Consider the following 57,671-nt stretch of genomic DNA (forward strand, 5'->3'; position numbering starts at 1 on the left):
ACGCACGTCGTCCAGCTGCCGGCGCATCATCGACGTCAGCACCCCGCGCCGGCGGTGCGTCGCGGCCACGCTCACCATCGTGACGCCCGCGGCCGGCACCGACGCCCCGCCGGGCACGGTCAGCCGGAACGAGAACGCCCCGGCCGTGCCCACGCACGCGTCCCCGTCCCATACGCCGAGCGAACGGTCGAACTCGGTCAGCGCGTTCCACAACTCCCGTTCCTCGGCGGACTCCGGCACCCCGCCGAAGCCCCGGATCAGGGTGTCGTAGAACTTGTCCCATTCGTCCCGCCGGAGCACCCGCAGGTCGGCCGCGGAGCCGGTCACGTCAGTCGCCATGCGCCATGCCTACCAGGGCGATGCGGGACGGGCGAGGGAATTTCTCCCGGGCGACGGCGGGGTGGCGCGCTGTGAAGTTCACTGTGAAGTGCGCCCTCGGACGGGGGACAAGGAGGACCTCCCGTGCCAAGGGGCTGGTCCGATGGATAGGGTCCCGAACTAATGGCATCAGGACGAGAGCGGCGCGCGGCAGCCGAGACGTTCACGGCCCGGTTGAAGAAGCAGTGGCACCGGGCCCGCGTCGGCGTGCGCCGGGCCGCCGTGGACTACTTCCGCGGCGACGGCTCGGACTGGATCGCCCTGGCCGGCCTGCTCCTGATGGTTCCGGTGATCGCGGCGGCGACGCTGGCCAACTCGGTGTGGTTCTCCCCGGCCGCGCTGGTCCTGCCCGTCGTCGTCGGCGGCCTGCTGCTGCGCCCGGCGAGCCTGCTCGGCCTGTACGCGGCCGCCGCGACGGCGCTGATCGTGGAGTCGGTGCGGCTCGGCCCCTACACGGAGGGCCCCTCGCGGGTCACTCCGGGCGTGGTGCTGGTGGTCGCGGCCTGCGGCTTCTTCGGACTGCTGCTGGCGCAGTTCCGCAGCCGGGTCGGTGTGCCCTGGCGACGCGGCGGCACCATGCTGTTCGACCTGCGCGAACGCATCCGGGTGCAGAGCAAGCTGCCCGGCCTGCCGGAGGGCTGGCACCGCGAGATGGCCCTGCGCCCGGCGGGCGGCCAGTCCTTCTCCGGCGACTTCGTGGTCGCGGCCCGCACCAACGGCGGCCGCACGCTCGAAGTCGTCCTCACCGACGTCTCCGGCAAGGGCATGGACGCCGGCTCCCGCGCGCTGCTGCTGTCCGGCGCGTTCGGCGGCCTGCTCGGCTCCCTGCCGCCGCACGCCTTCCTGCCGGCCGCCAACGGCTATCTGCTCCGCCAGGACTGGGAGGAGGGCTTCGCCACCTCCATCCACCTGGTCCTGGACCTGGACTCCGGCGACTACGAGCTCTACTCCGCGGGCCACCCGCCGGGCCTCCAGCTCAGCGCCGGCACCGGCCGCTGGGAGGAGAAGGCCGCCGAGGGCCCGCTCCTCGGGGTCTACGACGGCGCCCAGTTCGACCCGGTGAAGGGCTCGCTGCGCCCCGGCGACGTGCTGATGCTGTTCACGGACGGCCTGGTGGAGACGTCCGACCGCGACATCGTCGAGGGCATCGACCGCCTCACCGGCGAGGCCGACCGCTATGTGGCCGGCGGCTTCCACGGCGCGGCCTGGCACCTCATCGAGGCGGTCGCCAAGGACGTCAACGACGACCGGGCCCTGCTGCTGATCTGCCGCGAAGGTCCCACGGCCGCCGCCACCCGCTGACTTCCGTCGCCCGTGCGCGGCACACTGGAGCCGTGACCGAGACACCCCCAACCCCGCTGACCCCGGCCCGGATCGAGGCCATCGCCCGTGCCGCGCACGCCGGGCAGACGGACAAGGCCGGACGCCCCTACGAGGAACACTTGCGGGCCGTCGCCGAGGGCGTCCGGGCGCGCGGCGGCGATGAGGAGCAGATCGCGGCGGCCTGGCTGCACGACGCCGTCGAGGACGACGCCCTCTCGGAGCAGTGGCTGCGCGAGGCCGCGTTGAGCGACCGGACGAAGGACATCGTGCGGGCGGTCACCAAGCGGACGGGCGAGCCGCCCGAGGCGTACGCGGCGCGCATCCTCGCCACGCCCGGCGCGCTGCTGGTGAAGGAGGCGGACCTGGCGCACAACGCCGACCCGGCGCGCCTCGCGGTCCTCGACGAGGCGACCCGCACACGACTGACCGAGAAGTACGCGCGGATGCGCGCACTTCTCGGTCTGACCGGCTGAGCCGGGGAGCCGGTTCAACCGGGTGAACCGATGGAACCGGGTTGAACCGGTGGAACCGGGCGAGGGTCAGGCGTCGACCTTCTCGCGCTCCTGCTCCTGCTCCCGCTCCCGTTCGCGCCGCTCGGCGCTCTGGCGCTCGCGGGCGAGTTCGGCCGCGTCCCGCTTGAAGGCCCACTCCATCTTCGGCTCCATCGCGAACCGGAACACGCGCTGCACCGGCTTGGTGCACAGCACGGTGACGACGGCGGCGGCGAGGACGGTGACGGCGATCTCACCGGCCGGGTGGTGCAGCCAGGAGGCCTCGAACCACCCCTGGTAGTCGCCCGCCTTCACCAGGAAGCCGTGCAGCAGGTAGCCGTAGAGCGTGCCGGCGCCCAGGGCGGTGAACCACATGTGGCGGCGCGGCACCCAGGCGAAGAAGCACGCGGTCAGCACCAGGGAGCAGCCGAACAGCGCGAGGACCATCACCGGGCCGGTCCACCACGGGGCGCCCAGTTCCTGCGCGGAGTCGCGGTGGTAGAACCACGCGGTGTTCATCCGCGGCACCGCCCACCAGCTGACCGCCAGCGCCGCCGCGAACACGGGCACCGAAGCGATCCGCACCGAACGGCGGCGCACCAGGTGGAAGTGCTCGGGCTTCATCGACAGGCCCAGCACGAAGAACGGCAGGAACTGCAGGACGCGCTGGAGGTCGAGGTCGTCACCGATCGAGGGGCTGACGGTCGCCAGCATGGCGAGACCGAGCGCGAGCGGCAGCGGCCAGCGGGCCAGCTTCCAGATGGGGGTGGTGAGCCGCCAGACGAACAGCGCGACCAGGAACCAGGTCAGGTACCAGGGGTCGAGGAGGCTGATGTCCTGGCCCGGGTCGTCGTCGATCCAGCGCTTGAAGAGCGGGTAGGCCGTCTCGAAGACGATGTACGGCACGGCGACGCCGGTGATCAGGCGCTTCAGCCGGTCCGGCCGCATGTCGAAACTGCGGGAGAAGTAGCCGGAGATGATGATGAACGCCGGCATGTGGAACGCGTAGACGACCTGGTACGCGGCCTCGAGTATGCGGCTGTCGCCCTTGAGCGGTTCCCAGGCGTGGCCCATGGCCACCAGCACGATCGCGAGGTACTTGGCGTTGTCGAAGAACGCGTCGCGCTGCTTGCCGTTCTGCTTCTTCTGCGGGCGGTGCGGCGAGCGCGGGCTCGGCACTCCGTCGGCCGGTGACCGGGCCGGGGGAAGTGGCGCCTTGCGGTCGCCGTTCGGTCGCAGCGAGTTCGTCACAGACCCTCCCACCAGGAGCTCGGGGAGACGATCCGGGACCTCGCTGCGCTTACGGGGGACGAGGCAGCGTGGAACATCTGAGGCACCCTAGCGTTCCCTGCGGCTATTCGTAAAACGCCGGATGTGAATCCTGGCTATTCGCTCCGGGTACCCCGGATTACGGGTAGTTGACGTCGCCATCCGAGTGATGGCCGACACATCGCCCGATGACGGATCGTGTACACCGACTGGGCCGTGCTTGTCAGGATACGTCCGGACTAAGCGGTGCATAAGACCAGCAGGGGACTCTGGCGGAATGTCCGCTTCGGGGCCCTTCAGGGGCGGCTCGCCGGGGTGTTGGTGAGGCCCCGGCAACAATTCGAATTAATGGCGAACGCGTTGTGTGGAGACGGAAACGATACGGCCGAATTCCCCGCACGGGTGGCGCCTCGAAATGCCGTACGAGCACCCGTCGTTGAGCCCTCGTCCAGAGGCGGCGTGCGCGCGTGCGGGCAACACGGAGGCGGTCGATGCGTCAGCCGCCGCATAGCCGGGCCGGGTTGGTGGCACGATGGTTCTGGCGGGGTGCGCGGGGTCGCGTCCCCGGGCCGGGAGAGCGGACCGACCGAGGGTGTGATCAGTTGTGGCCATTTCACTGTCTGTGGTGCTGCTGTTGGCGATCATCCTTGTGGTGTTGCTGAGAGGGGGATCCATCAAGGCAGGTCCCGCGATCGTGGCGATCCTCTTCGGCTTCTTCCTCGCCTCGACCGGCATGGCCCCGTCGATCAACCGGTTCCTCAACTCGATAGCGGAGACCATCAACTCCATCAGCTTCTGACCCCCGGGACGGCCCCCCGCCACCCGGGCCCCGCGCCGCGGACCCCCGGCGCGCACGGATACGCTCACCCCGACCACAGGACGGTACGTGACGGGGGGAACGTACGGGGATGGCGCTGCGCGACTCCGACCCGCCCGAGGTGGGCGGCTACCGCATCGAGGACTGCCTCGGTTCCGGCGGCATGGGGGTGGTCTACCTCGCCCGCTCGGCCTCCGGCCGGCGCCTGGCGATCAAGGTGGTGCACGGCCAGTACGCCGACGACGACGAGTTCCGCACCCGCTTCCGCCGCGAGGTGGCCGCCGCCCGCCGGGTCAGCGGCGCCTTCACGGCCCCCGTCGTGGACGCGGACGCCGACGCGCCCCGCCCCTGGATGGCCACCCTCTACATACCGGGCGCGGACCTCGGCACCCACGTCCGCCGGCACGGCCCGCTCCCGCTGCCCCGGCTGCGCGAACTCGCCGCCGGACTCGCCGAGGCGCTGCGCGACATCCACCGCGCCGGAGTCGTCCACCGCGACCTGAAACCGGCCAACGTGATGCTCGCCGACGACGGCCCCCGGGTCATCGACTTCGGCATCTCCCGCGCCGCCGAGTTCGCCGCCTCCGACGCCCTCACCCAGACCGGCCGCGTCATGGGCACACCGCCCTTCATGTCCCCGGAGCAGTTCGCCTCGCCCCAGGACGTCGGCCCGGCCGCCGACATCTTCTCCCTCGGCTCGGTCCTCACCTTCGCGGCCACCCGCCGCGGCCCCTTCGACAGCCCGAGCCCCTACCAGACGGCCCTGCGCGTCGTCGAGGGCGAGCCGGACCTCTCCGGCGTCCCGGCCGAACTGCTCCCCGTCGTCCGCCTCTGCCTGGAGAAGCACCAGAAGTCCCGCCCCACCGCGGACGACCTGTTCGCCCTCCTCCGCGAGGACGCACCCCCCACCACCGCCCCGCCCCACCACGCGCCGGACACCCGCCCGTCCGACCCCCCGCCGACCCCCCGGCCGGACCCGCCCTCGACCGGCCGGGACACCGCCCCGCGCCGCCGCGTCCCGCGCCGGCTGCTGCTCCTGCCGGCGGCGGTCGTCGCCGTCCTCACCGCCGTGGTCGCCGGCGCCCTCACCATGACCCGCGACGGGAACCCCACCTCCTCCGCCGGCGACCTCCCCGCGGGCTGGAAGCCCTGGGCCACCACCGCACCGGCCCCGGCGGGCAGCGAGCGCGTCCTGGGCGGCCCCGACAGCACCCTCACCGGCTGCGCCGCCCTGGACGCGTCCCTGGTGTGCGCCGGCGCCGACCTGATGGCGACCCGCTTCGCCCTCGCCGACGGACGCACCACCTGGTCCCGTCCCGTCGACCCCACACCGGAGGGCGGTTCCGGCGACGAGGGCGCCCTCATCGGCACCGGGCGCGGCCGCGTCTACGCCTACGACGCCGACGACCGCAACGCCCCTGACGGCCCCCGCACCACCTACCGGGTCCACGCCCTGGCCCCCGGCACCGGCAAGGTGCTGTGGCGGACACGCACCGGCACCGGAGAGGGCGCCTCCGTCCCCGACAGCACCCAGGGCGCGGCGGTGGCGGTCCCCGAGGGCGTCGTCACCTTCTACGGGGACCAGGGCGACCAGTACGCCCTGCTCGACGCCGGTACCGGCGACGTCCGCTGGAGACGGCCGAAGCCGGACCGCAAGGACTGCCTGCTGCGCGCGGCCGGCGGCCGCGCCTACCTCGTCTGCGTGACCCCCACCGACGAGGGGGAGACCGGCCGCACCACCGTCACGCGCATCGACCCCGCCGGCGGGAAGGCCCGCTGGACCGTCGAGGTCGAGGGCACCGCGTACCTGCTCGGCCAGCACGACGGGCGCCTGGTCCTCGCGGACACCCTCGACACCGACCGCCCGCTGACCCTGATCGACGTCTCCTCGCACGTGCTCACCGCGCGCCGCCTCACCCGGCCCCGGCCCGCGGACGCCGACGCGCACCTGGTGCGCGGCACGCTCTACTTCACGCAGGCCAGCGGCGGCATCCGCGCGGTGTCGCCGGACACCGGCCGGACCCTGTGGGAGGCGAACTCCTCCGTGGAGCGGCCCGGCCCCCCGGCCGCCTCCGCCACCCACGTGTACCTGGCGTCCCCCAGCGGCCGCCTCGCCGCCCTGAACGCGCGCACCGGCAGACCGGAGGGCACCCGCCCCGGCCGCGACGACGGCGGCCGCGTCGACAGCGTGTTCGTCACCGGAGGCGCCCGCCCCGTCCTCGTCGGCGACGCCCTGTACGTCCCCTACGGCGTCCGCTCTGTCTACACGGTCGACGCGCGCGCCCTCACCACCCGCTGAGCGGCATCCGGCCCGGGGGACACCTCGGCCCGGGAAACACCTCGGGCCCGGTTCCGAGAACCGGGCCCGAGGCCGAAGAGCGGGCGACGGGAATCGAACCCGCGTAGCTAGTTTGGAAGACTAGGGCTCTACCATTGAGCTACGCCCGCACAGCACGCGCCGCAGGTCGGAGCGACCGCGGCACTGAAGGCATGGTAGCGGGTCGGGCCCGCCCCGTGCACACCGCGTTTCCGGCCGCCGCCGACGCGGCGGCGGCCCGTGGAAATACGGCGGCCGCACCGCCTGGCGGCATGTACCCTACGTGTCGCACCAGACGGGGTGTGGCGCAGCTTGGTAGCGCGTCCGCTTTGGGAGCGGAAGGCCGTGGGTTCAAATCCCGCCACCCCGACCAGCCACCCGATCACCTCGGGTGATCGCCCTCCGGCCACCGGGGGTGATCATCTCCCGATCGCTCGCGTGATCGCCTTTTGGGCGGTGTAGTCGCTGCCGTTACTATGCAAGCTGCACGCCCGTGTGTCTCATCGTCTGAAGTCCTCCGGGCGGCGAAATCCGCCGGGCCGTTCTGGCCCCGGCAGAAACCAAGAAGTCAGCCACAAGGAGACCGAACCGTGAAGAGCGCCGTGGAGACCCTGAACCCGACTCGGGTTCGGCTCACTGTCGAGGTGCCCTTCGAGGAGCTCAAGGACAGCCTCGACGCGGCGTACAAGAAGATCAACCAGCAGGTCACGGTGAAGGGCTTCCGCAAGGGCAAGGTCCCGGCCCGGGTCATCGACCAGCGGTTCGGCCGCGGTGCGGTGCTGGAGGAGGCCGTCAACGACGCGCTTCCGAAGTTCTACACCGACGCGGTCAACGAGGCCGAGCTCAGCCCGCTGGGCCAGCCCGAGGTCGACATCACGGAGCTGAAGGACGGCGAGACGCTGAACTTCACCGCCGAGGTCGACATCCGCCCCGCCATCGAGATCCCGGACTACTCCGGCATCGAGGTCGAGGTCGACGCGGTCGAGGTCACCGACGAGGACGTCGACAAGGCCGTCGAGGAGCTGCGCGAGCGCTTCGCCTCCACCAGCCCGGTCGAGCGTGCCGCCGAGGACGGCGACGTCGTGACGATCGACCTGGAGGCCAAGGTCGACGGCGAGGTCCTGGAGGACGGCGTCGCCAACGGCGTCTCCTACACCATCGGCTCCGGCGAGCTGCTGGACGGCATCGACGACGCCGTGAAGGGCCTGGAGGCCGGTGGCGAGGCCACCTTCACCTCCGAGCTCAAGGGCGGCTCCGCCGCCGGCAAGGAGGCCGAGGTCACCGTCAAGGTCACCCAGGTCGCCAAGCGTGAACTGCCCGAGCTGGACGACGAGTTCGCGCAGCTCGCCTCCGAGTTCGACACCCTCGAGGAGCTGCGCGCCGACAGCCGCAAGCGCCTGGAGAACATGAAGCAGTACGACCAGGCCACGCAGGCCCAGGAGCGCGTCCTGGAGAAGCTGCTGGAGCTGGTCGAGGTGCCCGTCCCCGAGAAGCTGCTCGAGGACGAGATCAACACCCGCAAGCACAACCTGGAGCACCACCAGCTCGGCCAGATGGGCCTCGACCTCGCGAAGTACCTGGAGATCCAGGGCAAGACCGAGGAGGAGTTCGAGACCGAGACCCGTGAGGCCGCGGTCAAGGGCATCAAGACCCAGTTCGTCCTGGACGAGCTGGTCAAGCAGGAGAAGCTGAACGTCAACCAGGAGGAGCTCACCGAGCACCTCATGCGCCGCGCGGCCTCCTCCGGCATGTCCCCCGACCAGTTCGCCCAGGCGGTCGTCGAGGGCGGCCAGGTTCCGCTGCTGGTCGGCGAGGTCGCCCGCGGCAAGGCCCTGGCCGTCGTGGTCGAGAAGGCCACGGTCAAGGACACCAACGGCGAGATCATCGACCTCGACGACGAAGAGGACGAGACCGAGTCCGCCGAGGCCGCGGCCGAGGAGACCCCGGCCGAGTCCGCCGAGGAGAAGACCGAGGGCTGAGCCCCGGCACCGGTGAGTTCGTGAGAAGGCCCTGGGGCACGCCCCAGGGCCTTCTCGCTCCCCGCGAGGAGCAGCTCACCTCAGGGGCGCGGGGAACTGCGCGACAAGCCCCCACGCGCCCGCAGCCGCCCACGGCCCCGAAGCCCCCCGGCGAGACGGCACGGCCCCACCGGCGGAGCCCACCGCGCTACGCCCCCGGCGAACACTCCCATCTCCGGGATTCCCCGAAGGGACCCGCGCGTTAGGGTCCATGAATACCAGGGCAGTGGAGTCTCCGATACGGCTCCCGCCCCGCAGGGAACACGTGAGACGGCCCGGCGCCGTCGTAAGACGAGCAGGTGGATACGTGACGAATCTGATGCCTTCAGCCGCCGGCGAGCCTTCCATCGGTGGTGGCCTCGGCGACCAGGTCTACAACCGGCTGCTCAACGAGCGGATCATCTTCCTCGGCCAGCCGGTCGACGACGACATCGCGAACAAGATCACCGCACAGCTGCTGCTCCTTGCCTCGGACCCCGACAAGGACATCTACCTCTACATCAACAGCCCGGGCGGTTCGATCACGGCCGGCATGGCGATCTACGACACCATGCAGTACATCAAGAACGACGTGGTGACGATCGCCATGGGTCTCGCGGCGTCCATGGGCCAGTTCCTGCTCAGCGCGGGCACCCCCGGCAAGCGCTTCGCGCTGCCGAACGCCGAGATCCTGATCCACCAGCCCTCCGCCGGTCTCGCCGGCTCCGCGTCGGACATCAAGATCCACGCCGAGCGGCTGCTGCACACCAAGAAGCGCATGGCCGAGCTCACCGCCCAGCACACGGGCCAGACGGTCGAGCAGATCACCCGCGACTCGGACCGCGACCGCTGGTTCGACGCCTTCGAGGCCAAGGAGTACGGCCTCATCGACGACGTGATCGCCACGGCCGCCGGTATGCCGGGCGGCGGCGGCACCGGGGCCTGAGCGGTCCCACGCGGCTCCACGAGCCCCGTAGGACCCCGCCCGGGCCCCGTGAAGCCCCGGGACGCCCCAGCAGCCCCAGCCGACCGCCTCAGCCCCTTTCAGGAGACACCGTGAACGCATTCCCCGGCAGTGGGATCTACGACCGTATGCAGGCCGTGCAGGACATGAGCGGCTCGCAGGGCCGCTACACCGGCCCGCAGGCCGAGTCCCGCTACGTCATCCCGCGCTTCGTCGAGCGCACCTCCCAGGGCATTCGCGAGTACGACCCGTACGCGAAGCTCTTCGAGGAGCGCGTGATCTTCCTCGGCGTCCAGATCGACGACGCCTCCGCCAACGACGTCATGGCGCAGCTGCTGTGCCTGGAGTCGATGGACCCCGACCGGGACATCTCGGTCTACATCAACAGCCCCGGCGGCTCCTTCACGGCGCTCACGGCGATCTACGACACGATGCAGTACGTCAAGCCGGACATCCAGACGGTCTGCATGGGCCAGGCGGCCTCCGCCGCGGCCGTGCTGCTGGCCGCCGGCACGCCCGGCAAGCGCATGGCCCTGCCGAACGCGCGCGTGCTGATCCACCAGCCGTACAGCGAGACGGGCCGCGGCCAGGTGTCCGACCTGGAGATCGCCGCCAACGAGATCCTGCGGATGCGCACGCAGCTGGAGGAGATGCTGGCCAAGCACTCCACCCAGGCGATCGACAAGATCCGCGAGGACATCGAGCGCGACAAGATCCTCACGGCCGAGGACGCGCTGAACTACGGGCTGATCGACCAGATCATCACCACCCGGAAGATGGACAACTCGTCCCTGCGCTGAGGCGCGAGGCTGTAACGTCTGCCGCCCCTTGGCACGGTTTGGCTCGGTTCACGTCAAAGCGAACCGCGCCAAGGGGGGCCCGGACGGGGGGCCCGGCAAGGTACCGTCGGACATAAGGCAGCACCAGGAGTCCGCTGGACGTCGACGTCCAGGAGTCTCCCAGGCGAAGGGGAAGCACACCGTGGCACGCATCGGTGACGGCGGCGATCTGCTCAAGTGCTCGTTCTGCGGCAAGAGCCAGAAGCAGGTCAAGAAGCTCATCGCAGGGCCCGGTGTCTACATCTGCGACGAGTGCATCGATCTCTGCAACGAGATCATCGAGGAAGAGCTGGCGGAGACCAGCGAGGTCCGCTGGGAGGAACTCCCGAAGCCGCGCGAGATCTACGAGTTCCTCGAGGGCTACGTGGTGGGCCAGGAGGCCGCCAAGAAGGCCCTGTCCGTGGCGGTGTACAACCACTACAAGCGCGTCCAGGCCGGTGAGAACGGCGGGGCGAACGGCCGCGACGACGCCATCGAGTTGGCGAAGTCCAACATCCTCCTGCTCGGGCCCACGGGCTCCGGCAAGACCCTGCTCGCGCAGACCCTGGCGCGCATGCTGAACGTCCCGTTCGCGATCGCCGACGCCACGGCCCTGACGGAGGCCGGCTACGTCGGCGAGGACGTCGAGAACATCCTGCTGAAGCTGATCCAGGCCGCCGACTACGACGTCAAGAAGGCCGAGACCGGCATCATCTACATCGACGAGATCGACAAGGTCGCGAGGAAGAGTGAAAACCCCTCCATCACGCGCGACGTCTCGGGTGAGGGTGTCCAGCAGGCCCTGCTGAAGATCCTGGAGGGCACGACGGCGTCGGTCCCGCCGCAGGGCGGCCGCAAACACCCGCACCAGGAGTTCATCCAGATCGACACGACGAACGTGCTGTTCATCGTGGGCGGCGCCTTCGCCGGCCTGGAGAAGATCATCGAGTCGCGGGCCGGCGCCAAGGGCATCGGCTTCGGCGCGCAGATCCGCTCCAAGCGCGAGATGGAGTCCAAGGACCAGTTCCAGGAGGTCATGCCGGAGGACCTGGTCAAGTTCGGGATGATCCCCGAGTTCATCGGCCGTCTCCCGGTCATCACCTCGGTCCACAACCTCGACCGCGAGGCGCTGCTCCAGATCCTCGTCGAGCCGCGCAACGCCCTCGTCAAGCAGTACCAGCGCCTGTTCGAACTGGACGGCGTGGAGCTGGACTTCGAGCGCGAGGCGCTGGAGGCCATCGCCGACCAGGCCATCCTCCGCCAGACCGGCGCGCGCGGCCTGCGCGCCATCATGGAGGAAGTCCTGCAGGGCGTGATGTACGAGGTCCCGTCCCGCAAGGACGTGGCCCGGGTCGTCATCACGGCGGACGTCGTCCAGTCGAACGTCAACCCGACGCTGATCCCGCGCGACGCGCGCGGCCGGGGGCCGGGCGAGCAGAAGACGGCGTGAGCCGGCAGACGTGACAAGCCGGCAGACGTGACGAGCCGGTAGACGTGACGAAGGGCCCCGGTCGCCGACCGGGGCCCTTCGTCATGCCCGTGTAGCGCGTGGCGGTCAGGCCTTGACGCGGATCTCCGGCCGGAGCTTGGTGGTGATGTCGATCGCGACGTCCTTGGAGACGTTCCCGCTGACCTCACCCGGCGACACCAGCACGATCGTGCTGTAGTCGGACCAGGCGCAGAACCAGTCGGTCTTCGCCTTCTTGGTCGCCGGGTCCTGCCCCTTGGCGGCCTGGCACTTCATGACCGCGCCGTCGAGGTCGGCCTCCTCCGGCTCGCCGATCAGCTCGGTCTTGCTGCCGCTGCTGCCGGACGAGCCCTTCTCCGCCGACTTCTTGAAGTTGGCGAAGAAGCTGTCCAGCGTCGCCTCGGGGTCCGAGATCTCGCCGTACAGCCCGACGAACGTGATGCCCTTGGCCGTTGCCATCTGGGCGGCCGAGGACGGGTCGGTCGGGTCGTAGTTGCTCAGGTCCGCGGTGGAGTAGGTGCCCACCACCGACGTGCCGTTCTTGACGCCGCTCTTCTCCAGCTCCTCGGTGGAGTCGTCGCCGGCCGTCTGCCCGTCCTTGCTGAAGCGCTTGTACTCGCTCAGCACCTTCGCCGGGGTCGCCAGCTTGTGCGGCCCGTCGTCCTCGACGGCCCCCGCGCCGCCGCCCGTGCCGAGCACGAAGTACGCGCCCACGCCGATCGCCGCCACGACGGCGACCGCGCCGAGGATGATGCCCGTCTTCTTCTTGCCGCCGCCCGGGGCGGGGGGCTGAGGCACGCCGTAGGGGGCCTGGCCGTAGGGCGGCTGCTGGCCGTACGGGGGCTGCTGGCCGTAGGGAGCCTGCTGCGGGACGCCCTGCGGGGGCGCTTGCGGGTAGCCGTAGCCGGGCTGGGGCGGAGGGGCCTGCTGGGGGTAGCCGTAGCCGGGCTGGGGCGCCTGCGGCTGCTGGCCGTACGGACCCGGCTGGCCGTACGGTCCGGGCTGCTGGGGCTGCCCGCCGTACGGGCCCGGCTGGTTGTAACTCATGTCCTGGGTTCCCCTCCAGATGCTTATGTCTTTCCGACATCCTGGCGCAGACCCGCCGTGTGCATGGCATCGGGGGCCGCACCGTTACAAGACAAACGCGTTTCGGGACGGGGTCGTGACACCTCTAAACTGACCCCCGTGACCGAGAACGCTCAGCAGCAGCCACCAGCGCCCAGCACCGACCTGCCGACCCAGTACGCGCCGGCCGACGTGGAGGGGCCGCTGTACGAGCGCTGGGTAGAGCGGGGTTACTTCGAGGCGGACGCCAAGAGCGACAAGCCTCCGTACACCATCGTCATCCCGCCGCCGAACGTCACGGGCAGCCTGCACCTGGGGCACGCCTTCGAGCACACCCTCATCGACGCCCTGACCCGCCGCAAGCGCATGCAGGGCTACGAGACGCTGTGGCAGCCGGGCATGGACCACGCCGGCATCGCCACGCAGAACGTCGTCGAGCGCGAGCTCGGCAAGGAGGGCAAGTCCCGCCACGACCTGGGCCGTGAGGCCTTCGTCGAGCGGGTCTGGCAGTGGAAGGGCGAGTCCGGCGGCCAGATCAGCGGCCAGATGCGGCGGTTGGGCGACGGCGTCGCCTGGTCGCGCGAGCGCTTCACGATGGACGAGGGCCTCTCCCAGGCCGTCCAGACCATCTTCAAGCGCCTCTACGACGACGAGCTGATCTACCGCGCCGAGCGCATCATCAACTGGTGCCCCCGCTGTCTGACGGCCATCTCGGACATCGAGGTCGAGTACCAGGACGACGACGGCGAGCTCGTCTCCATGAAGTACGGCGACGGGGACGAGACCATCGTCGTCGCCACCACCCGCGCCGAGACGATGCTCGGTGACACGGCCGTCGCCGTCCACCCCGAGGACGAGCGCTACAAGCACCTGGTCGGCAAGCTGGTCAAGCTGCCGCTGACCGACCGCTCCATCCCGGTCGTCGCGGACGAGCACGTCGACCCCGAGTTCGGCACGGGTGCCGTCAAGGTCACCCCGGCGCACGACCCGAACGACTTCGAGATCGGCCAGCGCCACGACCTGCCGGCCATCACGATCATGGACGAGCACGCGGTCATCACCGCCCACGGCCCCTTCCAGGGCCTGGACCGGCTGGAGGCCCGCTCGGCGATCGTCGCCGCGCTGCGCGCCGAGGGCCGGATCGTCGCCGAGAAGCGGCCCTACGTCCACTCCGTCGGCCACTGCTCGCGCTGCAAGACCACCATCGAGCCGCGCCTGTCCATGCAGTGGTGGGTCAAGGTCGGCCCGCTGGCCAAGGCGGCCGGTGACGCCGTCCGCGACGGCCGGGTCAAGATCCACCCGCAGGAGATGGAGAAGCGCTACTTCGACTGGGTCGACAACCTCCACGACTGGTGCATCTCGCGCCAGCTGTGGTGGGGCCACCGCATCCCGGTCTGGTACGGCCCCGACGGCGAGGTCGTCTGCGTCGGACCCGACGAGGAGCCGCCGAGCGGCGAGGGCTGGCGCCAGGACACCGACGTCCTCGACACCTGGTTCTCCTCCGGCCTGTGGCCGTTCTCCACGCTCGGCTGGCCCGAGCAGACCGAGTCGCTCGCGAAGTTCTACCCGAACTCCGTCCTGGTCACCGGCTACGACATCCTCTTCTTCTGGGTCGCCCGGATGATGATGTTCGGCCTGTACGCGATGGACGGCACCCCGCCGTTCCACACCATCGCCCTGCACGGCATGGTCCGCGACCAGTTCGGCAAGAAGATGTCGAAGTCCTTCGGGAACGCGGTCAACCCGCTGGACTGGATGGACAAGTACGGCTCCGACGCCCTGCGCTTCACGCTGGCCCGCGGCGCCAACCCGGGCGTCGACGTGCCGATCGGCGAGGACTGGGTCCAGGGCTCGCGCAACTTCGCCAACAAGATCTGGAACGCCACGCGCTTCGCGCTGATGAACGGCGCCACGGTCGAGGGCCCGCTGCCCGAGCCGTCGAAGCTGTCCTCGACGGACCGCTGGATCCTCTCCCGCCTGAACTCGGTCGTCGCCGAGGTCGACGCGTACTACGACGACTACCAGTTCGCCAAGCTGTCCGACGCCCTGTTCCACTTCGCGTGGGACGAGGTCTTCGACTGGTACGTCGAGCTGTCCAAGACGACGTTCCAGGCGGGCGGCGAGGCGGCCGAGGTCAGCAAGCGCGTTCTCGGCGAGGTCCTCGACGTCACGCTGAAGCTGCTGCACCCGGTGGTCCCGTTCGTCACCGAGACGCTGTGGACGACGCTGACCGGCGGCGAGTCGGTCGTCATCGCCGAGTGGCCGAAGGACAGCGGCTTCCGGGACGCCGACGCCGAGCGCGAGATCGCCTCGCTCCAGTCGGTCATCACCGAGGTCCGCCGCTTCCGCGCCGACCAGGGCCTCCAGCCGGGCCAGCGGGTCCCGGCCCGGCTCAGCCTGGACGGCACGCCGTTCGCGCCCCACGAGGCGGCCATCCGCCAGCTGCTCCGTCTCCAGCCGGAGGGCGACGGCTTCACGGCCACGGCGACCCTCCCGGTCGCCGGTGCCGAGGTCGCGCTCGACCTCTCCGGCACGATCGACGTGGCGGCCGAGCGCAAGCGCCTGGCGAAGGACCTCGCCGCCGCCGAGAAGGAGAAGGCGCAGGCGAGCGCCAAGCTCGGCAACGAGGCCTTCCTGGCGAAGGCCCCCGACCACGTCGTGGACAAGATCCGCACCCGCCTCGCCAAGGCGGAGGAGGACATCGCCCGCATCCAGGCCCAGCTGGAGCGCCTGCCGCAGGCGTAAGGGTTCGTACGGTCGTGGATGCCCCGGTGCTGCTCGGCGCCGGGGCATCCACGCACTCCAGGGGCGCGGGGAACTGCGCGACCAGCCACACACGACCCGCCCGCACACGACGACACAAACCACCCCCGACCTCTGTCACCCCAGCTCCGTAGACTGGCCCCGTGAGCGAGCTCCCTCCAGACCCCAGCGCCGACGACCAGCCCGACCCCCTCACCGCCTTCGACGAGATCATCGCGGAGGAGACCACCCGCGACCCCGACCTCGCCGTCATCGAGGCCGGCAGCCGGACCCTGCGCACCCAGGGCGGCCCCCCGGAGGCCGACATCCCGGCCCGGCCCGCCGATCCCGAGGTCGACAAGGCCCTGCGCGAAGTCGAGGCGGAGCTGGCCACCCGCTGGGGCGAGACCAAGCTGGAGCCCTCGGTCGCCCGTATCGCCGCCCTGATGGACGTGCTCGGGGAGCCGCAGCGGTCGTACCCGTCGATCCACATCACCGGCACCAACGGCAAGACGTCCACGGCCCGCATGATCGAGGCCCTGCTGAACGCCTTCGAGCTGCGCACCGGCCGCTACACCTCGCCGCACGTGCAGTCGATCACCGAGCGCATCAGCCTGGACGGGGCGCCCATCTCGCCCGAGCGGTTCATCGAGACGTACCGGGACATCAAGCCGTACGTGGAGATGGTCGACGCCTCGCAGGACTACCGGCTGTCGTTCTTCGAGGTGCTCACGGCCATGGCGTACGCGGCCTTCGCGGACGCCCCGGTGGACGTGGCCGTCGTCGAGGTCGGCATGGGCGGCTCCTGGGACGCGACGAACGTGATCGACGGGGACGTCGCCGTCGTCACGCCCATCGACCTCGACCACACCGACCGGCTCGGCACCACGCACGCCGCGATCGCCACGGAGAAGGCCGGCATCGTCAAGCAGGACGCCACCGTCATCCTGGCGCAGCAGCCGGTCGAGGCGGCGCAGGTGCTGCTGAAGAAGGCCGTCGAGGTGGACGCGACGGTGGCCCGGGAGGGCCTGGAGTTCGGTGTGGTGGACCGGCAGGTGGCCGTCGGCGGGCAGCTGCTGACCCTGCGCGGGCTGGGCGGCGAGTACCGGGAGGTGTACCTGCCGCTGCACGGCGCGCACCAGGCGCACAACGCGGCCGTGGCGCTCGCCGCGGTGGAGGCGTTCTTCGGCGTCGGCGCGCAGCGGCCCGACCCGCTGGACGTGGACACGGTCCGCAAGGCGTTCGCCGCCGTGGCCTCGCCGGGCCGGCTGGAGGTCGTGCGGCGCTCCCCGACGGTCGTGCTGGACGCCGCCCACAACCCGGCCGGAGCCCGGGCCGCGGCCGAGGCGATCGGGGAGGCGTTCCAGTTCAGCCGCCTCATCGGCGTGGTCGGCGCGAGCGGCGACAAGAACGTGCGGGAGCTGCTGGAGGCCTTCGAGCCGGTGTTCGCCGAGGTCGTCGTCACGCAGAACTCCAGCCATCGCGCGATGGACGCCGACGAGCTGGCGGGCATCGCCGTGGAGGTGTTCGGCGAGGAGCGGGTCCAGGTCGAGCCGCGGCTGCCCGACGCGCTGGAGGCCGCCATCACGCTGGCCGAGGAGGAGGGCGAGTTCGCGGGCGGCGGTGTGCTCGTCACCGGTTCGGTCATCACCGTCGGCGAGGCCCGACTGCTCCTGGGGAGGGGCTGACAACCCATGCGTACGCTCTGTTCTTCCACGCTGATCGGCGAGTTCTTCGTCATCGGGTTCGCCGGGCTGGTCGCCATGAAGGACCCCGACCTGTCCATGAGCACCGTGTGGACGGTCAGCGGCATCGCGATGTTCCTGTGCGTGGTGCTGTGCGGGCTGGTGACGCGGCCCGGCGGGGTCGCCCTGGGCTGGGCGCTGCAGATCGCGCTCATCGCGTCCGGCTTCATCGTGCCGACCATGTTCTTCCTCGGAGCGATCTTCGCGGCCCTGTGGTGGGCGTCCGTGCACTACGGGCGGAAGGTGGACGAGGCGAAGGCGAGATTCGCCGCCCAGGCCTCCTCCTCCACACCTGACGCTGCGTAACAGGCGCCCCGACACGCCGGGTAATCTCGTCCCACCGCATCACCGCATCACCGCATCACCGCATCACCGCACAGCCTTCACGCATAAGGAGCCCCGTCGTGACCCAGCGCACCCTCGTCCTCCTCAAGCCCGACGCCGTCCGTCGTGGCCTGACCGGCGAGATCATCAGCCGCATCGAGCGCAAGGCGGGCTGGACGATCACCGCGCTGGAGCTGCGCACCCTGGACCAGGACACGCTGGAGCAGCACTACGGCGAGCACCAGGGCAAGCCCTTCTACGAGCCGCTGGTGGAGTTCATGGCGTCCGGCCCGGTCGTGGCGATGATCGTCGAGGGCGAGCGGGTCATCGAGGGCGTGCGCGCGCTCGCCGGCCCGACCGACCCGATCGCGGCGGCGCCCGGCTCCATCCGCGGCGACTTCGGCGTCATCGTCCGGGAGAACCTGATCCACGCCTCCGACTCGGAGGAGTCCGCCGAACGCGAGGTGAAGATCTTCTTCCCCGGACGGGCGTAGGCTCCGCACTCCACCAGCACAAACGGCAGGTCCGGGGGCGCCGGTCCCCGGGCTTTGCGGCATATGCGTGGCGTACGAGGGAACGATCGCCCCCGAACGCCCGTCTCCACAAGCGAACCCGCACGGCATCTGCTGACAATGGCGGAGACCCTCCCGCAGTGTTCGCGAAGGCGCGTCTACCATGGAAGCCTTCACGTCACAGCACCCACCTTTGCCGACCTGAAAAGCCCTCAAAAGCTCATGGGAAGGCCAGACGAATCCTGATGGGGAACTCAATGTCGTTCATCGGCCGTGACATGGCTGTCGACCTCGGGACCGCCAACACGCTGGTGTACGTCAGGGGTCGCGGGATCGTACTCAACGAGCCGTCCGTCGTCGCGATCAACACCAACACCGGTGGCATCCTCGCGGTCGGCGCCGAAGCGAAGAAGATGATCGGGCGCACGCCCGGCAACATCGTTGCCGTTCGTCCGCTGAAGGACGGCGTGATCGCCGACTTCGAGATCACCGAGCGGATGCTCCGCTACTTCATCCTGAAGATCCACAAGCGGCGGTATCTGGCTCGTCCGCGGGTCGTCGTCTGTGTGCCGTCGGGCATCACGGGCGTCGAGCGCCGTGCCGTCATCGAGGCGTCGTCCCAGGCCGGCGCCCGCCAGGTGCACATCATCGAGGAGCCCATGGCCGCGGCCATCGGCTCCGGCCTGCCGGTCCACGAGGCCACGGGCAACATGGTGGTCGACATCGGCGGCGGTACGACGGAGGTCGCGGTCATCTCCCTCGGCGGCATCGTCACCGCCCAGTCCATCCGGGTGGCCGGCGACGAACTGGACAACGCGATCATCCAGCACATCAAGAAGGAGTACTCGCTCCTGCTGGGTGAGCGGACGGCCGAACAGATCAAGATCACGATCGGTTCGGCGTACGACCTCGACACCGACGAGCACACCGAAATCCGCGGCAGGGACCTGGTCTCCGGCCTGCCGAAGACCGTCGTCATCTCCGCGGCCGAGGTCCGCAAGGCGATCGAGGAACCGGTCAACGCCATCGTCGACGCCGTCAAGACGACCCTCGACAAGTGCCCGCCGGAGCTGTCCGGCGACATCATGGACCGAGGAATCGTTCTGACCGGCGGCGGGGCGCTGCTGCGGGGCCTGGACGAGCGGCTGCGCCGGGAGACGGGCATGCCGATCCACATCGCCGAGGACCCCCTGGACAGCGTGGCGCTCGGATCCGGAAAGTGCGTCGAGGAGTTCGAGGCGCTGCAGCAGGTGCTGGACGCCCAGCCGCGCAGATGACATAACTCTTCGATTCCGCCGTACGGGACGATCTCCTCTCGTACGGCGGATCGTTGATATAGAGGCATAAGCTCCCGTAAAGCAGCCCCTCGGTATTCCCTGGGGCTTCCCGAATTCCTATGAGGAAGGGCACGGCCGCCGCACGTGAGGGACACACGAGAGAGCCGGCTGCTCCTGGTGCTGCTGATCGCCATCGCGTTCGCGTTGATCACGGTGGACATCCGCGGTGGGGAGGACTCGCCCGTCGACGGCGCCCGGCAGGCCGCGGCGACGGTCTTCGGCCCGATCGAGAGCGGCGTGTCGTCCGCGGTCGACCCGGTGGGCAACGCGGTCTCCGCGATCCGCGACTCCGGCGAACGGCACGACCGCCTCGCCGCGCTGGAGCAGGAGAACGCCGCCCTGAAGGCCCGCCTGGGCAGCGACGACCGCGCCCGCAGCCGCCTCAAGCAGCTCGACAAGATGCTGAAGGTCGCCGGGCAGGGCCAGTACGGCATCAAGGGCGCCGAGGTCATCGCCATCGGCGCGGCGCAGGGCTTCTCCTGGACCATCACCATCGACGTCGGCGCCAACGACGGCATCAAGCGCGACATGACCGTCCTCAACGGGGACGGGCTCGTCGGCCGCGTGACCACCGTCGGGCCGAACACCGCCACGGTGCTGCTCGCCAGCGACCCCGACTTCACGGTCGGCACCCGCATGGAGTCCGGTGACGAACTCGGCTTCGCCTCCGGGCAGGGCGACCGCCCGCTGCGCGTGGAACTCCTCAACGGCAAGGCCGAGGTGAAGAAGGGCGACCGTCTGGTCACCTTCGGCTCGCAGGCCGACCGGCCGTTCGTGCCCGGCGTGCCGGTCGGCGTGGTCTCCCGTGTCGACCCCTCCGGCGGCGGCCTGACCCGCACGCTGTACGTCACGCCGTACGTCGCCTTCAGCAAGCTCGACATCGTCGGTGTCGTGGTCGAGTCCCCGAAGAAGGACCCGCGTGACACGGTGCTCCCGCCCAAGCCCAAGCCGACCCCGAGGCCGACGGTGACGGTGACCGTGACGCCGTCCGCCGGGGCCCCCGTGGACGGCCAGAACCAGCAAGAGCAGTAGGAGCTGTCACCCCATGCGCGTCAACCGGATCCTGCTCTCCTCCGCCCTGGTCGTCGTCGCCCTGGTGATCCAGGTGAGCGTCCTCGCCCGCCTGCACCTGCCGGGCGCGGTGCCCGACCTGCTGCTGCTCACCGTCCTGGGCCTGGCGCTGGTGTACGGGCACGTCGGCGGGGCCCTCGTCGGCTTCGGCGCGGGTCTGCTCGCCGACCTGGCGCCGCCCGCCGACCACGCCGCCGGGCGGTACGCCCTGGTGCTGTGCGTCATCGGCTATCTCGCGGGCCTGGTGAAGCCCGAGACCGGCCAGCTGAAGTCCGCGACCGGCCCGATGGTCGTGGTGGTCGCCGCCGCGGTCGGTTCGACCCTGCTGTACGCCGGGGTCGGGGCCCTCGTCGGGGACACCGCCGCCCGCCATGTGGGCCTGGGCAGCCTGCTGTTCACGGCCGCCCTGTACGACCTGCTGCTCGCCCCGTTCGTGGTGCCCGGGGTGATGGCCCTGGCCCGGCGCGCCGAGAACGATCCGCTCGCCGAGTCCACGTCGGCCGCCGCCAAGGCCACGGACATCTCCTCCGGCTGGCTCGCCGGCGGCACCGGCCTGAAGATCGGCAGCCAGCGCAACGGGCTGCGGGTGAAGGCGGCCCGGGCCCGGATGGCGCGGGCCGGGCGCATCAAGGGGGTCAAGCGGCTGTGAAGCCCGGGAAGTTCACCGGAACGGGGCGGTCCGGCAGGAACGCCGGCGCGGGCGCCCTTCGTTCCCCACACGTCACCGCACACACGTGTGCGGACGGACCGTCGTACTCGCACATCCGTACACGCAGGGAGAGGGGGAGGCAGCCGCAGTGACCAACATTCCCGAGACCGGGCGGAACCCACGGGTCCAGATCCGGCTCGTCGTCATTCAGGTCCTGGTCCTCTCCCTCCTGCTCACCCTCGGCGGACGCCTGTGGTACCTCCAGATCCGTGAGGGCGCGGCCTACGCCAAGGAGGCGTCGGGCAACCACGTCCAGCAGGTGGTCCAGCCCGCCGTGCGCGGCTCCATCCTGGACGCGCGCGGTGTGGCCCTCGCCGACAACGAGACGCGTCTGGTGGTCTCCGCCTCCCGCACGGACCTGCTGAAGATGAAGGACGACGGCAAGGAGGTCCTCACCAAGCTCGCCGGCGTCCTGGGCATGACCCCCAAGGAGGTCATGGAGAAGGTCCGGCTGTGCGACGCCAAGACGCCCCAGCCCTGCTGGAACGGCTCGCCCTACCAGCCCATCCCCATCACCGACGAGGCCACGCCCAAGCAGGCCCTGCAGATCCGCGAGCGCGCCGAGGACTTCCCCGGCATCACCGCCGAGCCCCAGGCCGTGCGCCGCTACCCCAGCCCGGGCAAGGCCAACACCGCCCAGGTCCTCGGCTACCTCTCCCCGGTCACCGACGAGGAGATCAAGAAGGCGCAGAACACCGACTCGCCGTACCTGCGCTCCGACCAGGTCGGCCGCTCCGGCCTGGAGCGCCAGTACGACAAGCAGCTGCGCGGCAAGGCCGGCGTCACGCGCTACGAGGTCGACAACCTCGGCCGCGTCATCGGCCAGGCCGAGGCCGACCCCGCCCACCCCGGCGACAACCTCGTCACCAGCATCGACGCCCGCGTCCAGCGGATCGCCGAGTACGAGCTGAACGAGGCCATGAAGCAGGCCCGCAAGGAGCACGACCGCAACACGGGCACGAACTACAAGGCCGACTCCGGCGCCGTCGTCGTCATGGAGGCCAAGACCGGCCGCGTCGTCGCCATGGCGTCGAACCCGACGTACGACCCGAACGCCTGGGTGGGCGGCATCTCCGCCAAGGACTACGCCCGGCTCACCGGCAAGAAGTCCAACTACCCGCTGCTCAACCGCGCCATCCAGGGCCAGTCGGCGCCCGGCTCCATCTTCAAGGTCATCCCGACCGCCGCCGCGGTCAACGCCGGCTACTCCTTCAACGGCCCCTACGAGTGCTCCAGTTCGTACTCCATCGGCGGTCAGGTCTTCAAGAACTTCGAGTCCAAGGGCTACGGGGCGATCAGCCTCGGCCGCGCCCTGGAGGTCTCCTGCGACACGGTCTTCTACCGCCTCTCCCACGAGGAGTGGAAGCGCGACGGCGGCACCAAGCCGAAGAAGAACGCCAACGACTGGTTCTACAAGACCGCCCACCAGTTCGGCCTCGGCAAGGAAACCGGCATCGACCTGCCCAACGAGGTCACCGGCCGCGTCCCCGACCGCCAGTGGAAGCTGGACTACTGGAAGGCCAACAAGGACGCCTGGTGCCGCACCGGCAAGCGCAACGGCAGCTACGCCGAGAAGATCGCCTACGAGAACTGCCTCGAAGGCAACCGCCTGCGCGCCGGTGACTCCGTCAACTACTCCATCGGCCAGGGCGACACGCTCGTCACACCGATCCAGATGGCCACCATCTACGCCGCCATCTCCAACGGCGGCACGATGTACACGCCCTCCGTCGGCAAGGCCGTCATCAGCGCCGACGGCAAGACCGTCACGCCGATCAAGCCCCAGGCGCACGGCAAGCTCCCCATGAGCCAGAAGACGCGCAGCGAGATAAGCGATGCCCTCGCGGGAGTCGCCACCCGCGGTACGGCCGCCTGGAGGTTCGGCGGCTGGCCGCAGGACAAGATCCCGATGCACGCCAAGACGGGTACGGCCGAGGTCTACGGCAAGCAGACGACCTCCTGGTTCGCCACGTACACCAAGGACTACGCGGTCGTCATGACGATCTCCCAGGGTGGTACGGGCTCCGGCGCCTCGGGTCCGGCCGTGCGCAACATCTACAACGCGCTGTACGGCGTCTCCCCGGACGGCGACATCGACCCGAAGAAGGCCCTGCTGCCCACGCCGCAGAAGACCCTCCCGAAGGTGAAGGCCGACGGCACGATCGCCTCCCCGAAGCTGTCCAAGGACCCGGCCAAGGACCAGCAGGCGAACAAGAAGGACCCCAACGCCCCGGCCGACCCGCTCCAGCCGGCGACGGCGGCCCCGCCCACGCCCGAGAACCGCGACACCCGAAGGCGCCGGCGCCGGCGGGGAAGCCGGAGGATGCCGACATGACCGGCGGTGTGAACAGCTTCCAGGTCTCCGGCTACGGGCCCGAGCGCTCCGGCTGGACACGGCTGCTGGCCCGCGACTCGGTGGCACGACGGCTCGACTGGCCGATCCTGCTGTCGGCCTTGGCCCTGTCCCTGATGGGCACGCTGCTGGTCTACTCGGCCACCCGCAACCGCACCGAGCTCAACCAGGGCGACCCGTACTACTTCCTCGTCCGGCACCTGCTGAACACCGGCATCGGCCTCGCCCTGATGGCCGGCACGGTCTGGCTCGGCCACCGCGCCCTGCGCACGGCCGTGCCGATCCTGTACGGCTTCTCGGTGCTGCTGATCCTGCTGGTGCTCACCCCGCTCGGCTCGACGATCAACGGCGCCCACTCCTGGATCAAGCTCCCCGGCGGCTTCTCGCTCCAGCCCTCGGAGTTCGTGAAGGTCACGATCATCCTGGGCATGGCGATGCTGCTGGCGGCCCGGGTCGACGCGGGCGACAAGCAGTACCCCGACCACCGCACGGTCGTGCAGGCACTCGGCCTGGCCGCCGTGCCCATGCTGATCGTGATGCTCATGCCCGACCTCGGGTCGGTCATGGTCATGGTCATCATCGTGCTCGGCGTGCTGCTCGCCTCCGGCGCCACCAACCGGTGGGTGTTCGGCCTGCTCGGCGCGGGCGCGACCGGCGCGATCGCCATCTGGCAGCTCGGAGTGCTCGACGACTACCAGATCGCCCGCTTCGCCGCCTTCGCCAACCCCGAGCTCGACCCGGCCGGCGTCGGCTACAACACCAACCAGGCCCGCATCGCCATCGGCTCCGGCGGACTGACCGGCTCCGGCCTCTTCCACGGCTCGCAGACCACCGGCCAGTTCGTGCCCGAGCAGCAGACGGACTTCGTCTTCACGGTGGCGGGGGAGGAGCTGGGCTTCCTCGGCGGCGGGCTGATCATCCTGCTGCTCGGCATCGTGCTGTGGCGGGCCTGCCGGATCGCCCGGGAGACGACCGACCTGTACGGCACGATCGTGGCCGCCGGCATCGTCGCCTGGTTCGCCTTCCAGACGTTCGAGAACATCGGCATGACCCTCGGCATCATGCCGGTCACGGGCCTGCCGCTGCCGTTCGTCTCCTACGGCGGCTCCTCGATGTTCGCCGTGTGGATAGCGGTGGGACTGCTGCAGTCGATCCGGGTGCAGCGGCCGCTGTCGGCATGACACGGCGCGGGGTGGCCCTCTGCCGCCCCGCGCCCCGTCCGACTAGATTCGGTTCATGGCGGACACCAAGCGTGAGATCGAGCGGAAGTACGAGGCCACAGACGGCGGGCTGCCGGACCTGACCGGTGTGGCCGGGGTCGCGAACGTGGTCGACCGGGGGGTGGCCCAGCTCGACGCCACCTACTACGACACGGCCGACGAGCGCCTCGCCGCGACGGCCGTCACCCTGCGCCGCCGCACCGGCGGCTCGGACGCGGGCTGGCACCTGAAGTTCCCGGTCGGCCCGGACACCCGGGACGAGATCCGCGCCCCGCTCTCCGACACCCTCCCCGGCGAACTCGCCGGGCTCGTCCGCTCCCGCGTCCGCGACGCCGAGCTGGTCCCCCTGGTCCGGCTGCGCTCCGAGCGCGATGTACGGCACCTCGTCGACGCCGGCGGTCGGCTGCTCGCCGAGGTCAGCGTGGACGCCGTGCACGCCGAGCGGCTCACGGCCGGCGGGGGCGAGGCGCGGTGGACCGAGCTGGAGGTCGAACTCGCCGACGGGGGCGACCCGGCCTTCCTCGACCGGGTCGAGAAGCGGCTGCGCAAGGCCGGGGTGCGGCCGTCGAAATCCGCGTCCAAGCTGGCACGGGCCCTGGCGGAGACCGCGCCCGGGAAGCGGCGCCCGTCCGCGGACGCCGGGGAGCCGGTGACCGCCGGCGACCACGTGCTCGCCTACGTACGCGAACAACGCGACGCGATCGTCGCGCTGGACCCGGCCGTCCGCCGGGACGCCGAGGACGCCGTGCACGGCATGCGCGTGGCCACCCGGCGGCTGCGCAGCACCTTTACGTCCTTCCGGGGCATCCTCGACCGGGCCGTCACCGACCCGATCGCCGACGAGCTGAAGTGGCTGGCCGGGGAGCTGGGCCTGGACCGTGACCGCGAGGTGCTGGCCGAACGGCTGACGGCGGCCCTGAGCGAGGTGCCCGACGGCCTGGTCCGCGGCCCCGTGGCCGAGCGGCTGCGCCACTGGTCGAGCGCCGAGCACCACACGGCCCGCGGCCGGCTCCTCGGCGTCCTGGACTCCCGCCGCCACCTCGCCCTGCTCGACACCCTGGACGCGCTGATCGCCGCACCGCCGCTGCTGAAGGCGGCCGGGAAGAAGCCCGGCACACCGCTCGCCGACGCGGTGAAGAAGGACGTCCGCAAGGTGTCCCGGCTGGTCGAGCGGGCGCTGGAGCTGGAGCCCGGCACCGAACGGGACGTCGCCGTGCACGAGGCCCGCAAGAAGGCCAAGCGCGCCCGCTACGCCGCCGAGGTGGCCGAGCCGGCCCTCGGCAAGCCCGCCACGACCGTGCTGAAGGCCATGAAGTCGCTGCAGAAGCTGCTCGGCGAGCACCAGGACAGCGTGATGGCCCGGCAGACCCTGCGCGAGCTGTCGGCGGTCGCCCACGCGGCGGGCGAGAGCGCCTTCACCTACGGCCTGCTCCACGAGCGAGAGGAGCAGCGCGCCCTGCGCACGGAGGCCGAGCTGCCCGGGCTGTGGAAGGAGATCAAGGGCTCGGCGGCGGGCCTGTGAGCCTCGGGGCGTACGGAGGTGCTCCGCGGCCGCGTTAGGCTGGATGGTCACCCCTGTCAGTTCAGTCCAGCCCACGAAGGTGCGCGACATGCCTGCCGAAGTCGCTGCGTCGGTGTTCCCGCAGCTCGAAGCTCTGCTCCCGCATGTGCAGAAGCCGATCCAGTACGTCGGCGGAGAGCTCAACTCCACGGTCAAGGACTGGGAGTCCTGTGACGTCCGCTGGGCGCTCATGTACCCGGACGCCTACGAGGTCGGCCTGCCCAACCAGGGCGTCCAGATCCTGTACGAGGTCCTGAACGAGCAGCAGGGCGTCCTCGCCGAGCGCACGTACAGCGTCTGGCCGGACCTGGAGGAGCTGATGCGCGAGCACGGCGTCCCCCAGTTCACGGTCGACAGCCACCGGCCGGTGAAGGCGTTCGACGTGCTCGGCCTGTCCTTCTCCACCGAGCTCGGCTACACGAACATGCTGGCCGCCCTGGACCTGGCGGGCATCCCGCTGGAGTCGAAGGACCGCGGCCTGGACGACCCGATCGTCCTGGCCGGCGGGCACGCCGCGTTCAACCCCGAGCCGATCGCGGACTTCATCGACTGCGCCGTGATCGGCGACGGCGAGCAGGCCGTCCTGGAGATCACCGCGATCGTCCGCGCCTGGAAGGCCGAGGGCCGCCCGGGCGGCCGCGAGGAACTGCTGTTCCGCCTGGCGAAGACGGGCGGGGTGTACGTGCCCGGCTTCTACGACGTCGAGTACCTGCCGGACGGCCGTATCGCCCGCGTGGTGCCCAAGCGCAGCGGTGTCCCGTGGCGGGTGTCCAAGCACACCGTCATGGACCTGGACGAGTGGCCGTACCCCAAGCAGCCGCTGGTCCCGCTGGCCGAGACGGTGCACGAGCGCATGTCGGTGGAGATCTTCCGCGGCTGCACGCGCGGCTGCCGCTTCTGCCAGGCCGGCATGATCACGCGCCCGGTCCGCGAGCGGTCCATCACCGGCATCGGCGACATGGTGGAGAAGGGCCTGAAGGCGACCGGCTTCGAGGAGGTCGGCCTGCTGTCGCTGTCCTCCGCGGACCACAGCGAGATCGGCGACATCGCCAAGGGCCTGGCCGACCGCTACGAGGACGACAAGATCGGCTTGTCGCTGCCGTCGACCCGGGTGGACGCCTTCAACATCGACCTGGCCAACGAGCTGACCCGCAACGGCCGCCGTTCGGGCCTGACCTTCGCTCCCGAGGGCGGCTCGGAGCGCATCCGCAAGGTCATCAACAAGATGGTCTCGGAAGAGGACCTGATCCGCACGGTCGCGACCGCCTACGGCAACGGCTGGCGTCAGGTGAAGCTGTACTTCATGTGCGGCCTGCCGACGGAGACCGACGACGACGTGCTCCAGATCGCCGACATGGCCACGCGCGTCATCCAGAAGGGCCGCGAGGTCTCCGGCTCCAACGACATCCGCTGCACGGTCTCGATCGGCGGTTTCGTCCCCAAGCCGCACACGCCCTTCCAGTGGGCCCCGCAGCTGTCCGCCGAGGAGACCGACGCCCGCCTGGCCAAGCTCCGGGACAAGATCCGCGGCGACAAGAAGTACGGCCGCTCCATCGGCTTCCGCTACCACGACGGCAAGCCCGGCATCGTCGAGGGCCTGCTCTCCCGCGGCGACCGCCGCATCGGTGCGGTCATCCGCGCGGTGTACGAGGACGGCGGCCGCTTCGACGGCTGGCGCGAGCACTTCTCCTACGACCGCTGGATGGCGTGCGCGGACAAGGCGCTGGAGCCGTTCGGGGTGGACGTCGACTGGTACACCACCCGTGAGCGCACCTACGAGGAGGTCCTGCCCTGGGACCACCTCGACTCGGGCCTGGACAAGGACTGGCTCTGGGAGGACTGGCAGGACGCCCTCGACGAGACGGAGGTCGAGGACTGCCGCTGGACGCCGTGCTTCGACTGCGGGGTGTGCCCGCAGATGGACACCCACATCCAGATCGGCCCGACGGGCAAGAAGCTGCTGCCCCTGACGGTCAAGAACGCCGCACCGGCACCGAGCGGGCACGCGCACTGACAGGAAAACCGGTCGAGCCCCCTCCGCTGCGGAGGGGGCTCACTGTTGGGGGCGCCGGGGGCGCCGGGCCCTCGGCGGCGCTTTTCCGCCGCCGAACGACGGGTGAGACACCCCGGTCCCGGGGGACCCGCTGAGGAGGCGGAGTCGGTGGCGCTCCCCCGGGGGGCCGGCCCCGTCAGGTTCCCCCAGTTCAGAACATGTGCTGGGGGAACCGTCAACTCAGTCCGCCGTGTTCGCACACCCGGCGGGCGACCTCCCGGAGCTTGATGTTGTGCTCCTGGGAGAAGCGGCGCAGGACGTCGAAGGCCTGCTCCTCGGTGAGGCGGTGGCTGCCCATGAGGATGCCCATCGCCTCGCCGATGACGTGCCGGGTGGCGATGGCCTGCTCCAGCTGGGCGTGGCTGCGGGCGCTGGAGAAGGCGACGGCGGCGTGCGAGGCCAGCAGCCAGCCGGCGGTCTCGCCGTCCTCGGAGAAGGATCCGGGCCGGTGGGAGTACAGGTTGAGCGCGCCGAGGTCCTCGTCCTCGGTGTACAGCAGGAAGCCCATCATGCTGCCGATGCCCAGGTCCTCGGCCCGGGCGGCGTAGGCCGGCCAGCGGGAGCGCCCGGCGGTGAGATCGGCGATGCGGAACACCCGTTCACCGGTGCTGGTGCGGGCCGCGTCGAAGCAGGGGCCCTCGCCGAGGCGTTCCTGGAGCCGGTCGCTCTCCACCACCAGGTCGTGGGTCGGGGCGAGCGACTCCACGGTCCTGCCGCGCAGCAGCAGGATGCCGGCCGCGTCGCACCCGGAGACCAGCTCGACGGCCGCGTGGGTGATCTGCCCCAGCGTGGCCTCGACCGAGTCCTGGGCGAGCAGGTCCCGCGCCATGGAGGCCATCTCCTGTGCGAACACGCGCCAGTCCACCGTCGTCCTCCTCGGTCCGGGTACCGGCCTGGATGCCTCTTGCCACGCTGTCACGGGTCGCACGCCTCCGGAGGGACGGCCAGTTGCCAGGCCTATCGAATATCGATAACTTCCTATCGTGGAACGATTGGGAACGTGGGGAGAGCGGGGAGTGGGGATGGGGAAGCCGGCCGTGATCGCGTTGCGTGCGGTGCTGGTGGTGCTGCTGGCCGGTTCGCTGTTCGTGCAGGGCGTGATGGTCCCGCTGCTGGCGATCGACATGAACGCACTGGAGCCCGAGCACGCCCAGCTGCGCACGCCGGTGCTGGTGATCCTGGTGCTGGGCATCGTGACCGCCCAGGTCGTCCTCGTCTGCGTGTGGCGGCTGCTGACCATGGTGCGGCGCGGGACGGTGTTCTCGACCGGCGCCTTCCGCTACGTGCACCTCGTGATCGGCGCGTTCGTGACGGCCGCCTGCCTGGTGTTCGCGCTCGGGGCCGTGCTCGCGCCGGGCGACGCCGTCGCGCCCGGGGTGGTGCTCCTGCTGGGCGGGGTCGGCGTGGCCGTGCTGGGAGTCGCGCTGGTCGTGCTGGTGTTGCGGATGCTGCTGGCGCAGGCCGTCGCCCGCGACGTCGAGGCGGCCCGGATGCGGGCCGAGCTGGAAGAGGTCATCTGATGCCGATCGCCGTCGACATCGACGTGATGCTGGCGAAGCGGAAGATGTCCGTGGGCGAACTCGCCGAACGGGTCGGCATCACCCCGGCCAACCTGGCCGTCCTCAAGAACGGCCGTGCCAGGGCGGTCCGCTTCTCCACCCTGGCCGCGCTCTGCGAGGTGCTGGAGTGCCAGCCGGGTGAGCTGCTGCGCTTCGAGGCGGACGGGGACGCCTCCGGCGCCGAGTCCTGAGGGGTGTGCCGCGGCGCGCGGGTGATCCCGGCCCGGACGGGACTGGACCGTGCGAACGGGATCCGGACGGGGCGCTGACGCGTCTTCGGCGGTATGGATCTGGAGAAAGCGCCCCGTGAGGGTTGCGCACCGCGGGTCGCTGCGCGCACCCGTCCGGCCGGGCCGCCCGCCCGGCCGCAGCCCGAGGCGCCCGAGGGGTGCCTCACCGTCGCGATCCGGATCCCCGTGCGGATCGTCTTGCTCGTGCTGGTCGTCCCCGTGCGGATGGCCTGGGACGCGCTCGTCGTCACCGGCCGGTTCCTGAACGACACCCTGCTGCGGCCGCTCGGCCGGGCCCTGCTGTGGCTGGGCCGGGTGGTGCTGGTGTGGCCGTTCGTCGCGCTGTGGCGGTACGTGGCGGTGCCGCTGGGCAAGGGTCTCGCCCGGCTCGGCCACGTCCTCGTCGTGGTGCCGCTCCTCTGGTCGTACCGGTACGTGCTCACACCCCTGGGACACGTGCTCGCCCGGGCCGGGCGGGGCGTCGGCACCGCGCTCGGCTGGGCGTACGCGCACCTGCTCACCCCCGTCGGGCACGCGGTGATGTGGGTGCTGAGGGGCATCGGCGCCGTACTGGCCGCGCTCGGGCTCGGCGCCTGGACGGCCCTGGCGTGGCTCGTCCGGTACCTCGTCGTCGTGCCGGCCCGCGGCCTGTACGCCTGGGTGCTCGCGCCCGTCGGACGCGCCCTGCTGTGGTGCGGCAGGGGGCTCGCGTGGCTGGTTGGCACGGTGGTCACCGGCGTCGGAGCGGCCCTGTACTGGATAGCGCGGATCCTGTTCGTGCTGCCCGCGCTCGCCCTGTGGCGCTGGGTCCTCACCCCCGTGGGCCGTGTCCTCGCCGTCGTCGGACGGGAGGTTCGGGACGCCCTGGGCCACGCCTGGCGTGTCGCCGGCCATGTCTCGCTCGCCGTCGGGCGGTTCCTCGGCACGCTGGTGCGGTGGATCCTCGTCGAACCGGTGCGCTGGGTGTACCGCAGTGTGCTCACGCCCGTCGGGCACGCCGTGCGCGACACCGTCTGGCGGCCCGCCGCCGAGGCCGCCCGCGGTGCCGGACGGGCCGTGCGGCAGGCGCTGGCCGCCGCCCGTGAGACCGTACGGCAGGCCCGCGCCGACGTGCGGCGGACGCTGTTCGGGGAACCCGGACGCCCCGTGCCGGTCGCCCGGAGGGAACCTTCCGGCCGCGAGGCACGTACTCTTGGTAGCAGTACGACCGCTCTCACGAAGGACTGAACGACACTGGGCAAGCGACAGCCCGAAGGCCCGCCGCCCGCACCCGCGGTGCAGCGCATCCGACTGCGCTACACCAAGCGCGGCCGCCTCCGGTTCACCAGCCACCGTGACTTCCAGCGCGCCTTCGAGCGTGCGTTGCGCCGTGCCGAGGTGCCGATGGCCTACTCGGCCGGTTTCACGCCGCACCCGAAGGTGTCGTACGCCAATGCCGCACCCACCGGCACGGGCAGTGAGGCGGAGTACCTGGAGATCGCGCTCACCGCGCACCGCGACCCGGAGCGGCTCAGGGTCCTCCTCGACGAGTCGCTGCCCGCCGGGCTCGACATCGTCGAGGCGGTCGAGGCCCGCACCTCGGGCCTCGCCGACCGGCTGACGGCTTCCGTGTGGGAGCTGCGGCTGGACGGCGTGTCGCCGGAGGAGGCCCGCCGGGCGGCGGACGCCTTCACCGCGGCGGAGAGCGTGGAAGTTAAGCGACTCGCCAAGAACGGCGTGCGCACGTTCGACGCCCGTTCCGCGGTCGTGAGCCTGGAGGTCCGCGACCTCTCGGAAACGCAGAGTGCGCTGGCTGATAGGCCGAGCGACCAGCCCTGTGCGATACTGCGGCTGGTTGTTCGGCACGTGACGCCTGCCGTACGACCCGACGACGTCCTGTCCGGTCTCCGCGCCGTGGCCGACCTGGCGCCGCCGGTCCCCGCAGCGGTGACCAGGCTGGCGCAGGGGCTGTTCGATGAAGAGACCGGCACGGTGACCGACCCGCTCGCGCCCGACCGCGAGGCAGCGCAGGCCCCCTCAACGGCCGAACAGCCTGCCACCGCGACGGCGCCGGCGTAAGGAAGGTCCCGCGTAGGGACGGACGTCGTAGCGCCGCCCTCGGACTCGGGAGCCACCTGGGTCGGGCAGCGCACCGACCAGAAGACTTTCGCCAGGCCGTACGCATTCGGCGTACGGAACCGGCGAGACAGGACACGGAGAGCTCCCGTGCGGCGCCCGCGCCCCGGACGGCGGCGACGCGCACAGCGCGAGCCGCGGACGTCACCGGCATCGCCGGACCAGGCGCGGCGCCCGGGAGCCTGACGGGAGAAAAGCCCGCATGCTCGAACCGACCGAACCCGCAGAGTCCTCGCAGGGCTCCGAACAGAACACCCCCAGCGACACCCTGCCGCCCCGCCGGCGGCGCCGTGCCGCGTCCCGCCCGGCCGGTCCGCCCGCCGGTGCCACCGACGCGCCGGCGGAGACCGTCGCACCGGCCATACCGGCCGCCGAGGCCGAGGAGCTCGCGGCCGACGCCGCCGAGACCGACGAGGCCGAGGAGACCGCCGCGCAGGAGGCCGCCGCCGGGGCCGCCACCGACGTGACGGAGCCCGCCGAGCCCTCCGTGGCGGAGGACACCGCGTCCGCCGGGCGCAAGCGGCGCCGTGTGGTGCGCCGCGCCTCCGCACCGGCCGGGGCCCCGGCCGCCGAGGCCGTCGCCGAGACCGTGCTGCCCGCCACCGCTCCCGCCGCCCCCGAGGCGCCGGAGCCGGCCGAGGTCTCCGCCCCCGCCGAGGACGCCGCTCCCCGGCGCACCCGGCGCCGCGCGACCCGCAGCGTCACCTCGCCCGCCGCCACTTCCGCTTCCGCCGAGAACGACCCGCCGGCGCAGGGTGAGCAGGGCGACCAGGCCGCGCAGGGCGCGCCGGCCGACTCCGGGCCCGCCGTCGCCGAGGCCGCCGAGGCCGCGCCCGCCGATGCCGACGCCACCGAGGACGCGGCTCCGCGCCGCACCCGCCGGCGTGCCACGCGGCGCGTGTCCGCGCCCGCAGGGGCGCCCGCCGGCGAAGCGGCCGGCGTCGACGCCGGACCGTCCGGCTCCACCGCCGCGTCCGCCGAGGCGCCCGCGGAATCGCCCGAGGAGACGAAGGCCCCCGTGACCGAGAACCCCGCCGAACCGGCCCGCAGGTCCAGGTCCCGGTCCCGCTCCAAGGCCGCAGCCGAGACGGCCCCCGTCTCCGACGCAGCCGCCGAGGCCCCGCCCGCCGCCCAGGGTGCCGACCAGGCCCCCGCCGCGTCCGAGGCCCCCGCCGAAGCCACCGCTCAGGCCCCCGCCGCCGAGCCCGCCGAGGACGGTGCCCCGCGGCGCCGCCGCCGGGTCGTGCGCCGCGCCGCCGGCGGATTCGCCGAGCCCGCCCAGCCCGCCCGGCGCGCCGCCGGTGCGGACGCCGGCGACAACGAGGGACCGGCCCGCCCGGCGCGGCCCGCCGTCGCCCTCTTCCAGCCGCCCGTCTTCACCGAGCCCCAGTTCCAGACCCCGGAGCGGGCCGCCGCCGCGGCCGCCGCCGAGGCGGCCACTGACGCCGAGGAGCCCGAGGACCTCACGCAGGACGCGCCCGAGGCACCGGAAGGACGCGACGACCGGTCCGACCGGGACGAGCAGACCCCCGGGTCCCGCCGCCGTCGCAGGCGCCGGGGCGGCGAGGAGCCCGAGGCCCCGGCCGCCGAGACGGTGGACGAGGAGCCGGAGGACGCCGAGGATGTGGCCGAGGACCAGGCCGACGGCGACGACGACCAGGACGACTCCGAGGGGCCCGGCTCGCGCCGGCGCCGCCGCCGGGGCGGTCGCCGCCGCCGTCGCGGCGAGTCCGCCGACAGCGACGGCGACACCGCGGACGGCGACTCCGACGAGATCGCCGCCGCCCAGGCCGCTCAGGACGCCGAGGACACTGCCGAGCAGGCCGAGGAGGACCGGGAGGACGCCGACGAGGCCGCCGACCGGGACGACTCGTCCGGCGGGAGCGGCTCCAGCAGCAGCCGCAGGCGCCGTCGCCGCCGTCGCCGCGCCGGTGACTCCGGCCTCGACGCCGAGCTCGCCGACGACGACCCCGAGCGCACGGTCGTCAAGGTCCGCGACCCCCGCCCCGCGCGGGAGAAGGGCACCGAACCCTCCGACGAGGTGCAGTCCATCAAGGGCTCGACCCGTCTGGAGGCCAAGAAGCAGCGCCGCCGCGAGGGCCGCGAGCAGGGCCGCCGCCGGGTGCCGATCATCACCGAGGCCGAGTTCCTGGCCCGCCGCGAGGCCGTCGAGCGCGTGATGGTCGTCCGCCAGCACGGCGACCGCACGCAGATCGGCGTGCTCGAGGACGACGTGCTCGTCGAGCACTACGTCAACAAGGAGCAGGCGGTCTCCTACGTCGGCAACGTCTACCTCGGCAAGGTGCAGAACGTCCTGCCGTCGATGGAGGCCGCCTTCATCGACATCGGCAAGGGCCGCAACGCCGTGCTGTACGCCGGTGAGGTCAACTTCGAGGCGCTGGGCATGGCCCACGGGCCGCGCCGCATCGAGTCCGCCCTCAAGTCCGGCCAGTCGGTGCTCGTCCAGGTGACGAAGGACCCGATCGGCCACAAGGGCGCCCGTCTGACCAGCCAGGTCTCCCTGCCGGGCCGCTACCTGGTGTACGTGCCCGAGGGCTCCATGACCGGCATCAGCCGCAAGCTGCCCGACACCGAGCGGGCCCGGCTGAAGACCATCCTCAAGAAGATCGTCCCCGAGGACGCGGGCGTCATCGTGCGCACCGCCGCCGAGGGCGCGAGCGAGGACGAGCTGCGCCGGGACGTCGAGCGGCTGCAGCAGCAGTGGGAGGACATCCAGAAGAAGGCCAAGAACGGCAACGCGCCGACGCTGCTGTACGGCGAGCCGGACATGACCGTCCGGGTCGTGCGCGACATCTTCAACGAGGACTTCTCCAAGGTCGTCGTCAGCGGCGACGAGGCCTGGTCGACGATCCACGGGTACGTCTCGCACGTGGCGCCGGACCTCGCCGGGCGGCTGCAGAAGTGGACCTCCGAGGTCGACGTCTTCGCCACGTACCGGATCGACGAGCAGCTTGCCAAGGCCCTGGACCGCAAGGTCTGGCTGCCCAGCGGCGGCTCGCTGGTGATCGACCGGACCGAGGCGATGGTCGTCGTCGACGTCAACACCGGCAAGTTCACCGGCCAGGGCGGCAACCTGGAGGAGACGGTCACCAGGAACAACCTGGAGGCGGCCGAGGAGATCGTGCGCCAGCTGCGGCTGCGCGACCTCGGCGGCATCATCGTCATCGACTTCATCGACATGGTGCTGGAGTCCAACCGGGACCTGGTGCTGCGGCGCCTGCTGGAGTGCCTGGGCCGGGACCGCACGAAGCACCAGGTCGCCGAGGTGACCTCGCTGGGACTGGTGCAGATGACCCGCAAGCGGGTGGGCCAGGGCCTGCTGGAGTCCTTCTCCGAGACCTGCGTCCACTGCAACGGGCGCGGTGTCATCGTGCACATGGAGCAGCCGACCTCCGCCGGGGGCGGCGGCAAGCGCAAGAAGCGGGCCCGTGCCGGCGCCGCCGAGCAGCCGCACGTCCACGAGGCGGCCGTCGAGACCGCCGAGCAGGAGGCCGACAGCGAGAGCGTGGCCGAGGTCGTGGCCGAGGCCGCCGAGCCGATCGCGCTGCCCGAGCCGGCCTTCGAGCCCGACGAGGAGCTGTACAGCAGCGCCGCCGAGGCGGAGGCCGCGGCCACCCGCGGACGGTCGCGGCGCCGGGCGAGCCGGCGGGCGTCGGCCCCGGCGGGCGCGCCGCGCGGCGAGTCCGCGAGGGCGGAGCGCAGGACGGCCGAGCCGGCCGCGGAGGCCGCCGAGGCGCCCACCGCCCAGGACGTCACCGCGGCGGAGGAGGCCGCCCGTCCCGTGCAGCCGGAGCCGGCCGCCGAGGCGCACGCCGAGCCGGTGGCCGTGGAGGACCCGGTGGTCGAGGCGGCGCAGCCCGAGCAGGCCGAGCGGCCCGCTCCCGCCGCGGCCGAGGAGGCCGCGCCGAAGGGCCGCACCCGGCGGCGGGCCACCCGCAAGGTGTCCGCGCCGGCCGGTTCTCCGGCCGGGGCCGAGGCCGCCGTGGTGACGGTGGCCGAGACCGCGCCCGCCGCGTCCGAGGCCCCGCAGGCCGAGCCGGCCGGGCAGAGCGAGCCGGCCGCCGAGCCGGTGGCCGAGGCGCCCGCGGAGAGCGCCGCCCCGGCCCGTCCGCGGCGCCGGGCCGTGCGCAAGTCCACGGCGCCCACCGCGCCCGAGGAGGCGGCCGTCGTGGTCGTCCCGTCGGCCCCCGCGCAGGAGCCGGAGCAGGCCGCCACCCCGGCCGGCGACGCGGGTGAGGCGGGCGAGACGGCCGCTTCGGCCGACGAGCCGGCCGCGGCCAAGAAGACGGCCCGCAAGACGGCCAAGAAGGCCACGGCGAAGAAGGCCGCCACCAAGAAGACCGCGGCCAAGAAGACGACCGCCAAGAAGACGACGGCCAAGAAGGCGGCGAAGACCACCAAGACGGCCGCCAAGAAGGCCACGTCGAAGAAGACCGCGGCGGCGGAGCAGACGCTCTCCTCCGTCACGGCCTCCACCGACGAGGGCTGACCCGCAGGAAGCCTGTGCGTCCGGAGTGACCGGACGCACAGGCGCGGGGCCCGGCTCGGTTTGACCCTCTTGACCGCGGCCCCGTAACCTTGACCGTCGGCGTGTCGACTGACACGTCACATCCCCGTAAACCTCATCCTCCGGGCGCCGGGCGCCCAGGAGAGGCCGCCCGCTCTGCCGGGTGGCTGGCCTGCGGGGGTGCCGTTTCCCGAGCGAGAGAGTGAGTTCCGCGTGTACGCCATCGTGCGCAGCGGTGGTCGCCAGCACAAGGTTGCTGTCGGCGACATCGTTGAGGTTGACAAGATTTCCACTGCCAAGGTTGGCGACACGGTCGAGCTCTCGACCCTGCTCGTTGTCGACGGCGACGCCGTGACCAGCGACCCGTGGGTGCTGGCCGGCATCAAGGTCCAGGCCGAGGTCGTGGACCACCACAAGGGGCAGAAGATCGACATTCTGCGCTACAAGAACAAGACCGGTTACCGCCGTCGTCAGGGCCACCGCCAGCAGTACACGGCGATCAAGGTCACCGAGATCCCCACGGCTGCGAAGTAAGGGACTGAGGAGAAATGGCACACAAGAAGGGCGCATCGTCCACTCGGAACGGTCGCGACTCCAATGCCCAGCGGCTCGGCGTGAAGCGCTTCGGCGGTCAGGTCGTCAACGCTGGTGAGATCCTGGTCCGTCAGCGCGGCACCCACTTCCACCCGGGTGCGGGCGTCGGCCGTGGCGGCGACGACACGCTGTTCGCCCTGCAGGCCGGTTCGGTGCAGTTCGGCACCCACCGTGGCCGCAAGGTCGTGAACATCGTCCCGGTCGCCTGACCGGAACACCCTCGCGAGGCGGACCTCACTTCCCGTTGCGGGAAGGCGGGTCCGCCTTTCGCTTGTTGAACAAGTACATCTCGTTGAACAAGTAAATCTCGCACGTACTTCTGGAGGCACCCACCATGACCACCTTCGTGGACCGCGTCGAGCTCCATGTCGCCGCGGGTAGCGGAGGCCACGGCTGTGCCTCCGTCCACCGTGAGAAGTTCAAGCCGCTGGGCGGCCCCGACGGCGGCAACGGCGGTCGCGGCGGGGACGTGATCCTCACCGTCGACCAGTCGGTCACCACGCTGCTCGACTACCACCACTCCCCGCACCGCAAGGCCACCAACGGCAAGCCCGGCGAGGGCGGCAACCGCTCCGGCAAGGACGGGCAGGACCTGGTCCTGCCGGTGCCGGACGGCACGGTCGTACTGGACAAGGCGGGCAACGTCCTCGCGGACCTGGTCGGGCACGGCACGTCGTACGTCGCCGCGCAGGGCGGCCGGGGCGGGCTCGGCAACGCGGCCCTGGCCTCCGCCCGCCGCAAGGCGCCCGGCTTCGCGCTGCTCGGCGAGCCGGGGGACACGCAGGACATCGTCCTGGAGCTGAAGACGGTCGCCGACGTGGCGCTGGTCGGCTACCCGAGCGCGGGCAAGTCGTCGCTGATCTCGGTGCTGAGCGCCGCCAAGCCGAAGATCGCCGACTACCCCTTCACCACGCTCGTGCCGAACCTCGGCGTCGTCACGGCCGGCTCGACGGTCTACACGATCGCGGACGTGCCCGGGCTGATCCCCGGCGCCAGTCAGGGCAAGGGCCTGGGCCTTGAGTTCCTGCGGCACGTGGAGCGGTGCAGTGTGCTCGTGCACGTCCTGGACACCGCCACGCTGGAATCGGACCGCGACCCGCTCTCCGACCTCGACATCATCGAGGAGGAGCTGCGCCAGTACGGCGGGCTGGACAACCGGCCGCGCCTGGTCGTGCTGAACAAGATCGACGTACCGGACGGCAAGGACCTGGCCGAGATGGTGCGGCCCGACCTGGAGGCGCGCGGCTACCGCGTGTTCGAGGTGTCGGCCGTGGCGCACCTGGGGCTGAAGGAGCTGTCGTTCGCGCTCGCCGAACTCGTGGCCAAGGCCCGTGCCGACAAGCCGAAGGAAGAGGCCACGCGGATCGTCATCCGGCCCAAGGCCGTGGACGACACCGGCTTCACCGTGACCCGCGAGGACGACGTCTTCCGGGTGCGCGGCGAGAAGCCCGAGCGGTGGGTGCGGCAGACCGACTTCAACAACGACGAGGCCGTCGGCTACCTGGCGGACCGGCTCAACCGGCTCGGTGTCGAGGAGGCGTTGATGAAGGCCGGCGCCCGGGGTGGCGACGGCGTCGCCATCGGCCCCGAGGAGAACGCGGTCGTCTTCGACTGGGAGCCGTCCGTGACGGCCGGTGCCGAGATGCTCGGCCGCCGCGGCGAGGACCACCGCTTCGAGGAGTCGCGTCCGGCGGCGCAGCGCCGCAGGGACCGGCAGGCCGAGCGGGACGAGGCGCAGCAGGAGTTCGACGACTTCGAGCCGTTCTGAGCCGGGTCCTGTCCCCGAGGACTCGTACGGGGCCGCGCGGATGAGGGTCCCGGACCCTTCCCGTGCGGCCGGCGCCCCCGGGTTTCGCTCACCCACCTCCAACTGAACACCTGTCAGACTCGCCCCGGCAACGGCTTGTTCCAGCGCTGGCGGCGGGTCTTCTTTTGTCTGCTTAGTTGTCATGTACGTGAACCCCGGCGTTCAGCGGGCGGACCGCCCGCGAGCGTGAAGCTTCCCCGTGTCCATGTGGCCAGCGAGGTAAGGGAGTCAGCCGATGACCGGAGCAGTGTCCCCCGACAGACGCCGCTTTCTGACCGCGGGCGCCGCCGTGCTCGGTGCCGCGGCCTCCGCCCAGCTGTGGCTTCCGGCCGCCGCGCACGCGGCTGAAACGCCTCTGCCCGACGGGGTGTTCAGCCTCGGCGTCGCCTCGGGGGACCCGCTCCCGGACGGCATCGTGCTGTGGACCAGGCTCGCCCCGGACCCGCTGAACGGCGGTGGCATGCCGGAGCGCGTGGTGCCCGTGGAGTGGCAGATCGCCGAGGACCACCGGTTCAGAAAGGTCGTCCGCCGGGGCACCGCCCAGGCCCGGCCCGAGTACGGGCACAGCGTTCACGTGGACGTACGCGGGCTGCGCCCCGACCGCGCCTACTGGTACCGCTTCCGCACCGACGGCCAGCTCTCGCCCGCCGGCCGCACCCGCACCGCGCCCCACCCCTTCAGCGCCGGCGGCTCCCTGCGCCTGGCCCTCGCCTCGTGCCAGAACTGGCAGCACGGCTACTTCACGCCCTACGCGGACATGCTGCAGCAGGACCCGGACGTCGTGGTGTTCGTCGGCGACTACATCTACGAGTCCACGCCCTCGGCGACGGCCCTGCGGCGCCACGAGGGCACCGGCGAGCCGTTCAGCCTCGTCCAGTACCGCAACCGGTACGCCCAGTACCGCACCGACCCCGACCTCGCGGCGATGCACGCCAACGCCCCCTTCGTGGTGAGCTTCGACGACCACGAGGTGGACAACGACTTCGCCGGCGAGATCCCGCAGGACCCGGACAAGCAGCCGCACGACGCGTTCGTGGCCCGCCTGACCGCCGCCTACCAGGCGTTCTACGAGCACATGCCGGTCCGCGCCACCGCCGTGCCGAACGGCCCGCACATCCGGATGTACCGCCGCCTGGAGTTCGGCCGCCTGGCCCGGCTCAACGTCCTGGACACCCGGCAGTACCGCAGCGACCAGGCCACCAGTCAGGAAGGCGCCCAGGACCCCTCGCTGACCATGCTGGGCGCGCGGCAGAGGCAGTGGCTGCTGAACGGCCTGCGGGACTCGCCCGCCCGCTGGAACCTCGTCGCCTCGCAGATCATGATGGCCGAGACGGACCTCAAGGTCGGCGAGGGCAAGCTCTGGTTCTACGACGCCTGGGACGGCTACCAGGCCGAACGCAACCGGTTCCTGGAGGAGTTCAGGCACGTCCGCAACCCGGTGGTGCTCTCCGGCGACCGGCACCTGACGATGATCAGCGACCTGAAGGAGGACTACGCCGACCCGGACTCCGCGGTCGTCGGCGCCGAGTTCGTCGGCACCTCCATCTCCAGCAACGGCGACCAGGACCAGGAGGCCTTCCGCAGGGAGTGGGACCCGCGGCGGCCGGACAACCCGCACTGGAAGCTGCTGGACGCGCACCGCGGCTACCACCTCTTCGACATCCGCCGGGCCGGCATCGACGCCCAGGTGCGGGTGGTCGACACCGTGCGGCAGCCGCAGGCGACGCCCAGCACCCTGGCCCGGCTCCGGGTCGAGGCGGGCCGGCCGGGCGTGGAGGTCGTCTGACCCGGCACCGGTACGCCGGGGGCGCACAGGAGCCCGGGACTCTTCGGAGTCCCGGGCTCCCGCCGTACGGGCGCGCGGGCGTCACCTTGCCCGCACCGAGACCGAATTGCTGCGGAATCTTGATCAGGAACTCCTTGTGGAGTTACTCACAGCAAATAGAGGGACGCCCGCGACCCCTTGGAACCGTCTCGTCAATCACCAGCAGTACCAGGTGAATGACAGGTTGCGCGCACATATGCGGTGGAGGGCGCTCACCTTGCACTGCGGTAACCAAGAGTGGGACCATTTCGAAGTTCCCTGTCGCCCCAAGGTAGGTCACCTGTGTCCCAGCACATAGCCAAGCCCCGTACCACCGCAGTGATCCTGGCCGGTGGCACCGGTCAGCGGGTGGGTCTGTCGATCCCCAAGCAGCTGCTGAAGATCGCCGGCAAGGCAGTCATCGAGCACACGCTGACCACCTTCGAGAACGCCGACTCGATCGACGACATCATCGTGCTGATGGCGCAGGGCTACGTGCCCGACGTCGAGAAGATCGTCGCGAAGGCCGGATTCAAGAAGGTCTCCAGGATCATCGAGGGCGGTTCCACGCGGAACGAGACCACCGAGCGCGCCATCGCGGCCCTCGGTGAGGGTCTCGCCGCGGGCGAGGACCTCAACGTCCTCTTCCACGACGCCGTGCGCCCCCTGCTGTCGCAGCGCGTCATCGACGACTGCGTCACCGCGCTGGAGCGCTACCAGGCCGTCGACGTGGCCATCCCGTCCGCGGACACCATCATCGTCACGCGCACGCACGGCGAGGACGGCGAGTTCATCACCGAGATCCCGGACCGCTCCCGGCTGCGCCGCGGCCAGACGCCGCAGGCCTTCAAGCTGTCCACGATCAAGCGGGCCTACGAGGTCGCCGCCGGCGACCCCAACTTCCAGGCCACCGACGACTGCTCGGTCGTGCTCAAGTACCTGCCCGACGTGCCGATCCACGTCGTCGCCGGTGACGAGTACAACATGAAGGTCACCCAGCCCGTCGACGTCTTCATCGCCGACAAGCTCTTCCAGCTCGCCTCGACGGCCGCGCCCGAGCAGGTCTCCGAGCAGGCCTACCGCGAGCTGCTCACCGGCAAGACGATCGTCGTCTTCGGCGGCTCCTACGGCATCGGCAAGGACATCGCCGAACTCGCCGAGTCCTACGGGGCCACGGTCTACGCCCTGGGCCGCTCCACCACCGGCACCCACGTGGAGAACCCGGAGGAGGTCGACGACGCGCTGTCCAAGGCGTACGCCGAGACCGGCCGGATCGACTACGTGGTGAACACCGCCGGCGTGCTGCGCATCGGCAAGCTCGCCGAGACCGACAACGCCACCATCGAGGAGGCGCTGAAGGTCAACTACCTGGCCCCGGTGCAGATCGCGCGCTCGTCGTACAAGTACCTGTCGGAGACCAAGGGCCAGCTGCTGCTCTACACCTCCAGCAGCTACACCCGGGGCCGCGCCGAGTACAGCCTGTACTCCTCGACCAAGGCCGCGATGGTGAACCTCACCCAGGCCCTGTCCGACGAGTGGGCCGGCGACGGCGTCCGCGTCAACTGCATCAACCCCGAGCGCACCGCGACCCCCATGCGCACCAAGGCCTTCGGCCAGGAGCCCGCGGGTTCCCTGCTGTCCTCCGAGGCGGTCGCCCGTACGTCGCTCGACGTGCTGCTGTCCGAGCTGACCGGGCACGTCATCGACGTCCGCCAGCAGGACCCGACGGCCGGCGCGGCCCGCGCGACCGGCTTCGAGCAGGCCCTGGCCTCGGTGCTGGACCGGCAGGACGGCGTGTAATAATTGGCGGCAATTAGACTCCGGTAATTCAGGCCTCTGCGCCCTCCTGTTCACGGGTATCTGTCAACAGGAGTGTTCGCAGGGGCCTGAATCCATACAGTCCCGCGAATATTCACAGACCAGCCGCATTCAGAACCAAGACCGGCACACCCCTCCCAAGAGCAGGTTTCTCCGTGATATCCACCGCTATTCGCGTCGCCCGGGTGGGCAGCGCGGCCGAGCTGGCCGCGGCGGTCCTCATGGTGGCGGGCTTCCCCGCCCTCATGCTGGCCGCGCTCGTCCCGAGCGTTCCCGCCTTCGCGGCAGCGGCCGCCGTGACGTACCTGGCGGACCACTATCTGCACCGCAAGGGCAGCTACCTGATCAACCGCCTCGGCAAGGTCCGGGCCGGGCTGTCGATCCGCTTCCTGATCCGGCAGCTGCTCCTGGTCCTGCTGCTGGCCCGGCTGTCCCTGGCGGACAACCTGATCTACTACGGCGCGATCGCCTGCTTCATCGCCTTCTACGGTCTGCAGGCCCCGCACGGCGCGCTGGTGCAGCTGATCCGCAACCGCCGCCGCATGCCGGTCGCCACGCGCAACGTGGATCTGAAGTCCCGCATCCGCATCCCGGACGCCCCGCCGCGCCGGCTGCTGCACCGCTCCGCCGAGAAGATGCTCCACCTCGACCTCGCGGCGGTCGTCGGCATCCTGCTCGCCGCGCAGCTGGAGTCCTCCCTGATCGGCTTCGCCGGCATCGGCCTCACGGTGGCCCTGGCCACCCTGTACGTCCTGGCGCTGGTGCCGTTCGTGCGCGGCCGGAGGATCCCGCCGAACGCCGAGCGCGTGCTGGCCGCCGTCGACGACTGGCTGGGCGAGTACCAGCCGGAGACCGTGCTGTACTTCTCCGGCTCCAAGGACTCCGCGTACCAGGTCAACATGTGGCTGGACACCATGGAGAAGCTGGAGTCCAAGCCGCTGATCATCCTGCGCGAGCGGGTCATCCTGAACAACCTGGCGCCCACCACGGTCCCGGTCATCTGCGTGCCCGGAGGGGTGCACCTGATGAACCTGGACCTGTCCACGGTGCGCGTCGCGCTGTACGCGGCCAACGTCGGCAAGAACATCCACCTGCTGCGCGTGCCCACCATGAAGCACGTCTTCATCGGCCACGGCGACAGCGACAAGCTCGCCAGCGTCAACCCGTTCAGCAAGGTCTACGACGAGGTGTGGACGGCCGGCCGCGCGGGCCGCGACCGCTACGCCATCGCCGACGTCGGTGTCCGCGACGACGACATCGTCGAGGTCGGCCGCCCCCAGCTCGCCCCCATCCAGACCTGGCAGGGCGTCCCCGAGGGCCGTATCCCGACGGTGCTGTACGCCCCCACCTGGGAGGGCTGGGACGGCAACCCGGGCAACACCTCGATCGTGCTGGCCGGCGAGAACATCGTGCGCAAGCTGGTCGCGGCGGACCCGCCCGTGCGCGTGCTGTACAAGCCGCACCCGTTCACCGGCACGGTCAGCAAGGAGGCCGGCGCCGCCCACCAGCGCATCACCGCCCTGGTCCGCAAGGCCGCGGCCGAGCGCGCCCTCGACCCGCGCTTCGTCGCCGACACCGCCGCCCAGGCGCGGGCCAAGGACGAACTGGCCCGGATCGAGGCCCGGCTGGCGCAGCTGGCCGGCTCCGGCGGCGACCGCGGCGACGAGGCCGAGGCCACCCGTGACGGTGTGCTCGACGTCGCCCGGCACGAGGAGGCCGCCCGGCTGCGCGCCGAGTGGAACGACGCCTACTGGCGGTCCTTCCCCAGCTGGGAGCACCGGGTCATCACCGGGCCCGAGCCGCGGCTGTACGACTGCTTCAACGTCTCCGACGCGATGGTCTCCGACATCTCCAGCGTGGTCTCCGACTTCATCGCCAGCGGCAAGCCGTACGCGGTGACGGACTCCGCCGAGGTGGGGGTCGAGGAGTTCAAGCGGAACAACACGGCGGTGCGTGCCGCGGTGATCCTCTCCAACAGCGCGAACGAGCTGGGCGAGCTGCTGGGCGCCGTGCGCGACCCGGCCGCCGACCCGCTGGCCGAGGACCGCAAGGAGCTCAAGCAGTACCTGCTGGGCCCGGACGAGCCGACCTCGCTCCAGCAGTTCAACACCGCCGTGGCGAACCTCGCGCTCAAGGCCGAGACGCGCAACGTCGGGCAGCAGTCACGGGACGCGGCCGCCCTGGCCGAGGCCGAGGCCGAGCTGGCGAACGCGGTGCCCGGGCAGCGGGTGTCCACGGCCGGTGACACGGACGGAGTCGGCACGGGCTGACCTGCCGCCCACCGCTGAGGGGTTCGGCCCCCGAGGAGTTCCTCGGGGGCCGAACCCCTTTTTGTCTTCCGTTCCCTGTCCGTTCACCATGTGAGGTGTCCCACTCATACCGGTGTGCGAGGCAACCGCTTGCCCCGATCACCCGTCTACCAAGTAGCGAATGAGGCGATACGGGGGGAATATCCCATTGACTAGGGGGAAACGTGACCGTGACGCAGCCTGATGTGAGCGTGATCATCGGGGCGTACGAAGCGATGCCGTATCTGATCGAGTGCCTCTCGTCCGTCGAGGCGCAGACCATCGGTTGGGACCGCATCGAGGTCATCGCGGTGGACGACGGTTCGACGGACGGCACGGGGGAGTACCTGGAGGAGTTCGCCGAGCGGGCTCCGATGCACGTGCTGGTGATCCGGCAGGAGAACTCGGGCGGCCCGAGCGGCCCGCGCAACGTCGGCCTGGGCAAGGCGAGCGGGCGCTACGTCTTCTTCCTGGACGCCGACGACCGGCTGGGGCCCGAGGCGCTGGAGCGGATGGTCGCCATGGCCGACCGGGCCGGCACCGACGTCGTCCTCGGCAAGGTCGAGGGCGTCAACCGTTCGGCCCCGAAGTCCATGTGGGGCAAGACGGTGGAGCGGACGGACGTCTACTCCTCCAACATCAAGTTCACGCTCAGCGCGCAGAAGCTGTTCCGCCGCGAGCTGCTGGACCGGCACGGCATGCGGTTCGACGAGTCGCTGTTCACCGGCGAGGACGCGCTGTTCACGATGGAGGCCTACCTCCGGGCGAACGGCGTCTCGGTGGTCGCCGACCACACCTGCTACTACCTGGTCGGGCGCGACGACGGCAAGCACGTGACCAAGAGCGGCAGTTACATGCTGCGCTTCGACTCCGCGCGGGCCCTGATGAACCTCATCGCCGAGCTCGTCCCGGCGGGGGCCCGGCGCGACCAGTTGATGATCCGGCCGTTCCTGGTCACCCTGCTGCCGCAGTTCGGCCCGAAGTTCGCCACCGACAGCGAGGAGGTCCGCCGGCACAAGCTGGAGCTGGCCAAGCCGCTGATGGACGCCTACTGGACCGAGGGCGTCGCCCGGCGCCTGAAGGTCCACGAACGGCTGCGGCTGCACCTGGTCGCCGAGCAGCGCCCGGACCTGCTGCTGGACGTAGTGACGTTCGTCAAGGCCAAGAAGCAGGCCGCGGCCCTCCTGGAGAAGCGGGGCCGCCGCGTCTACCTGGCCTACCCGCACTTCCGCGACCGCGCCGCGGGCATTCCCGACGCGGTCTACCTGGCCGAGCCCCGCGAGGCCCGCGCGTTCCCGGGCTACCGGGAGGGCGGCGTCGAGACGTTCCTGCGGCGGGCGGTGCGCAAGGCGCGGCGCGTGCTGACGTCCCGGGAGATGCGCCCGGCGGCCTGAACGGCAGCGGCCCGAACGGCAGCGGGGCCGGGGGTTTCCCCGGCCCCGCAGTCGTCCTGGCGCCCCGCAGTCGTCCTGGCGCCCCGTCGTGCCGGTGTCCCGCCGGTCAGCGCGGTGCGGTCGGAATCGCCGTCTCCGTGCGCTGGCCCGGCAGCTCCGCCGCCAGCCGCTCCGCCACCCGGGCCCGGTGGTCCCGGGCCCGCGCGCACAGGGCCCGTACGGCCTGGTTGAAGCGCTCCTGCGACGACGGCTCGGCCGGACCGAGCAGACGGAGCTTCAACTCGGCCCGCGCCTCGGCCAGTTCGTCCTTCTCCGGGTGCCGCACCGCCTCCAGCAGACCCGGCACCCCGGCGGCGTCCGGCGTCAGCACGGTCGCCGCCGCCACCGTCGGGAACGCCGCGCGGAAGGCGTCCTCGGGCAGCCCGCTGGTGTTGGCCACCGCGTACGGCTTCTCGCTGGCCAGGAAGTCGCTGATCACGCTGGACACATCACTGATCAGCAGGTCGGCCGCGTTGAAGCAGGAGTACAGCGCGGGCCGGGCGTCCGTGATGACCTGGTGCTCGCCCTCCGGCAGCGAGGCCCAGTAGGCCTCCTCCCAGGCGGCCGTCGCCCGTGCCACCGCCTGCGCGCGGCCCGGCTCCGGCGCCGACTGCGCCAGCATGCGCTCCACCGTGTCGGCGCCGGGCCGGAAGTCGGACGTGGTGAGCCGGTCCAGCTCGGCGGTGCGGCGCGCCAGTTCCGCCCCGGCCGGCACCCGCGGCACCGCCCGCTCCCGGTTCGCCGCCCGGATCAGCTCCCGGATGCGCAGGTCGGCCGCGCCCGCGCGCGGGTCCACCGACCCGGTCAGCGGATGCGGCTTGTACAGCACCCGCACACCCGGGTCGGCGAGCAGCGCCCGCACCAGGTTCTCCCCGGCCTCGATCACCGAGGTGTTGCCGGGGTTGCCGTCCCAGCCCTCCCAGGTCGGCGCGTACAGGACGGTCGTGTACGCCCCGGCGGGCGGACCCGCGCAGGGCAGCACCCCGTCCAGCTGGGGGCGGCCCGTCTCCACCACGTCCTTGTCCTCGACGCCCACCTCGGCCAGCGCGTACCGCTCGCGCGCGGCGGGACCGGCCACCCACACCTCGTCGTACGCCTTCGCGTACGGGTTGCACGAGGACAGCTTGTCGCTCTCGCCGTGGTTGACGAAGGTGTGCTTGATCGTGGGGATGCGCAGCACCTGGGAGGTCTTGCCGGAGTTCGAGGGGTGGATGAGGACCTGGAGCGTGGAGTGCTCCAGACGCATCAGCGTGGACACCTTCGGCAGGCACACGATCGGGATGTCCGTCGCCGCGATCTTCTGCACCATGAACCGCTCGCGCAGCACGATGACCGGACGGCCGTCCAGCTTGGCCAGCGGCTCCAGCCACATGTTCGCCTGGTAGGCCGAGGAGGCGCCGCCGGAGAAGTACAGGCCGACCGTCGGGCGGTAGGAGGCCAGCCACGCGTCGAACCACTCCAGCACCCGCTGCTCGTCGGCCGGCCGCCGCCCCGGCAGCAGCCGCAGCAGCAGCGCGCCCAGTCCGGTCAGGGCCGCCAGCAGGGACAGCGCGATGCCCGCGGCCGCGAGGACCGGCCGGCCGCCCGCCGCGCCGGCCAGCAGCCCGGCCGTCGCCGGCAGGCCGAACACCAGCAGTCGCAGGCCGGGGCGGCGCAGCAGCAGGGCCGGGGCCGGGGACAGCCGCAGCGCCGAGGCGTCGATGTTGCGGGTGACCACCGGCAGGGTGCGGGTGCGGCGTACCAGCACGGAGACCGCCTGGATCGCGCAGTGCAGCGCGTAGAACGCCAGCAGCCCGCCCACCAGCGGCGCGTACACCGTCTCCCGGTCCTGCTCGCCGAGCCGCAGCAGCGCCACGACCAGCAGCAGGTCCCGCAGGACGTGGCGCACGGTGATGTCCGCGTGCGACTTGGCGAACAGCGCCAGCACACCGCGCTGCCAGCGGTACAGGACGCCCTCGACGGCCAGGGACACGGCGGTCGCCGCGAGCAGCAGCGGGACGTGGGGCAGCAGCGCCGCGACCGCCTGGGCGGCGAACGCGGCGGCCAGGACGACGGTGACCAGCACCTTCAGAAGGGCCGGCGGGCGGGGAAGAGGTACGGGCACTGCGGTCACTCCAGGAGCGTCGGTTCGGCGCGAGGTCGGCCGTCCGGGTTAACGCGCGGCGACCTCCTGACGACACGCGCGTGTCCTCGGGCCGGGGCGGCGAGGGCGCCCCACCGCGCCGTCGGACCGTAGCGGAATAGCGCGTTCCTGTCATGGGGCGGAGCGGAACCCGGAGCGGCGGGGCCGCGTCCGCGCCGCTGTGACCCCGTCCGCACCGTCCGTAGCGTGGACCGGATCCGCGGCCGGCCCGCGCGTCCCGTAGATTTCCGGTGCAGGGACCGGAACGCAGCGAGGGGACGGACGGCGACGTGGCAGGGGCAAGGCAGGCCGTGGGCGAGGCCCGCAGGATCGTCGTCAAGGTCGGGTCCTCCTCGCTGACCACCGCCTCGGGCGGCCTGGACGCGGACCGCGTGGACGCGCTGGTCGACGTCCTGGCCAAGGTGCGCAGCGGCGGGGAGCGCGAGATCGTCCTGGTCTCCTCGGGCGCCATCGCCGCCGGACTGGCCCCGCTGGGCCTGCGCCGCCGCCCCAGGGACCTGGCCCGCCAGCAGGCCGCCGCCAGCGTCGGCCAGGGCCTGCTCGTCGCCCGCTACACCGCCTCCTTCGCCCGCTACGGCGTCCGCGTCGGCCAGGTGCTGCTGACCTCCGACGACATGAGCCGCCGCGCCCACCACCGCAACGCCTCGCGCACCCTGGACAAGCTGCTGGCGATGGGCGCCTTCCCGATCGTCAACGAGAACGACACCGTCGCCACGGACGAGATCCGCTTCGGCGACAACGACCGGCTCGCCGCCCTGGTCGCCCACCTCGTCCACGCCGACCTGCTGGTCCTGCTCTCCGACGTGGACGGCGTCTACGACGGCGACCCGGGCAGACCCGGCACCTCCCGCATCGCCGAGGTGCGCGACCCCGCCGACCTCGCGCACGTCGAGATCGGCAGCGCCGGCAAGGCCGGCGTCGGCACCGGCGGCATGGTCACCAAGGTCGAGGCCGCCCGGATCGCGGCCGCCGCCGGCGTCCCCGTCGTCCTCACCAGCGCCGTGCACGCCGCCGACGCCCTGACCGGCCAGGACACCGGTACCTTCTTCCACCCCACGGGCCGGCGCTCCGCCGACCGGCTGCTGTGGCTCCAGCACGCCTCCACCCCGCAGGGCGCCCTGACCCTCGACGACGGCGCCGTCCAGGCCGTCGTGGAACGCCGCAAGTCGCTGCTGCCGGCCGGCATCGCCGCCGTCGAGGGCGACTTCACCGCCGGCGACCCGGTCGAGCTGCGGGACGGCACCGGGCACGCGGTCGCCCGCGGCCTGGTCAACTTCGACGCCAAGGAGATCCCGCGGCTGATCGGCCGCTCCACCCGGGAACTCGCCCGCGACCTCGGACCGGCGTACGAACGCGAGGTCGTACACAGGGACGACCTGGTGGTCCTGCACCCGTAATGTGTCGAAACGTCCGCCCCCGGTGGTGGACGTTCCGCAAAACCGCCACGCGAACCCTTGCGGCCTGCTCAACTTTGTCCCAGGGAACTGTTCCGCAGCGGCGCCACCGACAGCGCCACTGACCGAAGGAGGCCGTCGTGAGACGAGTGCGCCCTGGGACGACGGCGTCCCGTGGTGGTACCGGCTCCCGTGCGGCCGGCGAGGAGCGCGCCCTGGCCAGTGTGGCGGCCGGGGACCGGTTCGAGGGCGAGCGGCCCGCGGACACCCCGCGCCTGTGGCACGTCACCCTCAGCGTCTCCGGCAAGGAGGCCCCGCTCCCCGAGGTCCGGCGCGCCCTGGAGCAGCTCGCCCACGACCACCCCTTCCTGCTGACCAGCCGCTACGCCGTGGACCACGCCGAGATCCGCTACTGGGAGGAGGCCCGCGACCTGCACGACGCGGCCGCCGTCGCCCTGCGGCTGTGGGGCGAGCACCGGCAGACCGCCGGACTGCCGCCCTGGGAGATCGTCGGCCTGGAGGTCATCGACCGCGCGACCTACCACCAGCGCGTCGCCGAGGGGTACGGGCCGCCCCCCGCCTCGCCCGTCGGAGTCCACCCCTTCTGACCCGGCCGGATTCCGGCCGACCCGGGCGGAGTCTCGCGGGCCGTCCCGGAGTGTCTCGGGGTGTGGAACACGCGGGGAACACCGCCGCCCGGCGCACTACCCTTCCCCCATGACCACGCTCTCGCCGTACGACTCGATGTCCCCGGTCACCGAGGCCGCCTACCGCGCCAAGGCCGCCGCCGCGAGCCTCGCGCCGCTGCCGCGGGCCGAGAAGGACGACGCGCTGCTCGCCATCGCGGACGCGCTGGAGGTCCGTACGAGCGAGATCGTCGAGGCCAACGCCGAGGACGTCGCCAGGGCCCGCGAGGCCGGCATCAGCGAGGGCATGATCGACCGGCTCACGCTCACCCCCGAGCGGGTCCGCGCCATCGCCTCCGACGTGCGCGACGTGGCCGCGCTGCCCGACCCGGTCGGCGAGGTCGTCCGCGGCTCCACGCTGCCCAACGGCATCGACCTGCGCCAGGTCCGCGTGCCGCTCGGCGTCGTCGGCATCATCTACGAGGGCCGGCCCAATGTGACGGTCGACGCCGCCGCCCTCTGCCTGAAGTCCGGCAACGCGGTCCTGCTGCGCGGCTCCTCCTCCGCCTACCGGTCGAACACCGCCCTGGTGCGTGTCCTGCGCGACGCCGTGGGCGGGGCCGGGCTGCCCGCCGACGCCGTCCAGCTCGTGCCCGGCGAGAGCCGCGACAGCGTGCGTGAGCTGATGCGCGCCCGCGGCCTGGTCGACGTGCTGATCCCGCGCGGCGGCGCCTCCCTGATCAACACGGTCGTCCAGGAGTCCGTCGTCCCCGTCATCGAGACCGGCACCGGCAACTGCCACGTCTACGTCGACGCGCAGGCCGACCTCGACATGGCCGTCGAGATCCTGATCAACTCCAAGGCCCACCGGGTCGGCGTCTGCAACGCCGCCGAGACCCTCCTGGTCCACCAGGACATCGCCGCCGCGTTCCTGCCGCGCGCCCTGGACGCCCTCGCGGAGGCCGGGGTCACCGTCCACGCCGACGAGCGCGTGATGGCGTACGCCGAGGACAGCAAGGCCACCGTCGTCGAGGCGACCGCCGAGGACTGGGAGACCGAGTACCTGTCGTACGACATCGCCGCCGCCGTGGTCGACTCCCTGGACAAGGCCGTCGAGCACATCCGGCTGTGGACCTCCGGCCACACCGAGGCCATCGTCACGACCTCCCAGCAGGCGGCCCGCCGCTTCACCCAGCTGGTCGACTCCACGACCGTCGCCGTCAACGCCTCCACCCGCTTCACCGACGGCGGCCAGTTCGGCTTCGGCGCGGAGATCGGCATCTCCACGCAGAAGCTGCACGCCCGCGGCCCCATGGGCCTGCCGGAGCTGACCAGCACGAAGTACATCGTGACCGGGGACGGGCACGTCCGCCGCTGACCGGGCGCCGGACCGCCCGGTCACCCGAACGGCGCAGCGGCGCGGGCGCGTGCGCCGGGGGCGGACCCCCGGCCGCGCGCCGCGCGAGGCCCCGTGGGAGCCGTCTCGACCGGCGGATGAATTTCCATACCGTCTGCCCAAATTGACCCCCCAGGTCTACTCTGGATCCGTGCCGGAGGACGTGGGGGGCACGCCGTTTCCGGACGGCCGGGAGCCCGACGACGACCACGACCGCGGGGTGTCGGACGAAGAGTTCGCCTCCGTGGTCTTCGACGAGGCCTTCGTACGCGCGGCCGTGGTGCACGAGCCGACCGCCGTGGAGCGCCTCCTGGCCGCCGCGCAGGCCAGAGCCGAGGCCTCCGAGGCGGAGGCCGCCCGCCGCGCCCACCTCAGGGGCGAGCGCTACGACGACGGGTACGGCCCGGACGGCCCCGGCGGCTACGGCCGTGACGCGGACCTCGACGACCTGGACGAGCCCGACCTCCTGGAGGACCACTACGGCGACACGGGGCCGTACTCCAAACAGGTGCGCTGGCATCGCCCGGTCGCCTGGCTGCTCGCCCTCGTGATGGGGGTCGGCATGGTCGCGCTGGCCTTCACCGCGGTCTACCGCGGGGCGTCCTCGAACCGCGAGGGCCCCGTGCCGCCGCCCGCCTCGACCGGGCTGGAACAGGGCGGCGGGGCGGCCCCTTCCGCTTCCGCCGACTACTCCCAGCCGGCCGTCTCGGTGATCCCGCGCACCCCCTGACCGGAAGCCGCCGCTTGGTGAGGACCTGTCAGAACTTGTGCAGCAGCCCGGCGTTTACCCGGGCTCGCGGCGACCTACCCTGAAGATATGGGCGGGCCTGGCGACCCACCTGAGGGGACACCCGAGGGCGCTCCCGGAGGTGGCGAGGACGAGTACCGATCCGTCGTCTTCGACGAGTCGTTCGTCCGTGCTGCCCGTCTCCAGGAGTACTCCGCGCAGGAGCGCATCGCCGACCACGCGCCCGCCGTGCGCCGCCGCCCGCCGCTGCGCCGGGGCCTGTCCCGCCAGGCCCTGGTCCTCGTCCTGCTGATCGCCGTCGCCTTCGGCACCGCGATCTACATGGGTGTGCGCCACCCCTACCAGACGCCCGCCGCCCGGGAGCCGGCCGAGCCGCTGCGGATGACCGTCATCCCGCTCGCGCCCGAGGGCAGGGTGCCTGGCACGGCCGACCCGGCGTACCTGTACGCGCACAGCCCCGCCGCGCAGTTCAAGACCGGCGCGGAGGGCGTGCCGCTGCCCCCCTCGCGGCGCACCGCGCACTTCTCGGACAGCCAGGTCGTGACCGCGCTGTCCACGGCCAAGGACTACATCGTCCGGTCCGCCCTCGACCCGGAGGTGATCACGGGCGGCGAGATCCGCGCCGTGCGGGTCCTGCTCGACTCCGACCAGCTGGACCAGTTCGACCAGAGCTTCGCCCGGCCCACCGCGGACGGACGGCACGCGCCCACCGGCTGGCTCGTCCGCTTCGACCCCTCCCGGGCCGAGCTGGCCGACCGCCGGGTGCGCGTCCAGGGCACGCTCCAGGCCGCCGAGACCGACGCGTCGACGCTGGAGGTCACGGCCGATCACACGTTCGTGTACGCGCTGCGGCCCGCCGGGGCGGGGGAGAGGGCCGAGGCCTCCCTGTTCACCGTCCGGCGCGAGCTGCAGTTCCGCTTCGACCGCGACGACCTCCGCCTGCACCAGGCCCAGCTGGTCGTCTCCTACGTCCAGGCCGGCCCGCTGTCCTGCGCCGAGGACTCCACGCACCAGCTGCGGCCCCTCCTGGCCGGCCAGACCGCCAAGGAGGGCGGCCCCGCCGGCACCGACCCCTACGCGACGGGCAGCGCCACGGCCCTGTGCGGCTCCCTGGCGACGAGCGCGCAGCCGAGGGTGTGAGGGCGGACCCGGAGGGCTCGGTCATGGTCCTGGCGGACCCGGAGGGCTCGCACACGGTCCCGGCGGAACCCGAGCGCTCGGACACGGTCCCGGCAAATCCCGAGGGCTCGCCGGTGGTCCGAGGCGCCGGGGACGCGGCTCACCGGTCGTCGCGCGGCGGCGCGTCCTCCCCCTGGCCGTCCGACGAACCCGGCGACCGACGGTCCCCGGGCGGCTTCGGGGCCGGGTTAGTGAAGCCGCCGAAGCCCCGGCGCACCCGGTCGCCGAGGTCGCCGGCGCCACCCGCCAGGTCCGTGACCAGCTTCATCAGCGGGTCCTTCGAGTTCTTCACATGCGTGCCGTAGTGGTTCGCCGACTCGCGCCAGGAGTCCCGGACCGAGGTGTCCTTGTCCTCGTCGCGCCGCGGGTAGTGGCCGTCCATGATCCGCTGGTAGTCCCGCGACTCCGCCCACTTCTTCAGCTCGGCCGCCCGGACGGTCGTGAAGGGGTGGGAGCGGGGCAGCACGTTCAGGATCTTCAGCACCGAGTCGCGCAGGTCGCCGCCCGCCTCGTACTCCTCGGCCTGGGCGAGGAACGCGTCCACGTTCATCTCGTGCAGGTGATTGCCGCCCGCGATCTTCATCAGGCCCCGCATGGACGCCTGCAGGTCCTGCCCGACCAGCAGCCCCGCCCGGTCCGCCGACAGCTCCGACTTGCGGAACCACTCCCGCAGCCCGGTGACGATCGCCATGATCGCGAGGTTGCCCAGCGGGATCCAGGCCACCCGGACGGCGAGGCTGGTCAGGAACAGCAGGACGGTCCGGTAGACCGAGTGGCCGGACAGCGCGTGCCCCACCTCGTGGCCGACGACCGCCCGCATCTCCTCCTCGTCGAGCAGCTCGACCAGGCCCGTCGTGACGACGATGATCGGCTCGTCCAGGCCGATGCACATCGCGTTGGGCTGCGGGTCCTGGTTCACGTACATCGGCGGGACCTTCTCCAGGTCCAGGATGTAGCAGGCGTCGCGCAGCATCACGTTCAGGTGCGAGAACTGCTGGTCCGAGACGCGCACCGAGTCGGACAGGAACAGCAGCCGCAGACTGCGCTCGGGGAGCAGGCCGCTGAGCGCCCTGAACACCGTGTCGAAACCGCTGAGCTTGCGCAGCGCCACCAGGGCGGAGCGGTCGGCCGGGTGCTCGTACGTCCGCGAGGAGATCCCGGGGAAGCGCCTGCGCTGCCGGCTCGGCACGTGCTCGTGCCCGTCCTGGTCGTGGCCGTCGGACATGTCTTCCCCCATGTGCGTCTGGATGACCTTTGCGGCCCCTTGTGCGGCCCTTTGCTTCCCCGAGGCTGGGGCCAGCCTAGGCGGAGTTACGGTGGTCGGGCAGTACAGCGAAGGGAACCACCGTCATGGAGCACCACCCCGCCGCCTGGCTCGCCGGGGCCGCGAGCGCCGCAGACCGGCAAGGGGGGCCGGGGATCCTCCGGATCGTCCTGCTCGTGATGATCGTGGGCTGTGCGGTGACCGCGTGGTTCCTGCTGCGCGGCTACAGACGGAAGGACGACTGAGGCCGCGCGAAGGTTCCCCCGCCGGGCCCCGGGACCGGGCCGGTGCGGGCGGGCGCCGTCGCGGCGCGGGGCTTTCGGGGCACGAACAGCCGGAGTCGGGGTGATCGCGGCCGAGGCGCCCGCTTACGATGAGCCGACGTCTTTAACCCGCCCACACGCGATAGGTCCTGCCGAAGATGAGCTTCCACAGCACCGCTGCCCAGTTGGTCACCCTCGCCGCCGAGGGCGAGGAGCACGGCGGAAACCACGAGAGCCTCAGCCCGTACCTCACCGGTGGCGCCGCCCTCTTCATCCTGCTGCTCCTGCTGTGGATCACCACGCGCTTCAACCGCGACCGCTGAGCCCGGCCGGGCACCGGGCGCAGGGTGCCCCGAGGACCACGGGGGCGGCCGGAGCCCTCAGGCGGGGCCGGTAGGGTCTGCACGCATGGGAGAGCAGGACATGCCTACCGGTCCGGCGAACGAGACGCCGCACGACCCGGCACCGGACACGGCGAGCGGCACCGAGCACCACTCGGCGCCCCGCCGTGCCGCCGCGGCGGGGCGTCAGATCGACGGCCCCGGCACGAGCCCGGCGCACCCGGGCAAGCGCCGCCTGGGCGTCATGGGCGGCACCTTCGATCCGATCCACCACGGGCACCTGGTGGCCGCCAGCGAGGTCGCCGCGGCCTTCCACCTCGACGAGGTGGTCTTCGTGCCGACCGGCCAGCCCTGGCAGAAGAGCCACCGCAGCGTCTCCCCGGCCGAGGACCGCTATCTGATGACGGTCATCGCGACCGCCGAGAACCCGCAGTTCTCCGTGAGCCGCATCGACATCGACCGCGGCGGTCCCACCTACACCGTGGACACCCTGCGCGACCTGCGCGCGCTCAACCCGGACACCGACCTGTTCTTCATCACCGGCGCCGACGCCCTGGCCCAGATCCTGACCTGGCGGGACTCGGCGGAGCTGTTCTCCCTGGCGCACTTCATCGGGGTGACCCGGCCCGGCCACCACCTCGACGACACCGGCCTCCCCGAGGGCGGCGTCTCGCTGGTGGAGGTCCCCGCCCTGGCCATCTCCTCCACGGACTGCCGTGCGAGAGTCGCCAAGGGCGACCCCATCTGGTACCTGGTGCCGGACGGTGTCGTGCGCTATATCGACAAGCGCGAGCTGTACCGCGGCGAGTGAGCCGAGAGGGGCACCGGTGAACGACCGATACGACGCGGGGGCCGCGGGCTACGGCGCCGACTCGTACGAACTCGTCGGCTACGACGAGTACGGACAGCCGGTCTACCGGCAGGTCCAGGCCCAGCAGACCCAGCAGCAGAGCTATGACCCGTACGCCCAGCAGCAGGAGCAGGGCTACGGCTACGACCCCTACGCGACGGGCGGCCAGCAGCAGCCGCCCGCGTACGACTACGGCGCCGGCCAGCAGCAGCCGCCCGCCCCGTACGGCTACGACCCGTACGCCTCCGGGGCCCACCAGGGCGGCCCGGAGGCGTACGGCGTCCCGCACGACCCCTACGCGCAGGCCCCGGCGGGCGTCGCCGAGCAGACCGGCCGGCCCACGCCGCACATCCCGCAGCAGGCCGGCCCCGCCGCAGGGGAGCAGGACACCGGCCGGGAGCCCGCCGACCGGGAGTACCACACCGAGCAGTTCGCCTTCGTCGAGGAACCCGACGACAACTCCGAAGACGTCATCGACTGGCTGAAGTTCACCGAGAACCGCACCGAGCGCCGCGAGGAGGCCCGGCGCCGCGCCCGCAGCCGGATCGTCGCCCTGGCCGTCGTCCTCGCGCTCGTCGCGGCCGGTGGCGTCGGCTACCTCTGGTACGCGGGGAAGCTGCCCGGCCTGTCCTCCGACGACTCCGCGACGGGCACGGCGACGGCCGCCGGCGCCCAGAAGCGGGACGTGATCGTCGTCCACCTGCACGACACCAAGGGCGACGGCACCGCCACGGCCCTCCTCGTCGACAACACCACC

General features: G+C 71.7%; 46 protein-coding genes and 2 tRNA genes (2 of these 48 running past the window's edge). 41 read left to right on the forward strand and 7 right to left on the reverse strand.

Annotated features, from left to right (window positions below):
• Positions 1-339: the start of a GNAT family N-acetyltransferase gene (locus ACIGAN_RS27520; protein WP_399861621.1), read on the reverse strand. 918 nt of this gene lie to the left of the window's left edge; 339 of the gene's 1,257 nt are visible here — the first part of the coding sequence; its start codon is at positions 337-339; its stop codon lies beyond the left edge, outside the window.
• A 162-nt stretch (positions 340-501) separates the two neighbouring features.
• On the opposite strand from ACIGAN_RS27520, the gene ACIGAN_RS27525 reads away from it, so the two are divergent.
• The gene (locus ACIGAN_RS27525) at positions 502-1,680 is read left to right on the forward strand and encodes a PP2C family protein-serine/threonine phosphatase (protein ID WP_365087889.1); all 1,179 of its coding nucleotides are present in this window, start codon (positions 502-504) and stop codon (positions 1,678-1,680) included.
• Positions 1,681-1,712: 32 nt separating this feature from the next.
• Complete coding sequence (locus ACIGAN_RS27530; RefSeq protein ID WP_365087890.1) at positions 1,713-2,174, forward strand: HD domain-containing protein; 462 nt, start codon at positions 1,713-1,715, stop codon at positions 2,172-2,174.
• A 66-nt stretch (positions 2,175-2,240) separates the two neighbouring features.
• Here ACIGAN_RS27530 and ACIGAN_RS27535 read toward each other — a convergent pair whose 3' ends face one another.
• Positions 2,241-3,443, reverse strand: coding sequence for an acyltransferase family protein (locus ACIGAN_RS27535; RefSeq protein WP_399861624.1), 1,203 nt, complete (start codon positions 3,441-3,443; stop codon positions 2,241-2,243).
• Positions 3,444-4,065: 622 nt separating this feature from the next.
• Between ACIGAN_RS27535 and ACIGAN_RS27540 the strand changes: the two genes are divergently transcribed.
• A complete protein-coding gene (locus tag ACIGAN_RS27540) occupies positions 4,066-4,260 on the forward strand; it encodes a hypothetical protein (RefSeq protein WP_010041885.1) in 195 nt (64 codons plus the stop codon).
• A 109-nt stretch (positions 4,261-4,369) separates the two neighbouring features.
• Positions 4,370-6,577 (forward strand): serine/threonine-protein kinase, encoded by a 2,208-nt coding sequence (locus ACIGAN_RS27545; protein ID WP_399861627.1) that lies wholly within the window; start codon positions 4,370-4,372, stop codon positions 6,575-6,577.
• Between the two features lie 78 nt (positions 6,578-6,655).
• On the opposite strand, the gene ACIGAN_RS27550 is transcribed toward ACIGAN_RS27545, so the two are convergent.
• Positions 6,656-6,726 (reverse strand) — tRNA-Gly (locus ACIGAN_RS27550).
• 165 nt (positions 6,727-6,891) lie between these two features.
• On the opposite strand from ACIGAN_RS27550, the gene ACIGAN_RS27555 reads away from it, so the two are divergent.
• The 5 genes from ACIGAN_RS27555 (at position 6,892) to clpX (ending at position 11,824) form a co-directional block, all read left to right on the forward strand.
• Positions 6,892-6,968: transfer RNA gene (locus ACIGAN_RS27555), tRNA-Pro, on the forward strand.
• Positions 6,969-7,185: 217 nt separating this feature from the next.
• Positions 7,186-8,574 (forward strand): trigger factor, encoded by a 1,389-nt coding sequence (gene tig / locus ACIGAN_RS27560; RefSeq protein WP_399861630.1) that lies wholly within the window; start codon positions 7,186-7,188, stop codon positions 8,572-8,574.
• A gap of 358 nt (positions 8,575-8,932) precedes the next feature.
• Positions 8,933-9,538 (forward strand): ATP-dependent Clp protease proteolytic subunit, encoded by a 606-nt coding sequence (locus ACIGAN_RS27565; RefSeq protein WP_031114129.1) that lies wholly within the window; start codon positions 8,933-8,935, stop codon positions 9,536-9,538.
• Positions 9,539-9,648: 110 nt separating this feature from the next.
• Entirely contained in the window at positions 9,649-10,356 is a 708-nt protein-coding gene (locus ACIGAN_RS27570) for an ATP-dependent Clp protease proteolytic subunit (RefSeq protein ID WP_094055471.1), read from the forward strand.
• Between the two features lie 181 nt (positions 10,357-10,537).
• Positions 10,538-11,824 (forward strand): ATP-dependent Clp protease ATP-binding subunit ClpX, encoded by a 1,287-nt coding sequence (gene clpX, locus ACIGAN_RS27575; RefSeq protein WP_010041898.1) that lies wholly within the window; start codon positions 10,538-10,540, stop codon positions 11,822-11,824.
• A 105-nt stretch (positions 11,825-11,929) separates the two neighbouring features.
• Here the strand turns inward: clpX and ACIGAN_RS27580 are convergent, their stop codons facing one another.
• On the reverse strand, positions 11,930-12,889 hold the full coding sequence (locus ACIGAN_RS27580) for a hypothetical protein (protein ID WP_399861633.1): 960 nt from the start codon (positions 12,887-12,889) through the stop codon (positions 11,930-11,932).
• Between the two features lie 138 nt (positions 12,890-13,027).
• On the opposite strand from ACIGAN_RS27580, the gene ACIGAN_RS27585 reads away from it, so the two are divergent.
• The 11 genes from ACIGAN_RS27585 to ACIGAN_RS27635 all read left to right on the forward strand — a co-directional run bounded on the left by ACIGAN_RS27585 (position 13,028) and on the right by ACIGAN_RS27635 (position 28,495).
• On the forward strand, positions 13,028-15,652 hold the full coding sequence (locus ACIGAN_RS27585; RefSeq protein ID WP_365736900.1) for a valine--tRNA ligase: 2,625 nt from the start codon (positions 13,028-13,030) through the stop codon (positions 15,650-15,652).
• A gap of 161 nt (positions 15,653-15,813) precedes the next feature.
• Positions 15,814-17,337, forward strand: coding sequence for a bifunctional tetrahydrofolate synthase/dihydrofolate synthase (locus tag ACIGAN_RS27590; protein WP_399861635.1), 1,524 nt, complete (start codon positions 15,814-15,816; stop codon positions 17,335-17,337).
• A gap of 6 nt (positions 17,338-17,343) precedes the next feature.
• The gene (locus ACIGAN_RS27595) at positions 17,344-17,700 is read left to right on the forward strand and encodes a DUF4233 domain-containing protein (RefSeq protein WP_365087898.1); all 357 of its coding nucleotides are present in this window, start codon (positions 17,344-17,346) and stop codon (positions 17,698-17,700) included.
• 98 nt (positions 17,701-17,798) lie between these two features.
• Positions 17,799-18,212: a nucleoside-diphosphate kinase gene (gene ndk / locus ACIGAN_RS27600; protein ID WP_365736899.1), complete on the forward strand. Its 414-nt coding sequence runs from the start codon at positions 17,799-17,801 to the stop codon at positions 18,210-18,212.
• 275 nt (positions 18,213-18,487) lie between these two features.
• Positions 18,488-19,507, forward strand: a complete 1,020-nt coding sequence (locus tag ACIGAN_RS27605; RefSeq protein WP_006133575.1) for a rod shape-determining protein — start codon at positions 18,488-18,490, stop codon at positions 19,505-19,507.
• 144 nt (positions 19,508-19,651) lie between these two features.
• The gene (gene mreC / locus ACIGAN_RS27610) at positions 19,652-20,599 is read left to right on the forward strand and encodes a rod shape-determining protein MreC (RefSeq protein ID WP_365087900.1); all 948 of its coding nucleotides are present in this window, start codon (positions 19,652-19,654) and stop codon (positions 20,597-20,599) included.
• A 13-nt stretch (positions 20,600-20,612) separates the two neighbouring features.
• Complete coding sequence (mreD, locus tag ACIGAN_RS27615; protein ID WP_365087901.1) at positions 20,613-21,287, forward strand: rod shape-determining protein MreD; 675 nt, start codon at positions 20,613-20,615, stop codon at positions 21,285-21,287.
• Between the two features lie 148 nt (positions 21,288-21,435).
• Entirely contained in the window at positions 21,436-23,682 is a 2,247-nt protein-coding gene (mrdA, locus tag ACIGAN_RS27620) for a penicillin-binding protein 2 (RefSeq protein WP_365736895.1), read from the forward strand.
• Entirely contained in the window at positions 23,679-24,881 is a 1,203-nt protein-coding gene (rodA, locus tag ACIGAN_RS27625) for a rod shape-determining protein RodA (protein ID WP_399861640.1), read from the forward strand. The genes mrdA and rodA overlap by 4 nt, the downstream gene beginning before the upstream one ends.
• 55 nt (positions 24,882-24,936) lie before the next feature.
• Positions 24,937-26,442 (forward strand): CYTH and CHAD domain-containing protein, encoded by a 1,506-nt coding sequence (locus ACIGAN_RS27630; RefSeq protein ID WP_399861643.1) that lies wholly within the window; start codon positions 24,937-24,939, stop codon positions 26,440-26,442.
• An 88-nt stretch (positions 26,443-26,530) separates the two neighbouring features.
• On the forward strand, positions 26,531-28,495 hold the full coding sequence (locus ACIGAN_RS27635; RefSeq protein ID WP_365736891.1) for a TIGR03960 family B12-binding radical SAM protein: 1,965 nt from the start codon (positions 26,531-26,533) through the stop codon (positions 28,493-28,495).
• A gap of 214 nt (positions 28,496-28,709) precedes the next feature.
• On the opposite strand, the gene ACIGAN_RS27640 is transcribed toward ACIGAN_RS27635, so the two are convergent.
• On the reverse strand, positions 28,710-29,399 hold the full coding sequence (locus ACIGAN_RS27640) for a GAF and ANTAR domain-containing protein (RefSeq protein ID WP_399861646.1): 690 nt from the start codon (positions 29,397-29,399) through the stop codon (positions 28,710-28,712).
• Between the two features lie 157 nt (positions 29,400-29,556).
• On the opposite strand from ACIGAN_RS27640, the gene ACIGAN_RS27645 reads away from it, so the two are divergent.
• The 12 genes from ACIGAN_RS27645 to ACIGAN_RS27700 all read left to right on the forward strand — a co-directional run bounded on the left by ACIGAN_RS27645 (position 29,557) and on the right by ACIGAN_RS27700 (position 46,671).
• Positions 29,557-30,054, forward strand: a complete 498-nt coding sequence (locus ACIGAN_RS27645) for a DUF2975 domain-containing protein (protein ID WP_399861649.1) — start codon at positions 29,557-29,559, stop codon at positions 30,052-30,054.
• The gene (locus tag ACIGAN_RS27650; protein ID WP_365736883.1) at positions 30,054-30,284 is read left to right on the forward strand and encodes a helix-turn-helix domain-containing protein; all 231 of its coding nucleotides are present in this window, start codon (positions 30,054-30,056) and stop codon (positions 30,282-30,284) included. Before ACIGAN_RS27645 ends, ACIGAN_RS27650 begins: the two co-directional genes overlap by 1 nt.
• A gap of 93 nt (positions 30,285-30,377) precedes the next feature.
• Positions 30,378-31,550 carry a hypothetical protein gene (locus ACIGAN_RS27655; protein ID WP_399861652.1) on the forward strand — a complete coding sequence of 391 codons (1,173 nt, stop codon included), beginning with the start codon at positions 30,378-30,380 and terminating at the stop codon, positions 31,548-31,550.
• Positions 31,551-31,598: 48 nt separating this feature from the next.
• On the forward strand, positions 31,599-32,381 hold the full coding sequence (locus tag ACIGAN_RS27660; protein ID WP_399861655.1) for a TIGR03936 family radical SAM-associated protein: 783 nt from the start codon (positions 31,599-31,601) through the stop codon (positions 32,379-32,381).
• A 259-nt stretch (positions 32,382-32,640) separates the two neighbouring features.
• Positions 32,641-36,948, forward strand: a complete 4,308-nt coding sequence (locus tag ACIGAN_RS27665) for an Rne/Rng family ribonuclease (protein WP_399861658.1) — start codon at positions 32,641-32,643, stop codon at positions 36,946-36,948.
• 231 nt (positions 36,949-37,179) lie between these two features.
• Positions 37,180-37,500: a 50S ribosomal protein L21 gene (rplU, locus tag ACIGAN_RS27670; RefSeq protein WP_003990208.1), complete on the forward strand. Its 321-nt coding sequence runs from the start codon at positions 37,180-37,182 to the stop codon at positions 37,498-37,500.
• Between the two features lie 14 nt (positions 37,501-37,514).
• On the forward strand, positions 37,515-37,769 hold the full coding sequence (rpmA, locus tag ACIGAN_RS27675) for a 50S ribosomal protein L27 (protein WP_010041940.1): 255 nt from the start codon (positions 37,515-37,517) through the stop codon (positions 37,767-37,769).
• Positions 37,770-37,894: 125 nt separating this feature from the next.
• Entirely contained in the window at positions 37,895-39,328 is a 1,434-nt protein-coding gene (gene obgE / locus ACIGAN_RS27680; RefSeq protein WP_365736876.1) for a GTPase ObgE, read from the forward strand.
• A gap of 274 nt (positions 39,329-39,602) precedes the next feature.
• The gene (locus ACIGAN_RS27685) at positions 39,603-41,153 is read left to right on the forward strand and encodes an alkaline phosphatase D family protein (protein WP_399861661.1); all 1,551 of its coding nucleotides are present in this window, start codon (positions 39,603-39,605) and stop codon (positions 41,151-41,153) included.
• Between the two features lie 321 nt (positions 41,154-41,474).
• On the forward strand, positions 41,475-42,971 hold the full coding sequence (locus ACIGAN_RS27690) for a D-ribitol-5-phosphate cytidylyltransferase (RefSeq protein ID WP_399861664.1): 1,497 nt from the start codon (positions 41,475-41,477) through the stop codon (positions 42,969-42,971).
• Between the two features lie 203 nt (positions 42,972-43,174).
• Positions 43,175-45,259: a hypothetical protein gene (locus ACIGAN_RS27695; protein WP_365088037.1), complete on the forward strand. Its 2,085-nt coding sequence runs from the start codon at positions 43,175-43,177 to the stop codon at positions 45,257-45,259.
• Positions 45,260-45,462: 203 nt separating this feature from the next.
• Entirely contained in the window at positions 45,463-46,671 is a 1,209-nt protein-coding gene (locus ACIGAN_RS27700; protein ID WP_399861666.1) for a glycosyltransferase family 2 protein, read from the forward strand.
• Between the two features lie 106 nt (positions 46,672-46,777).
• Here the strand turns inward: ACIGAN_RS27700 and ACIGAN_RS27705 are convergent, their stop codons facing one another.
• A complete protein-coding gene (locus tag ACIGAN_RS27705; RefSeq protein ID WP_399861684.1) occupies positions 46,778-48,814 on the reverse strand; it encodes a hypothetical protein in 2,037 nt (678 codons plus the stop codon).
• Positions 48,815-49,122: 308 nt separating this feature from the next.
• Here ACIGAN_RS27705 and proB point away from each other — a divergent pair, with 308 nt between their 5' ends.
• From proB to ACIGAN_RS27730, 5 genes are all read left to right on the forward strand, one after another.
• The gene (gene proB / locus ACIGAN_RS27710; protein WP_365087928.1) at positions 49,123-50,250 is read left to right on the forward strand and encodes a glutamate 5-kinase; all 1,128 of its coding nucleotides are present in this window, start codon (positions 49,123-49,125) and stop codon (positions 50,248-50,250) included.
• Between the two features lie 146 nt (positions 50,251-50,396).
• Positions 50,397-50,855: a hypothetical protein gene (locus ACIGAN_RS27715; protein ID WP_365736933.1), complete on the forward strand. Its 459-nt coding sequence runs from the start codon at positions 50,397-50,399 to the stop codon at positions 50,853-50,855.
• A gap of 109 nt (positions 50,856-50,964) precedes the next feature.
• Positions 50,965-52,251, forward strand: a complete 1,287-nt coding sequence (locus tag ACIGAN_RS27720) for a glutamate-5-semialdehyde dehydrogenase (RefSeq protein WP_309096741.1) — start codon at positions 50,965-50,967, stop codon at positions 52,249-52,251.
• Between the two features lie 142 nt (positions 52,252-52,393).
• Positions 52,394-52,999, forward strand: coding sequence for an SCO2584 family spore wall biosynthesis protein (locus ACIGAN_RS27725; protein WP_365087929.1), 606 nt, complete (start codon positions 52,394-52,396; stop codon positions 52,997-52,999).
• An 87-nt stretch (positions 53,000-53,086) separates the two neighbouring features.
• Positions 53,087-54,157 (forward strand): SCO2583 family membrane protein, encoded by a 1,071-nt coding sequence (locus ACIGAN_RS27730; RefSeq protein WP_365736867.1) that lies wholly within the window; start codon positions 53,087-53,089, stop codon positions 54,155-54,157.
• A 139-nt stretch (positions 54,158-54,296) separates the two neighbouring features.
• Here the strand turns inward: ACIGAN_RS27730 and ACIGAN_RS27735 are convergent, their stop codons facing one another.
• Positions 54,297-55,421 (reverse strand): M48 family metallopeptidase, encoded by a 1,125-nt coding sequence (locus ACIGAN_RS27735; protein WP_399861670.1) that lies wholly within the window; start codon positions 55,419-55,421, stop codon positions 54,297-54,299.
• Positions 55,422-55,546: 125 nt separating this feature from the next.
• Between ACIGAN_RS27735 and ACIGAN_RS27740 the strand changes: the two genes are divergently transcribed.
• The 4 genes from ACIGAN_RS27740 to ACIGAN_RS27755 all read left to right on the forward strand — a co-directional run.
• The gene (locus ACIGAN_RS27740) at positions 55,547-55,705 is read left to right on the forward strand and encodes a hypothetical protein (RefSeq protein WP_365736863.1); all 159 of its coding nucleotides are present in this window, start codon (positions 55,547-55,549) and stop codon (positions 55,703-55,705) included.
• 176 nt (positions 55,706-55,881) lie between these two features.
• A complete protein-coding gene (locus ACIGAN_RS27745; RefSeq protein ID WP_094057638.1) occupies positions 55,882-56,046 on the forward strand; it encodes a hypothetical protein in 165 nt (54 codons plus the stop codon).
• Between the two features lie 85 nt (positions 56,047-56,131).
• Positions 56,132-56,875 carry a nicotinate-nucleotide adenylyltransferase gene (gene nadD, locus ACIGAN_RS27750; protein WP_365736861.1) on the forward strand — a complete coding sequence of 248 codons (744 nt, stop codon included), beginning with the start codon at positions 56,132-56,134 and terminating at the stop codon, positions 56,873-56,875.
• 16 nt (positions 56,876-56,891) lie between these two features.
• A protein-coding gene (locus tag ACIGAN_RS27755) for an LCP family protein (RefSeq protein ID WP_399861674.1) crosses the window boundary here: on the forward strand, positions 56,892-57,671 show its 5' end (the start). The gene runs 930 nt beyond the window's last position; 780 of the gene's 1,710 nt are visible here — the first part of the coding sequence; its start codon is at positions 56,892-56,894; its stop codon lies beyond the right edge, outside the window.

Origin of the sequence: Streptomyces sp. NPDC085931, assembly GCF_044540565.1 — a bacterium.
Lineage (GTDB): Bacteria > Actinomycetota > Actinomycetes > Streptomycetales > Streptomycetaceae > Streptomyces.

Bases quoted from the DNA above. Each gene is read 5' to 3' on its own strand.
- ACIGAN_RS27720 (WP_309096741.1), top strand. From the start codon at position 50,965: ATGACCACGCTCTCGCCGTACGACTCGATGTCCCCGGTCACCGAGGCC.
- mreD (WP_365087901.1), top strand. From the start codon at position 20,613: ATGCGCGTCAACCGGATCCTGCTCTCCTCCGCCCTGGTCGTCGTCGCC.
- ACIGAN_RS27665 (WP_399861658.1), top strand. From the start codon at position 32,641: ATGCTCGAACCGACCGAACCCGCAGAGTCCTCGCAGGGCTCCGAACAG.
- ACIGAN_RS27595 (WP_365087898.1), top strand. From the start codon at position 17,344: ATGCGTACGCTCTGTTCTTCCACGCTGATCGGCGAGTTCTTCGTCATC.
- ACIGAN_RS27645 (WP_399861649.1), top strand. From the start codon at position 29,557: ATGGGGAAGCCGGCCGTGATCGCGTTGCGTGCGGTGCTGGTGGTGCTG.
- ACIGAN_RS27580 (WP_399861633.1), bottom strand. From the start codon at position 12,889: ATGAGTTACAACCAGCCGGGCCCGTACGGCGGGCAGCCCCAGCAGCCC.
- ACIGAN_RS27745 (WP_094057638.1), top strand. From the start codon at position 55,882: ATGAGCTTCCACAGCACCGCTGCCCAGTTGGTCACCCTCGCCGCCGAG.
- ACIGAN_RS27685 (WP_399861661.1), top strand. From the start codon at position 39,603: ATGACCGGAGCAGTGTCCCCCGACAGACGCCGCTTTCTGACCGCGGGC.
- nadD (WP_365736861.1), top strand. From the start codon at position 56,132: ATGGGAGAGCAGGACATGCCTACCGGTCCGGCGAACGAGACGCCGCAC.
- ACIGAN_RS27545 (WP_399861627.1), top strand. From the start codon at position 4,370: ATGGCGCTGCGCGACTCCGACCCGCCCGAGGTGGGCGGCTACCGCATC.
- ACIGAN_RS27735 (WP_399861670.1), bottom strand. From the start codon at position 55,421: ATGTCCGACGGCCACGACCAGGACGGGCACGAGCACGTGCCGAGCCGG.
- rpmA (WP_010041940.1), top strand. From the start codon at position 37,515: ATGGCACACAAGAAGGGCGCATCGTCCACTCGGAACGGTCGCGACTCC.
- ACIGAN_RS27740 (WP_365736863.1), top strand. From the start codon at position 55,547: ATGGAGCACCACCCCGCCGCCTGGCTCGCCGGGGCCGCGAGCGCCGCA.
- ACIGAN_RS27565 (WP_031114129.1), top strand. From the start codon at position 8,933: ATGCCTTCAGCCGCCGGCGAGCCTTCCATCGGTGGTGGCCTCGGCGAC.
- obgE (WP_365736876.1), top strand. From the start codon at position 37,895: ATGACCACCTTCGTGGACCGCGTCGAGCTCCATGTCGCCGCGGGTAGC.
- ACIGAN_RS27525 (WP_365087889.1), top strand. From the start codon at position 502: ATGGCATCAGGACGAGAGCGGCGCGCGGCAGCCGAGACGTTCACGGCC.
- ACIGAN_RS27605 (WP_006133575.1), top strand. From the start codon at position 18,488: ATGTCGTTCATCGGCCGTGACATGGCTGTCGACCTCGGGACCGCCAAC.
- ACIGAN_RS27650 (WP_365736883.1), top strand. From the start codon at position 30,054: ATGCCGATCGCCGTCGACATCGACGTGATGCTGGCGAAGCGGAAGATG.
- ACIGAN_RS27730 (WP_365736867.1), top strand. From the start codon at position 53,087: ATGGGCGGGCCTGGCGACCCACCTGAGGGGACACCCGAGGGCGCTCCC.
- ACIGAN_RS27635 (WP_365736891.1), top strand. From the start codon at position 26,531: ATGCCTGCCGAAGTCGCTGCGTCGGTGTTCCCGCAGCTCGAAGCTCTG.
- ACIGAN_RS27655 (WP_399861652.1), top strand. From the start codon at position 30,378: ATGGATCTGGAGAAAGCGCCCCGTGAGGGTTGCGCACCGCGGGTCGCT.
- ACIGAN_RS27630 (WP_399861643.1), top strand. From the start codon at position 24,937: ATGGCGGACACCAAGCGTGAGATCGAGCGGAAGTACGAGGCCACAGAC.
- rodA (WP_399861640.1), top strand. From the start codon at position 23,679: ATGACCGGCGGTGTGAACAGCTTCCAGGTCTCCGGCTACGGGCCCGAG.